Origin of the sequence: Psychrobacter sp. LFX-11D, assembly GCF_904846475.1 — a bacterium.
Taxonomy (GTDB): Bacteria; Pseudomonadota; Gammaproteobacteria; order Pseudomonadales; family Moraxellaceae; genus Psychrobacter; species Psychrobacter cryohalolentis.
The window spans coordinates 115,343-173,013 of sequence record NZ_CAJHAV010000005.1 but is presented as its reverse complement, the minus strand read 5'-3'; the positions used below and the strand labels follow the sequence as shown (position 1 = coordinate 173,013).

Genomic DNA, 57,671 nt, shown 5'->3' with positions numbered 1-57,671 from the left:
GCCGCCAAGATTGATAAAGCCCCACTCTGCATCAATACGCACGCCCGCTAGCCCTTCCGAGAATGGACGTACTTCGTCGAAAGAATACGTAATCATAGTGACATTATTGTCATCAACAAATCCCCATCTACCGTCTTGTTGACGCGGCTGCAGCGTGGTAAAGCGATTAATTGGTATGGAGGCTGAATTTTTCTGTGTGCTATTTGCGCGAGCACTAGGTTTAACTTCTGATTTACTGGCAGCGGGTCGGTCATTTACACGGCTGTTTTTGGCACTCTTACCGTCATTACTTTTACTATTATCTTTTTTGACACCGGCATTTTGAGTATTAGTGCTTTGAGTATTGGCGTTCTTAATATTGCCCTCTTTATCAAGCCAGCTTATCGCTTTGTTTTTACGTACACGAGCCATACCGCCTCGGTAATCATCAATATCACTAATCGCTGCTGAAAATGGAACAATAGTCCTATTTGCCGTATCGATGACGCCATAGTGACCGCCCTGCTTGACCACGATACGCCCTTCAGATACCGGACGCGCCCAACCTTGACCGTCATTTAGCACATCGTACATCACAGGAATTACTTCACGACCTTGCATATTCAGATAACCGACATGACTATTACGCATGACAGGCAATAGACCTGCTGATATTTTATCTGCATCCACTTTTTGATAGCGCGTTAAATCAACAAGGCTTTTACCTTGCTTATCGATAAGGGCGACCGGTGCGCCAAAGTCTTTCACTGCTAAGAAATAACCACTACTCGCCGTACAAGAGACGTTCTTATAATAACTCTTAGGGATTTTACAGCTGGCAGCTTGCGCGCTTGGTATGACAAATAACGCGGTTGTTAACATACCAATTGTCAGCGCACAGCGCTTTATTAGGGATGACGGATCTTCAGATGTCGTTAATAACAGTGATCGTTTTGATAAGGTACGTTGGAGCATAAGCAAACCTAAGCTAAAGTAATGATGGCGGTTAAGGCAATTTAAATGAGATATTTTAAGGGTATTAGTTTTTTAAGCTGATGATATTACAATATAAAAGTAGAAATAAGGGTAACAAATCGCAGTAAGAACGCCAATGATATTCCTGTAAGGATATTAATTGGCAGTAGCTTGTCTTTATACTTTAGATGAAACCTTAGAAAGTTCATATTCTCTAAAGTCATAAAATACCACTATAAAATAAAAATAAATAATATCAAACCATTTCAATTTTAGCTCAAAACATCGACAATACGGCTTGTGGTAAAGATGATGTCTTTAGTACGCAATAATTGAAATAAAAGTTGTCATGATATAAGGATAATATATGGCTATTGCCTCTTCACGCTCCGCTGCTACTGGCTTGCTTATTGGCTGTGTGATCTTTGGTTTGGGCAGTTTAATCGTCGCTCATGTTGACATCGGTGGCTGGGCAATGGCTTTTTGGCGCTTGGCTATTTCAGGCGTGGTGTTTGCGGTATTAGCAAAAATGACAGGGCAACGGCTACCGCGCTCAAAACGTGCTGTTTTTTATGGCTTATTATCGGGTGCATTTTTAGGTTTGGATTTGGCACTGTGGCACGAGAGTATCTATGCGGTGGGTCCCGGCATTTCAACCTTACTAAACAGCTTACAGATTTTCTTTTTGGCAGCCATTGGCTTTCTATATTTTAACGAGCGCCAATCTATATTACAGCTTGTCAGCTTGGTCTTGGCAATGTTGGGTGTGGCAATGATCGGTAGCCCAGAATTTGCCCAAAATAAGGCCGCTACTTGGGGATTTATTACTGGTATCGTGTCAGGGGCTATGCTCGCAGCCTCAATGACCTTTATACGTAAAACCCATGATACTGAGCCGACGCCAATATTCATGCTTATGCAGCTGATTAGTATTGGGGGCGGACTGGCAATGATTGTGCCAATGTTTGTCTTTGATATGGGTAATATACTGCCTAATAGCTGGTCTGATATTGGCTGGATATTGATTTATGGTACGGTCATGCAGTGCCTAGCATGGGGGCTTATCGCCTACTCTATTCCCAAGCTGTCTTTGGCATTAACTGGATTACTATTATTGACCGAGCCGGTTGCGGCATTGGTAATTGATTATACTTGGCTTGATAAGCCCATCAATACCCTACAATGGAGCGGTGCGTTACTCACGATGTTTGCCATTTATTTGGGTTCGCTAAAGCCTAAACCACGCGCCCTACGCCGTTATCGGTTTTTTGCACGGTTTTATAAGCGTGATTATAAGTAAAGCTCGTACAGAACAGTAACGATTATAAATAAGCGTCATAATAGATAAAAGCCACAATGATTATTGTGGCTTTTGCTTATCAATATAGTGAGTTATTTGAAGCTTAAGATAGTAAAAAAGTTAGTCTTTTTGGCGATTAAATAGAGCGTTAAGCACAATTGCTGTTAAGGTAGCCGTACCGATGCCACCCAAATCAAAGCCGCCTAGATGCAAGCTAAAGTTACCGGTTCCCATGATTACAGTGACTGCTGCGATGATAAGATTGCTGTTTTTACTAAAGTCGATATGGTTGTCTATCCAAATTTTCGCACCAGCGATGGCAATCAAACCAAAAACTACGATAGATGCACCGCCCAATAATGCGGGCGGAATGGTTTGAATAATCGCACCAAATTTCGGTGACAAGCCCAGCATGATAGCAACCAAACCTGCTACGACAAAAATAGTTGTACTATATACTTTGGTGACCGCCATCACGCCGATATTTTCTGCATAAGTCGTCACACCTGTACCACCAAAACCTGCCGAAAAAGTCGTCGCTAAGCCATCAGCAAAAAATGCACGCCCCATATAAGGCGTTACTCGCGCTTTAGTCATGCCTTCTACCGCTTTGAAATGTCCCAAATTTTCAGCAACTAAAATAAAGGCGACAGGGGCAATTAATATAATGGCGCTCATCTCAAAACGCGGCGCATGAATACTTGGCAGCCCAAACCATGAAGCCGTCGACACACTGCTAAAATCAATCGGCACGCCATAGCCCAATACATTGGTCATCACAAAATAAGCAATATAAGACAATATTAAGCCAACTAATAACAGCAAACGACGTAGCATGCCGCGGGTAAATACCGCTACCCCACTGATAAGCAATACCGTTAACGTGGCCATCCATGCATCAAATTGGTTGGCAGACACCCCTTGAATGGTTACGGGCGCTAAATTAAGACCAATAATCATTACAATCGCACCGGTAACAATCGGTGGCATTAAGCGCTCAATCCAACCTGTACCCGTCTTCATGACCAGCAGACCTATCAATGCATAAATAATACCGCAGGCCATAATGCCGCCCAATGCAACATTCAGATTGGCATTAAATCCTACGCCAGCATATGCCGTCACGGCAATCACGGGACCAATAAAAGCAAAACTCGATCCCAAATAACTTGGCATACGTCCACCGGTAATCACAAAAAACATCACCGTACAAATCCCAGACATCAAAATAGCTAAGTTAGGGTCAAAGCCCATTAATAATGGCGCAAGCACTGTCGCCCCAAACATCGCAAAGGTATGTTGTATACCCAGTAGCATGCTTTTTGAGGGCGGTAAATACTCATTAATGCCAACCGGATCACGATCCAAATCACCGCCATATGGACGCCATGTTGGAAACCAGCGACCATTATCAAAGTCTGGATTGTGCGGTAAGTTCATTGTCGCCGAGCCAGTTGCAACATCAATACCTGCTGCTTCTAGTGCATTTGGCGTTGATGGTTCTTTCTGACTATGCGGCGTTGATTGAGACGAGTTTTCTGGAGGGGTTATCATGCGCGATTGTCCTATAGGCTTAAGCTAATAATAACAGACTGGTAATAACTCACTAACGATACAGGCTAATAATAGCTCGAATAAATAAAGAGATAACAAATAACGGTATTTACTATAAGTGCTGTTATAGATAGTGGCTATTATATGAGATAGCTATCTATACAATAAAAAGTTAATGGAAAAATAATGAAATCTAGCTCTTACTAACTACGGATTCTTGTATGGATACAGAGCTATTTTTGATATTTTTAACACACTGTCTCTCTCGCTTAATCTTAATATCTCGCAAGAACATACTTTTTATTTCTATGTTTTTCTACACTATTTTTCTATCTCCAATCAGCTGTTTGGAAATATCATAATAATAGGTATTATTTTAGAGTATTACCACATTTTGCTAGCTGTATTGACTAAGATATGCTTTACTAAATTCAACGCTTTGGCTGCTCATACCGTGTATTCTATAGCGACAGCTAACTTACAGGATGTTACATAAGCGTTGATGCCGAGCATCATAACGGAATTTAATAATAAACAACAGCTATTATTCACCCGTCACTCGAACGAACACGTTTAAACATTTTCATAGACAATGCACTAAATTTATCGATGATCGATACTTATTATCTATTGTTGCCCATTATAGTTTTATATGGGCGCAGTAGTCTTTGCTATGCGGTTTTTCTGAATCCCTTTTATTTTTTGGTAACTTATTATGATTAGTGTCTTTGATTTATTCAAAATCGGCGTTGGCCCATCAAGCTCTCATACGGTTGGTCCTATGATAGCGGCTAACTTGTTTGTACAGTCACTCCTAAAGCAAACCAATCTGAGCGACATCCAGTCTTTAGAGATTGAGTTATATGGCTCGCTTGCGGCAACTGGTAAAGGACATGCTACAGATACTGCCATATTACTGGGCTTACTTGGTCATGCACCTAGCACCATCGATACGCGTTTGACCAGTGAATATCTGGCACCGATCTTTTCAGACAATCAACTCAATATCGCAGGCGAGCACGTTATTGCTTTTGATACAGAGCGTGATATTCACTGGTATGATGAGACGGTTCTACCTTATCATCCGAATGCTATGACTATTCGTGTGTCTTTGGCGAATGGCAGCCCTTATCAGCAGACTTATTATTCCGTAGGAGGTGGATTTGTTATCAATGAAGAAGATGCGACCAATCCTGATGAAGATAATGCAACGCCGACTATCGATGTGATTCCTTATCCTTTTAATAGCGCCGCAGAGCTATTAGAACAATGCCGTAAACATCACTTGAGCGTGAGCGAGCTGGTATTAGCAAACGAATGCCATTACCGTGAGCAGGCAGAAGTATTTGCGTATTTAGATTCTATTTGGGAGTCGATGCAAGATTGTGTGACCCGTGGCTGCCAAAACAGCGGTATTTTACCGGGTGGATTAGATGTAAGACGCCGCGCTCAAGCACTATATGTGCAACTATGTGCTGAAAAAGACCAGCCGATTGCGCAAAATGACAAACTGGTTGCGATGGATTGGATTGATTTATATGCTTTGGCAGTCAATGAAGAAAATGCCAATGGCGGCAATGTGGTCACTGCTCCTACCAACGGCGCCGCAGGTATCATTCCTGCAGTGATGCATTATTATCGCGATTTTTTATCAAACTATAGCCTTGATGGCGCGCGCAAGTTTTTGTTAAATGCCACAGCAATTGGCAGCTTAATCAAACAAAACGCTTCAATATCGGGTGCTGAAGTGGGCTGCCAAGGTGAAGTCGGTTCAGCTTGTGCGATGGCGGCATCTGCATTGGCAGAAATCTTAGGTGGCGACCCTGCTAAATGTCTCAATGCTGCTGAGATTGGTATCGAGCATAACTTGGGTCTGACCTGTGATCCTGTTGGTGGCTTAGTCCAAGTACCTTGCATCGAGCGCAATGCGATGGGCGCAGTCAAAGCAGTCAATGCTGCACGACTTGCCTGCCGTGGTAATGGTCAACATTTTGTCTCTTTAGACAAAGTCATTGAAACTATGAAAGTTACTGGCGCTGACATGTTAGATAAATACAAAGAAACTTCTCGCGGTGGATTGGCAGTATATGCTGACAACCGTATACCGACTGCCACTCATGGCGTCAGCGTGAAATACAGCCAATGCTAATGATTGGGCAGCTTATAATTCAATAGAAAATATAAATCCTATTATGAAAAAGACCTCTAATCATTAGAGGTCTTTTTTCAAGCTAACTGCTATTGAATTAACGATAGTGCTATTTATTCCAAAAGCTACTTGATGAGCAATTATTCCGCTTTTTTTGACACTACTTGGTTCAGTATCCAAACTGGCTTAACCGCATTCGTTACTTCATCCATCATCGCTTCTTGGCGAACGTCTAAAACATAACGATAATTTGGCTCATACGTAAAGCCTTGAATATTACCATTTAAAGGGGTGTAGTTTTTCTGATACGTTTGGCGATACTGCAAGCACTCTGACTCAATCATGGCACCATTAGAAGCTTGTAGCTCACAAACTGCTTTCAGCGGAGCTATCTCTATTTTAAAACTTGGAATGTTAATGACTTTAACCACTGCTGGTTCACCTTCAACGACCATGGTACGCGTATCGTCAGTTGCCATGGTTGAACAACCTGATAAAACAAACGTTGCCATCACTGCTGCTAATGCTAACTTTTTCATTATAAAATCCTCAATATATTCATAGTTTTATTTGTTTAGACTCGATTTATTCATTTTAGAATAACCGGTTTTTCAATATCACTTAATCACTTATTATTAACTCGACCAGTATAGGGCGCAAAGTAACTGCGCCTCTATAACTGCTTTGTAACTTAACGTCAGCTTTTGCAACGACTGTTAATCAACAGTAAATAAATATTTTTGATATTACCGATAAATACACCCTACTTTCAGTGATATCAGTTTAAAACACTAAATAAAAAACGCTCAGAATCATGATGATTCTGAGCGTTTTTTGTAAGTAAGTATTAAGATTGTTTAGCTACGATAGTCCGCATTTATTTTGACATAGTCGTAAGATAAATCGCAGGTGTAAACGGTATCATGGGCATCACCGCGTACAAGATCGATATGAATGGTAATCTCAGGGCGACTCATGACCGTATTGCCCGCCTCTTCCGTATAGTTTGGCGCGACACCACCATTTTGACAAATCATAACTTCGTCTAAGTAGACATCGACTTGTTCGGTATCAAGGTCTTCAATCCCAGCATAACCGACGGCTGCTAATATACGACCCCAGTTGGCATCACTGGCAAAAAATGCCGTTTTGACCAAGGGTGAATGCGCAACCGCATATGCCACATCGCAGCATTCTTGCGTGGTTTTGCCACCTGTAACTTTAACTGTCATAAATTTAGTAGCGCCTTCACCATCACGTACGATCAGTTGTGCCAAACGTATAAAGACTTCAGCTAACGCCTCAAACACTGCCTGATAATGTGGGTGCTCAGGGCTATCAATGATATCTGAGCTCGCAGCACCTGTCGCTATCAATACACAACAATCATTGGTCGAGGTATCACCATCAACCGTAATACGGTTAAAAGACTGCTCATTGATAGCATTTAACATCTCTTGTAATAAGTCAGCAGCAATATTGGCATCGGTTGCAACATAGCCAAGCATGGTTGCCATATTGGGACGTATCATGCCTGAGCCTTTTGACATCCCCGTAATATGATAACTACTACCATCAACATCGATTTTTTTACTCGCGAGCTTTGGAATCGTATCCGTTGTACGGATACCATTTGCAGCAGCAAGCCAATTATCAGGCGCTAGATTGGCTAATGCGTTGTCTAGTCCAGCGATAATCGCTTCACTATTTAATGGCTCACCAATAACACCCGTCGAAAATGGCAGTACTGCATCACTAGCCACGCCAGCTTTAGCAGCCAATGCCGCACAGATATCTGTGGCGCGGCGTTTGCCATCAGCACCGGTTCCAGCATTAGCATTACCAGTATTGGTCACCAAATAGCGCGGAGAAGCTGCAGCAAAGTGTTCACGTAATACGCGCACAGGCGCTGCACAAAATGCGTTTTTGGTCGTTACCACTGCAGTGGCCGCATCAGCTGCGATCTCAATAATTACCAAATCATCACGATCTTTATAACGTACGCCTGCTGCGGTAGCGCTTAATTTAATGCCTTCAATAGGATAAATCGTCTCAGGTACTGCAACATTGCCAACTGCCATCATTCACTCCTTAATTATTGATATTGGTATATTTTTATTGATTGTAAAGCTTTAATCGTAATGGTAAAAACATCATACTTTGTTTAAATCAAATGCTGTCCAAATAGGCGCATGGTCAGAGGGTTTTTCCATAGCGCGCAGCTCATAGCTGATACCCGCATCAACACAACATTCAACAAGATCAGGCGTACATAAAATATGATCAATACGCAATCCACGCTTAGGATCATCATCAAAACCGCGACTGCGATAATCAAACCAGCTGTATAATTCAGTGCTTTCTGGATAATGCAAACGGTAGGTATCAGTCAACTCACGTGACATAAGATTGCTATACCACTCACGCTCCTCAGGTAGGAAGGATGTTTTTCTATTTTTCAACCAACGCTTAGCATTTACTTCACCGATTCCAATATCGATGTCTTCTGGGGCAATATTCATATCCCCCATAATCACTAGCGAGCGCCCTTCTGCTTTTAGCGTATCAATATAGGCCATTAAATCAGCATAATAAGCACGTTTCATCGGAAATTTGGTCGGATGATCTTGACTCTCACCCTGTGGGAAATAGCCATTGAGCACATCAATCTCACGCCCATCAAACTCATAACGCGCATGAATAAAACGTTTTTGCGCCTCTTCATCTTCGTTAGGGAAACCCTTTTGCACAAAAATAGGCGCAACTTTCGATAATAATGCCACACCGTAATGCGCTTTCTGTCCAAAATACTCGACGTGATAGCCCAAGCCTTCTACATTTTCAAGGGGAAACTGCTCATCATGCACCTTGGTTTCTTGCAGACCCATGACATCAGGATCGATAATATCTCGCACCGCCTCCAGCTGATGTTGACGAGCTCGGATACCATTGATATTAAAACAAACAAAACGGGTCATAAATTATCCTATCCTATATAAATAACTGCTTTGATAAGTAAATGCAGTTTTAAAATGCACTTATAAATAAATCTAAAATAAAACAAATACGGTTATGATAACAGACATAGACAGCGCTAGCTGTTGCACCCTTTTATATCTTGAGTTAGAGTGTTTGTTTGGTCTAATTACTTGGCTGTTTGCCGTGTCATTTTATCAAAACATGCTATCAAGCCACTCTTATTGACTATCCTACTTTTTATTAAATCATGCTTATCAAGCAGCGGCATTTAAACAACTTATAACACCCTATTATTAAAAATCTATTGAGCATTATTATGACAAAAGCAACTGATAAGAACCCAACTGCCGTATCAAAACCTCACATAATTACGCCGTTATTTGCGACCAACTATAATGTCTACATCAATCATACTGATGCTGGCGGTATAGTCTATCATGCCAATCACTTAGTATTCTTTGAAAACTGCCGCCGCGATTGGTTTACTCAATTGGGATTAAATGGTTATTTCTTGGAGACCAATGACGGTCAGATTCAGCATTTCGTCGTCACTCAAGCGGACTTGCAATATAAGCGCGCTATTTTATTAGATGAGGTCATTAATGTACGCATTGATAACGTTGAGATAAAACCTGCAAGCATTGTATTCTATCAAAGCATTTATCGTCAGCACTCTCAAGAGAACACTGCTGACAATGTAAAAGCGGTTTTGCTAAGCAGCACTAAAATCGTTGTTGCCTGCGTACAAAATCAAATCACACCGGATGCTATAGAGAATGATGCGTCAAATAAAACCAGTACCAATACGACGCCAATGCGCCCTATTCGTGTGCCAAAAAAATTACGTGTTGCTATTGAGCAAGCAATTTCAGAATATAATAAGTAGCTTCTATAATAATTGATTTCTTAAATATCTTTAGAAAAATCTGTTTTTCCTACGACAATAATTAGTCATCTTCTCTTTTCGTATGATATATAGAATCGATTTGATTTAAAACCGATACAGCTCTACTGCTATAGATTTTTCGTAGCCCCTGTGAAGCATACTATGCCTACGCCGACAGAGACTGCAAAACATTCATTCCAGTCTCGCTGTATCATTTTTACATTGAGCTGGCTATAGACCTTGCTATATATTCATTTATAAGAATACTTCCTGTACTGAGCAGTACTCTTATCATCGTAGTGCCTTAGCCTAGATTCATGCTAACGTATTGCTTAAATGTATCATTATATATTTGATATATTATTTTTTTGTGGTAGATGGTTGGTAGAAAAAATTAATTCGACTAATTTTTTAAGATTACTCAAATAGTTTTTTAATCAAACACTTATTTTTTACCATTTACTGATGTCAAATAACCCAATAACACCAGCAGTCTGTCAATGGATAAGGATATTATCAAATTCAGCGATCGCTTTTATGTCAGCGCTGTTTTTTTATTGACACGGATCTGACTGCTTAGCTAGCAACATTTAACCTCTCTCATATTTCAAGGACGCTGACTATGACGCCAAATAAACCTTGGCTTGCAAATTACCCTATTGGTGTGCCAAAGACGATTGATCCAGACAAATATAGCAGTATCATGGAGCTATATGAAGAGTGCTTCGATCGCTTTCGCATGCATCCTATGACCATCTGTATGGGCGTTACTCATACCTACGACGATGTCGATAAAGCCTCTATCGCGGTTGCTGCATGGTTACAGACGAAAGGTCTGCCTCAAGGTAGCGTAGTCGCGCTTATGATGCCAAACGTGCCGCAATACTTGCCAACGATGATTGGTATTTTGCGGGCTGGCTATATTTGTACACCCGTAAATCCTCTGTATACTGGGCGCGAGCTACGCCATCAATTGAATGACTCTGGCGCTCAGGTTATTTTTGTCGTCGATAACTTTGCCCAAGCACTTGAGCAGGTCATTGAAGAAACCCATATCAAACACATTGTCCTATCAAAAATGGGCGATATGATGGGTCTAAAAGGTATATTGGTCAACACCATTATTCGTCAGGTCAAACGCTTGGTACCCAAGTATAATCTGAATGACCCAAAATACGATGTCACTAAGTTCCCTGATGTGCTCAAGAAAGGCAAAAACCTGCCGTTCCAAAAGCCAAAACTGTCTTTGAGTCAAACCGCCTTTTTGCAATATACAGGTGGTACAACAGGGCTTTCTAAAGGCGCTATTTTATCTCAGCGTAATATTGTCGCAGGCGCGATGCAGTCAGAAGCTTGGACTCGCCCTATTACCTCAGAGATTAATGAGGTATATATCAATATGGTGATGGCACTGCCGCTGTATCATATTTTTGCCTTTATGCTGAGCTCACTGGGTATGCGTGCAGGTTACACCTTTATATTGGTTCCTAACCCGCGTGATATACCAGGCTTTATTAAGACGTTATCAAAACAGCCCTTCCATATTTTCCCTGCGGTCAATACCTTGTTTAAAGGCTTACTCGACAATCCGAACTTTAAAAACCTAGATTTTAGCTCACTACGCATCTCACAAGCAGGCGGTATGGCAGCGACTGAGCAAACAGCAAGACGCTGGCTTGAGACGACAGGCTGCGCTATGATTGAAGGTTGGGGAATGACGGAAGGGGTTGCTGTTGGTACGGCCAACGTCATCACTGATCGCAAGTTTAATGGTACGATTGGCGTCCCTGTCCCTAGTGTTGATGTCATTATTATCGATGACGAAGGCAACCCTGTCGGTGCCAATCAAGCAGGCGAGATGTGTGTCAAAGGACCTAACGTCACCTCAGGTTATCTAAATAGAGACAGTAGTGATGACTTTACCAAAGATGGCTACTTTCGCACTGGCGATATCGTCAGCATGGACGAGAAAGGCTACTTTAGACTATTAGACCGTAAAAAAGACATGATTTTGGTGTCAGGATTTAATGTATTTCCAAATGAGATCGAGTCGGTCATGCTTGATTGTGACGGCATTATCGATTGTGCTGTCATCGGTATCCCTGATGAGAATCAAGGTGAAGCGGTCAAAATCTATGTTGTCCCTGCTGACAACAATGTCACCAAAAACTCTATTAAAGAGTTTGCTTTAGACAATATGACTGGTTATAAATGTCCACGTCATATCGAGTTTGTTACTGAGCTACCAAAAAGTAACGTCGGTAAAGTATTACGTCAAAAACTTCGCGAGAAGCATATGATAGACAATCCTCAACTATAATTAAAGCGGTCTTTTAATTGTCAAGAGCGCCTTGCATTAGATGCAAGGCGCTTTTTTATTAACCATACCATCGATCAATTTTAAACTTTATTAGCATTTTTAATATGCTATCTTGTCTCTGCAATCGCTTCACTATTCTTAGTTGCAACATATATTTTTCAATATATCAAGTATAACGACAAACTCTCAAGTTCTTTTATAGCAATAACTTACTCAATTACACTTATGTTAATGTATTGCCGAAATATGTTACGCTATTGTTTATAACATTGAGTCAGTAATATATTTAACTAAGGTCAATTAATCGACCTTAAACAGCAGTACATTTTTCAAAAATAATTACAAACCAGCCATTTAATCTATTCAGATGAGTTTTCTGTGTGGTTAAATGAATTTTTAGTTCAATCACCTTGTATAAAGGCCGCCGTATTTTAGCAGTTTGTGAATAAATGGGATAGCACTCGACAATCCACCGCTTAACTGGCGATGACTCGTATTGTTGACATGGATGTGACTACTTTTGTATAGAGCCTTAACTGATCGCAAATTTAAGGACGCTTAGTATGACAACAGATAAACCTTGGCTTGCTCAATATCCAGCAAACGTACCCAAGACTATTAATCCTGATCAGTATGAAAGTCTCATCGAGTTGTATGAAGAGTGTTTTGACCGCTTCCGTATGCATCCTATGACCATCTGTATGGGCGTTTCTCATACGTATGGAGACGTGGACAAAGCGTCTCTTGCTGTCGCTGCTTGGTTGCAAGCACAAGATATCCCTAAAGGTAGCGTAGTGGCAGTCATGATGCCAAACGTGCCGCAATACTTACCGACGATGATCGGTATATTGCGCGCCGGCTATGTTTGCACCCCTATTAACCCACTGTACACTGGTCGTGAGCTACGTCATCAACTCAATGATTCAGGCGCTCAGGTTATTTTTGTCGTCGATAACTTTGCTCAAGCACTTGAGCAGGTCATTGAAGAGACAAACATCAAACGTATTGTACTATCGAAAATGGGCGATATGATGGGACTAAAGGGTATTTTGGTCAACACCGTTATTCGTCAGGTCAAACGCTTGGTACCTAAGTACAACCTGAATGACCCTAAGTATAATGTTACCAAATTCCCTGATGTGCTTAAAAAAGGCAAAAACCTGCCTTTTCAAACACCAAAAACCTCACTGCAACAAAAAGCTATTTTACAATATACCGGCGGTACAACAGGCCTATCTAAAGGCGCTATTTTAACCCAGCGTAACGTTGTCGCTGCTGCCATGCAATCAGAAGCATGGTATCGCCCTGTTACCTCTGAAATTAATGAGGTGTACATTAATATGGTGATGGCATTGCCGCTATATCATATATTTGCCTTTATGCTGAGCTTGCTAGGTATGCGTTCGGGTTATACTTTTATATTAATACCTAATCCACGAGACATGCCTGGATTTGTCAAAACCTTATCAAAACAGCCCTTCCATATTTTTCCTGCCGTCAATACCTTGTTTAAAGGACTACTTGATCAACCAACCTTTAAAAACCTAGATTTTAGCGCATTACGTATCTCACAAGCAGGCGGTATGGCAGCGACTGAGCAGACGGCAGCACGCTGGTTAGAAGTCACTGGTTGCCCGATGGTTGAGGGTTGGGGTATGACTGAAGGGGTTGCAGCAGGTACTGCTAACGTCATTACTGATCGCAAGTTCAATGGCACTATTGGCATTCCTGTACCTAGTGTCGATGTTATTGTGGTCGATGATAATGGCGAGACCGTAGGTTTTAATCAGTCTGGTGAAATGTGCATTAAGGGACCAAATATCACCTCAGGCTATTTTAATAAAGACAACACCAATGACTTTACTAAAGAGGGTTATTTCCGTACTGGTGATATCATTAGTATGGACGAAAAAGGCTATATCACTTTACTTGATCGCAAAAAAGACATGATTTTGGTATCAGGATTTAACGTCTTTCCAAATGAGATTGAGTCAGTTATGCTAGATTGCAAAGGTATTATTGATTGCGCAGTGATTGGCATTTCTGATGAGCATCAAGGCGAAGCAGTCAAAATTTATATCGTCCCTGCTGATAACAATGTTACCAAGAGTGATATTAAAGAATTTGCCTTGGACAATTTGACTGGCTACAAATGCCCGCGTCATATTGAATTTGTGAGTGAGTTGCCAAAGAGTAATGTGGGTAAAATATTGCGTCAAAAACTGCGTGAAAAACACATGTCAGATAACCCTCAAACCTTGTAGTACTTGAGCTTTAGAATTAAGATAATAAAAAGCCCTCAACATTAATGTTGAGGGCTTTGTATTATCTTTTCTTAATATCATCAACGTGGTTTGTGCTAACTGACTTTATTGACCACCTGCAATGGCAAATGCTTCATTGCTTGACCGACAATAGACCATGGTAAGCTCGGCACGCAAGCTTCTTCCACGCCAGCCTCAATAGCTGCAACAATGGCTTTCGTGCCAGTATCTGAATCTACTTCAAACGGTAGTGGTTTGGCATTTTCATTGATTTCAGTACGGATATAGCCTGGATAAATAGTAGAGACTTTGATCGGCAGTTTGGTCAATAGCATATCAGCACGGATACCTTCTGCCAAATGTGCCAAGCCTGCCTTACTCGCACCATAGGCAGTCAAGTGCTTAGGTAATCCACGCATCGCTGACATACTAGATATCACGACCAAATGGCCCCTATTTTGTGCGCGAAAGATACTCATCGCCGCTTCACACTGCGCGAGCGCTGAGATAAAGTTAACTTCAACCGTACGGCGGTTGGTATCAAAGCGTCCTTTACCAATACGGCGACTCTCGCCAATGCCTGCATTTACCACGACACGATCAATATGACCAAAGTCAGCCGTGAAGGCATCAAACACTTCAAAAATCGCATTATAATCACTAACGTCTAACACTCGATACTCGATACGAATATCAGGATATTGTGCCATCAGCTCTATTTGTAGACTGTCCAAACGATCCGTACGACGCGCACAAATAGCAAGGTTGTATCCAAGCTTAGCAAACAATCTCGCCATGCCCTCGCCCAACCCTGAGCTGGCACCCGTGATTAAAACTGTTTTGCCACGACCAATCTGCTGCTTATTTAAACCTTTTAAATAACGTGCTGGTTGGACCGCGCCAAATAATTGATTTTTACTTTTGGCAACTTTTTTTGCCACTAGGCTCAGTAATTTATTTTGCATGGACATTCTCTTATGTATCAATGATAACCTCAAGATAACGTAAACACTTCCAACTGTCTATCTGGCTTTGGTGTTATCTGCGCTAATAGCCAGCCACTACAGACTTTCTATAACAAGGTTTTAGCAACCAATCCTGAATTATCGCCATGTCACAAAACGCTTACCATCAGCGAATAAATGACTATACTCATTTAATGATAGTAAACGTGAATTCTGCTCTTTTAAAGTAATAGATGTCACGCCCGTATTAACCAAGCTTTTATTGATTTGATACGCAGTTTGACTGCCTTGTTGCAAGAGTTGCGATGTAATAGCCGCAATCACACCGCCTGAAGTAAATACCAATACCGTACTATCACGATTTAAATTTAGCGTTGTCACCTGTATACGTATTTGCTCGAGCGCTTGCTTAGCTCGCTCATTAAACTGTGACCAGCTTTCTATATAATCTTGATCATAATCACCGCCATGCCAGCGCCGCATCGCGTTATCGAATAACTCAGCCAAACGTGTCATCGGTACATCCGCTTTAACAATCTCAGCTGCAATTGATGCTCGAGTGCTGAATGCTGAATCTGATTTAACAAAAACATCTTTATGATTAAATTCATCAAATTGTGGCAGTACATAGCTATCCGGCGCACTCATATCGATTGCAGGCTTGTTAGAGCTATCGGTATCAGCAAATGACTGATAACGCTGCCAAAAATGATGTGCAGAATCTTGTTGCCTGACCAAACTCCCCGTAAAAATAGCATCGATTCGGCGCTGGGTCGTTGCATAATGCTGGCCGAGCATTTGCGCTTGGATACCACCTAGCTCTGACAGCTGATCGTAATTTTCTTGTCCAAAGGATGCCTGGCCATGACGTGCCAGAAGAATGGTTGTCATAAAATACTGCCTTTTATCATAGTTTCAATATGCTGATTTCAAACATTTTACTTGCTAAAAAATTACTCAGCTGTTGATTGCGGCGACTTAGCAAAATAGCCTTTTGGTAAAATACCTTTAATAACTTTTTGTACAGGCGCTGGTAATTGCTCAATGGTGGCAGCATCGACGCCCATATCTTGCAAATGCGGCTGCACATGAGTGTTAAATAACGCCTCACCTTCATACTGTGCTATCAACTTCAGAGATTTTGCATGCAATACATGAACGATAAGCCAAAAATTCTTAAATGCCGGATTGGTTGTTTGTTTATGATAGTAGCGGTAATAAATTTGCTGGACAATACCTGCTAGACGGAATAAACCAAACACCTCATAAAACGTCCAATTATCTATCTCTAAACCTGATTGTTTAAGATAGTAATCCACCACTTCATCACGGGTCATCATGCCTTTTAAATGCGTGGGCTGACGGCGTGACTGCTGCATAATGATGTTGTCATCTTCTTCAATCCAGTAAGCCAAGGCGCTACCCAAATCCATCAAAGGATCACCCAAGGTCGCCATTTCCCAATCAAGTACACCGATAACCTTAGTCGGATCTGCGGCATCTAAAATGACGTTGTCAAAACGCCAATCATTGTGAATCAAGCAAGTCTTGCTATCAGCAGGCGTATGCTTACCAAGCCATTGACGTACCAATGCAAAACTTGGGACGTTAGGTGTTTTGGCTTTGACATAACGCTTATCCCAACCTGTTACTTGGCGCTCGCAATAACCTTCGCCACGCCCAAGATTGACCAAATCAGGATGCGCTTTATAATCTACTTGGTGCAGCTCAACTAAAGCATCGATAACATTGGTACATAATGCACGCGTTTGCTCTTCGTTTAAATCAATCCCTTTTGGCAAATTGGCACGAGGAATGATACCTTCCATACGCTCCATGACATAGAAATCGGCACCGATGACGGACTCATCCGTACATAGCGCGACCATTTTAGGTACGTAAGGATAAGCATCCTTTAAGGATTTTTGGACAGTGTATTCGCGCACCATATCATGTGCTGATTTGGCTTTAGTGCCTTTTGGCGGACGGCGTAAGATTAAATCTTGGCTTTTACTTTCAGCGTTACCTTCGCCTTCATATTGCAAACGGTAAGTCCAGTTTGATGCACCACCCGAGAATTGAGTAACCATTGGCTCGCCTGCTACATCGATTCCTTGAGCACGTAGCCATGAGCTGACCGCTTTGGCGTCAAGCTCTTCGCCCTCACGAACCTCGCCACCTTTATCTAATATTTTATTAGCTACTTCTTTATCCGTAGTATTGCTCTGATTAGCAGTTGCCATAAGATGTTCCTTATCGTGTGGTCAGTTATTTTTATTGATTATTTAGGGGTGAAGAATCCACTATCAAATGATTGATAGTGGATTTATAGTTATGGTCGCCATTGAGCTTGTTTTGTATTAGTTATAGATACAAATCTAAGTTACCTTAAGATTTAGCAGGTTTCGACGAACGGCTAAAACCTTGACGCTTTAATTCTAACTTAGCAATCATGGTTTTATGCACTTCATCAGGACCATCGGCTAAGCGCAGCGCTCGTGCTTGAGCAAAGAAACTCGGCAGCATCGTATCTTGGCAAACGCCCATACCACCATGGATTTGAATCGCCATATCAACCACTTCTTGTAGCACGGTTGGTGCAACGACTTTAATGGCAGAGATTTCTGTGAGTGCTGCTTTGGTACCTTGGCCGTCCATTTTCTGCGCGGCGTATAGAGTCAGCAAACGGGCTTGGTCAATCTTAATACGTGCTTCAGCAATACGCTCAAAGTTACCACCTAGTTGTAGTAATGGCTTACCAAAAGCCGTACGCTCCATACCGCGTTTTACAGCCAGCTCTAGCGACTTTTCAGCGGCCCCAATACAACGCATGCAATGATGAATGCGACCTGGCCCTAGGCGACCTTGCGCAATCTCAAAGCCCATACCTGGGCCACCGATAAAGTGGCTAACGGGTACACGTACATCATTAAAGCTGACTTCACCATGACCATGCGGCGCATCATAATCGCCAAATACTTTTAGCATGCGCTCGATATTGACGCCTGCAGTTTTTGCTGGAACCAATACCATCGAATGCTGATGATGACGGTCTTTAGTTTCATCAGGGGTGTATGCCATCACAATCAAAATATCAACTGCTGGGTCGCCAAGACCGGACGACCACCATTTACTACCATCGATAATAATCTCATCGCCATCGACAACCGCAGTCGCCTGCATGTTGGTCGCATCACTGGATGCCACCTCAGGCTCAGTCATACAAAATACCGAACGCGTTTTACCTTCCAAGATTGGCGTCAGCCACTTATCTTGCTGCTCTTGTGTACCATAACGCCACAACAGCTCCATATTGCCACTATCAGGGGCATTGCAGTTAAACACGTAAGGCGCTAATAAACTGCGGCCTGTCAACTCTGCAATCGGTGCATAATCGGTAACCGAAAGGCCAGCACCTAGGATGTCATCCGGCAAAAATAAATTCCACAGGCCAGCTTCACGTGCTTGCTTACGTAAGCTCTCATACTTTTCTGGCCACTGCCAATTTTTCCAATTACCATCAGGATTTTGCTGATGACAATCTGCCCAAAACTGCGCTTCAATGGGCTCAATATGGGTTTCGATAAATGCTTGTACTTGGGCATGCATGGCTTGACCATGTTCTGTCGCTGTAAACATCAAGGCATTGCTAGACATAATGATTTCCCTATCCTTATCAATTATTTCAATCACATTTTTATAAAAAATTTCATAGTGTACGTACGTAAACTCTGTATCGTATGCACCATTTATAACACAGCGATTATTTTTAAACAGCAAAAAGGCGCGACCCGTTAGGACACGCCTTTTACAAAATACAAACAATATATGGATTTAGGTTAGAACTCTACAGGTTAGCCATGCATTTGGCATTTACCTCTGAATCTTATTTAAGGATATTTAAACGGCTATTAAGGTCAAATCGTGCTAGTGCATCTGGCAGCTTATCAACCGCCATACTGATGGTCGCTTCTGCAGCTTGTGATAGCCCTAATTTTTCTGCTAGCGTTGGCTTTTGACGTGAATGCAGCGCATATACTTCGTTGTTTTCCATACGCTCTAACAGATAGCTGTCTGATGTCTGTAATTTATCTACCAAGTTCAAATGCAGCGCATCTTCACCATACCAATGCTCGCCTGTTGCGACTTTATCTACATCAAGCATACCGCGGTAACGATTGACAAAGTGCTTGAACAACTCATGTGTTTGCTCTAGCTCTTCTTGATATTTGGCACGATCTTCATCATTATTTTCACCAAATACAGTCACGGTACGTTTGTAATCACCAGCCGTAAACATCTCATAATCGACATCATGGTTTTTGAGCCATTTATGGAAATTGGGCAGTTGTGATACCACACCGATAGAGCCAATAATGGCAAATGGTGCCGCCACAATATTATCCGCTACGCAGGCCATCATATAGCCACCACTAGCTGCAACCTTATCAACGCAAACGGTGAGTTTCAAACCAGCATCTTTTAGACGAGCCAATTGTGCGGCGGCTAAACCATAACCGTGTACTACGCCCCCACCAGACTCTAAACGCACCACCACTTCATCGCCTTTATTCGCCGTGCTTATTAGCGTGCTAATCTCTTCACGCAGGTGTTTAACAGCAGTGGCTTTGATATCACCATCAAAGTCGAGTACAAAAACTTGTTGCTTACTATCGCTATTTTTTTTCTTATTTTTGGTTTTCGTTTTTAGGGCTTGTTTTGCTTTTTTAGCCAGTGTTTTTTTGAATTGTTTGAGGGCAGCTTTACCTTGAGTCGCCTCCATCAGGTCTTCACGGCGTTGCTCTTGGTTTTTATTCAGATGGATAACTCTTAGCTCAACAGGGTTTTTAGAGGGATTAAAAAGCATGAGTGCGATTCCTTAAATGATTAAGACGGTCTTAGTGTAATTTTATAAGTTAGGCTGATATGCGCACGCGCGCTTATCTTTTCAAGCAGAGGAACAATATTTAACCTAATGCAATTGTTACGGCACAAATACGGCTTATAGCCATCTTTACTGAGCTTTGATTGGGCTGATTCGGTTGTATAACAAAGGCAGATTAGGCATAATATACGTTTACACCAAATTTTCTGTAGCCAACGTGATGACTATTTGTCTTAATCGCGTTGTTTGCGCTTCTTTTAACTAAACTAGTTATTATCTAAAAGAAGCGCAACGATGGCTGCATTATTGTATTTCGAATTGGGCTGACAACTGGATAATTATATTATGACGCATAGCGAATACCGAGACGAATATTGCGGAGCCGTAACCGAAAGCTTAATTGAGCAAACCATTAGTGTCGTAGGCTGGGTGCATCGTCGTCGCGATCACGGTGGCGTGATTTTCTTAGACATGCGTGACCGCGCTGGTATCTTGCAGGTCGTTGTCGATCCTGATACCCCAGAAGCGTTCGCTATTGCTGATGCGGTACGTCCTGAATATGTAATAAAAATTACAGGTCGTGTCCGTCAACGCTACGCGGGCACTGAAAACGCAAATATGACCAGTGGTCATATCGAGCTATTGGCCAAAGAAATTGAAGTGCTGGCAAAATCTGAAACCCCGCCATTCCCATTGAATGATGAGAAAAGTACGGTATCAGAAGATCTACGTCTCAAATATCGCTATCTTGATATGCGCCGTCCACAAATGCAAGATCGTATGGTATTCCGTGCTAAAGCTACCTCAGCGATTCGTCGTTATTTAGATGACCATGGCTTTTTAGATGTAGAAACCCCTATCTTGACTCGTGCAACGCCAGAAGGTGCTCGTGATTATCTTGTGCCTTCACGTACGCGTCCGGGTAACTTCTTTGCCTTACCGCAGTCGCCACAGCTGTTTAAACAGTTATTGATGGTCGCAGGTTTTGACCGCTATTATCAAATCGCTAAGTGCTTCCGTGATGAAGATTTACGTGCTGATCGTCAGCCTGAATTTACCCAAGTCGATATTGAGACTTCTTTCTTAAATGAAGAAGAAATCATGAATATCAACGAAGGTCTGATTAAGCATGTCTTTAAGACGATGATGGACGTTGAATTTGAACAGTTCCCACGTATGACTTATGCTGAAGCCATGCGTGATTATGCCTCAGACAAGCCTGACTTGCGTATTCCGCTTAAATTGATTGACGTTGCAGACTTAATGAAAGACGTTGATTTTAAAGTGTTTGCCGGTCCTGCTAACGATCCTAAAGGTCGTGTTGCTGCCCTACGTATACCAGGCGGTGCTTCATTAAGCCGTAAGCAAATCGATGCGTATACCAAGTTCGTTGGTATCTATGGTGCACGTGGTTTGGCTTATATTAAAGTCAACGATGCCAGCAACATCAATAACGGTGTGGATAAAGAATCTGGTCTACAGTCTCCTATCATTAAGAATATGACTGATGATGTATTGGTAAGCCTCATTGAGCGTACTGGTGCAGAAAGCAATGATATTATCTTCTTTGGTGCGGATAAAGCCAGTGTAGTCAATGATGCCATCGGCGCCCTACGTCAAAAGATTGGTTTAGATTTAGAAATGACCACTTGTGAGTGGGCCCCACTTTGGGTAACTGACTTTCCGATGTTTGAAGAAACTGAAGATGGTCGCTGGACCTCAATGCATCATCCATTTACTAAGCCAAAAGGTTCGGTTGAAGAATTAAAAACCAATCCTGAATCTGCCCTTTCTATCGCTTATGATATGGTATTAAACGGTACTGAAGTGGGTGGTGGTAGTTTACGTATCAATACGCTTGAGATGCAAACAGCCGTATTTGAAGCATTGGGTATTGATGATCAGGAAGCAGAAGACAAATTTGGCTTCTTGCTTGACGCGTTAAAATTTGGCGCGCCGCCACATGGTGGCTTGGCATTTGGTTTGGATCGCTTAATCATGCTTATGGTAGGTGCAAGCTCTATCCGTGACGTGATTGCCTTCCCAAAAACCAAAACTGCTGAGTGTCCATTGACCCAAGCACCGGCTGAGGTAAATACCAAGCAGCTACGTGAGCTTGGTATTCGTGTCCGTGAAAAAGTACAAGCTGACACCAGTAAGTCTGCTGAATAAATAGTCTGATCATGCGAAGCTATTTTTTACAGTGCCTGTTATGTGATTCATCACTGTGTGAATGGTCATGAATCCGTATCATATTTTCAAAATCGTGCCACTGTCTGTCTTGCAGATGCTGGCACGTTTTGTTGCGTGGATAATCTTAAGGATGCCAAGCGCTAGTATCATGCGCACGGTTAAAATCAATATGGCACTGATTGCTCCTACGTTATCTCACCTGCAAAAACAAGCATTAACCAAAGAGATTATCTATCATCAATGTTTAACCAGCATTGAGTCAATCAAAAGCTGGGCGATGCCACCTGATTGGAGTATTGCTCAAATTCGTGACGTTCATAATAAAGACATTTTACTTGATGGACTTGCTAGTCCTAACGGCATGCTCGCGATCGTACCGCATTTGGGTACGTGGGAGATGATGAATGCTTGGCTCAATCAATTTGGCTCGCCAACCATCATGTATAAGCCCGTAAAAGGTGACATTACCAACAATTTTATATTTCAAGGTCGTGCCCGCCTCAATGCGACATTAGTACCGACGGATGGTAGCGGTGTAAAAGCAGTATTTAAAACACTCAAACAAGGTGGTTTTAGTATTGTCTTACCTGATCACGTTCCTGACCCATCAGGCGGTGTCATCGTGCCTTTTTTTGGCATTGAAACGTTAACCAGCACCCTCGCCTCCAAACTTGCTAGTAAAACCAAATGCGCACTGGTCGGATTGGCATGTATTCGCCGCGACGACGGGCATGGCTTTGATATTTATTGCTATAAACTCGATGACCCAGCCTTATATGATCGCAATACTGAAACGGCAGCTTATGCACTCAATCTAGCAATGCAACGTATGATTGAAGACAATTACAGTCATTATATGTGGGGTTATCGACGCTTTAAGCATATCCCTATGATAGACAACCCTTATAACACTGATGAAGCCAATTTAGCCGCATTTATTCGCGCACATCATCCTAGTGTAGATAATAAATAAAATCGATACAGTGAAATCCGTACGCTACTGATAGACTCTCAATTCTATTATTCTTTATCAATTTTTTAAAAGTTAGCCCCTTATTTATATAAATATGAGTGCACTATGGCAACTGACATGAATCAAAATTTCCCAACCAATCAAACGCCAACAGACAGTAAAAACTCTGATCAGCGTTATATCATTTGTATGAAATGGGGTGATAAATATGGTGCTGAATATGTTAACCGTCTTTATAACATGGTGCATCGTAACCTAACTTTAGATTTTCAGATGGTTTGCTTAACCGATGACAGTACTGGTATCGATCCTGCTGTTATCTGCCACCCTATCCCTGAGCTCAATCTACCTGCAGGACCTGAGCGTGGCTGGAAAAAGCTCACGACTTTTAAGCCCGAGCTTTACGATTTAAAAGGCGTTGCATTATTTTTAGATATCGATATCGTTATCGTTGATAATATCGACGGCTTTTTCACTTATGAAGCTGAGCATGAAGATAGTGTGGTTATCATTCGTGACTGGAAAAAACCGTGGCGGATGATTGGCAATAGCTCGGTATACCGCTTCAATATCGGTATGGATACTTATCCTGATTTGCTCGCAAATTTTGAACGTAATTTTGAAACTATTCGTACTCAAGTTCGTCATGAGCAAGCATATCTGTCCAATTATTTACGTGAGCATCATCATTTAGAGTACTGGGATAAAGACTGGTGTGTCAGTTTTAAGTATCAGTGTATTGCCCCTATTCCATTTAACTTGGTACGTGCGCCAATACTGCCTGAGGGCGCAAAAATTGTTATTTTCCATGGCGAGATTAATCCACCAGACGCGATAGCAGGGGGCGGCGGTAAATGGTATCGTCATGTGAAGCCGAGCCCTTGGCTCAAAGAATATTGGATATAATTTAATCATCAAACCAACATTACTTTAAAATATCTGGAGTTGAAATTGGGATTACCTCCTATGATTGAGTTTGAGGTTGGTAATCAGCCGTTCCCTATTTACGCATTTAACGCAAAAGAAAATCAACAAAACCTTGACCGACAAGCTGTCAATATCATTGCTTCAGGTCCCTCTATTGCTGAGGTAGATTTTATACCTTTACTAGATACAGCCACGATTTTTATTAATGGTAGTATTAGTCTCACCGCTCAGTATAGCTTTACCAAAGTCGTCGGTTATGTCATTAGTGATGCACGTTTTATCCTCCATCAGCCCGATATATTAAACAAATACTACACCGGTCAGCCCTTATATGCCACCTTGGCAGTATTAGAAGCATTGGTCAGTGCCCATCCTGAAATCATAAAAAAATATCATCATAAGATGCGTATTATCTATCTTGTTGACAGACCGTGGGGTGTTAAAGGAAATGATTCAGAATTTAGTCTTTTGCTGCTAGGTAAGGAGTTACGACACCAAGCGCTCAATAGGAAAACACCACTATCAGCATTTGCTAAGCATGCTAAATTTGTTATCGATAGCTATCATCAGCCATCACCTATCGGGTTGTCCTTAGACATCACTTACGGCTTTGTAGAAGCTGGAACAGTGGCTTATGTAGCAACGCAGCTGGCTTTCTCCTGCGGTACAAACGCACTGCATTTATATGGTGTTGATCTACTTAATAGTAACGAGCCGCGGTTTTATGAAGATAGAGAGCGTAGCGCGCCCACGACGCTAAATAATGTCATCAGCAATACTATTGTACCGTCATTTAATTTATTAGCCAAAACCTATCAACAATATGGCGTGCGCGTTACCAATCACTCTCCTATCTCTAAATCACTTTTCGACTTTAGTTAATATCATTTACTATTGATAGCGAAAAATCTAAATACTGCTGTGCAATGTGTTTTGGTAATAGCTGCTGATTTAACGGCGTTATAAATTGATTCGCATTATCTAATGCCTGACTTATTAGTGCTGCCAACCCTTCGATATCATCAATAGCAACTAGATTTTTCTGTGGTAACAGCTCTCTTGGACCAAAGGGGCAATCCGTACTGATAACAGGTATATTTAAGGCTTGCGCTTCGACGATAACATAACCAAAGCCCTCATACTTAGAGGTCATGACGAGCAGTGCGGCTCCCGCAATCAACGGATAAGGATTGGCATGAAAGCCTAAAAAATATACTTTATTCTCAATTTTTAACTCAATCGCTAATTGTTTTATTTCATCTTCAAGTCGACCTTTACCTACCAAAACCAATGGTAGTCTGCGCTCTGTTTTGGCATAGGCCTGCAGTAAATCACGATGACCTTTCATAGCGTCAAACGAAGCGACATGAATAATATAACCTTTATCAGTCAAGCCAAACTCTTCAATATGAAAATGTTCACTGGCCAATTGCTGAATTTGACTGACATCGCATGGGTTATAAATTGTTGTGGTTTTATTTAAGTTACCTATTAATGCCCATAAATCTTGGCATGCGCCTTCACTGACACAACTGCACGGATGAGCACCATAAACCACTTTTAAATGACTTATGGTTTGAGCAGGTATGATTGCTAGCTTCTTTTGAAACTGTTTGGACACTGCGGTGTGCAATACGTTCACTATATTTGGTAGCTTACTATATGCCATAATCCAATTAACCTTGTAAATATTGGCCAAGATTAATTTAGGTGTTCCGATATTTTTTAGCACATATTCATCAATGCGCGCTGCAACCTGTTTATAAGCGGTGGCTTGCTCAGTTTCTATATTAAGAAGCGGCTGATTATAAGGGACAATGTGGTAATGCACGCGAGAATCTAAGCACATATCTGTCGTATCTTCTAGGCAAAGCACATGGACATCATAATCCATATCTATATAGGCACGCGCCAATGTCGTGACCATACGTTCTGCACCGCGCCCTTCTAACGCTTTTAATATTAGTAAAATAGTTAATTTATTGCTAGTTATCATAGTAACCCGTCTCTCATACTTGTGATGCCTATCTTGGTATAATAAATAGCCGTAAAATAATTGTTTAATATTGCAGCGCTCTACCTTTGTATGCTAGTCTCCTCTATTTTTATATTATGAACAAGCATCTATTAAAACGTTTTTTTATTCATTCGCTAGTACATTTGTTATTGTCTAATTAAACTTTAGGCTACCATTTTTTAGGGTATTAGCCCTTATTTTGATGCAAATCTAAATCACTATCTACAGGAGCATATGGTGTGAATCATGTAAAAAATATTAGGTCATACCGCTTATCAGTAGTAATGATAGTTAAAAATGAAGCCAAAAACCTTGCTATTACCTTACCTTCTCTGCAAGGATTGGCTGATGAAATCATCGTATTAGACTCAGGCAGCACCGATAATAGCCGTCAGCTCGTAGAGCAATATGGCGGAACATGGTATGTGAATACAGATTGGCAAGGATTTGGCAAACAACGTCAATTGGCACAGTCATATGCGACCGGTGATTGGATTTTTGCATTAGATGCTGATGAAGAAGTTACTCCTCAGCTTAAAGAAAGTATACTAAAGATCATCACACAAAAACCTGATAATACAGTCTATGGTATTAAGCGTATTGATTGTATTTTTGGGCACGAAATTGACCCTAGCTATTGGGCAATAAAAGCACACTGGCGTTTATATCCCTGTCACTTTTATTATAATGAAAATCTTGTCCATGAATCTGTCGTCCTACATAATGCTATTACCAAGACATTAGATGGGTTTATGCGCCATCATACAGCCGAAACGCCACTATTTTGGCTACAAAAACGTTTAGATTATGCTAAGGCGTGGGCTGAGGATCGCCATAAAAAAGGTAGAAAAATTAGCTTTTATAAAGTTATTTTCAATCCAATTTGGGCATTTATTAAGCAGTACCTAATAGATGGACGCTTCTTAAAAGGCAAATACGGACTCATATATTCGCTGCTATTTATGCAGTATACCTTTAATAAATACGCTATTTTATATGACCTAACATACAATAAAACAGAGCAAGCATTTATAAAATCGTTGGAAATAGCTGAAAACTTACAGCCAGTAGACGTATCGAAAAAACAAAGCAGCTTATCTTTAGTAATGATTGTAAAAAATGAAAGCAAGCATTTAGAAGCATGTTTAAAAACGGTACAAGATATTGTAGATGAAATCATTATTTTGGATTCTGGTAGCACAGATGATACTAAAGCCATTGCCCTACAGTATGGTGCTAAATGGTACGTCAATGAGCAGTGGCAAGGCTTCGGAAGACAGCGACAGTTGGCACAATCTTATGCTACTTTTGATTATGTCTTAGTACTAGATGCAGACGAACGTCTAGAGAATAATTTAAGACACTCTATTGCTAGGTTGTTAAATGAGCCGCTACAGACTGATAGAGTATTTAGTGTGGCTCGAGTCAATCAGTTTTGCGGCGTCGAAGTACAGAAACGAATATGGTATACAGATAAACTGGCACGATTATATGCCAATAGCTTATTTAAATACTCTAATTTAGACGTTCATGAATCGTTAGATCAAAAAGGCGTTCCAAGTGAGGTATTGAAAGGTTATCTATTGCATATTACCAATGATAATTTACACCATTTTTTGATGAAAAATGTGCGCTACAGTCATGATTGGGCAAGAGAAAAACATCATAAAGGTAAAAAGGTAACGCTTTTAGGCATGGTATTACGTTCTTGGTTTTCTTTCTTTCGTGAATACATCATGCGTGCTGACATATTAGGCGGGGCTTATGGCTATATTTTGGCTTTCGCCTCATTAGGCTACACAATGGATAAATATATAATGCTTTGGCAGCTTAACCAAGGAAAAGATTGAATGCAGAACCATGTCATCAGCTTAACAACCGCGACTGATCGTCGTCAGCACATCATTCAAGAATTTACAAAGCAAAACATCCCTTTTAAATTCTATGATGCGATAACAGTCTCTCAATTGACGGAAGTGTCTAAAGCATTAGGTTTACGCTTGGCAGAAAGTGAGCGTTTATCACCTATAGAAAAAGCTTGTTTTTTGAGCCATGTTTGCTTATGGCAAAAAATAATAGACGACAATCTCGAATATATGTCAATATTTGAGGACGATATATACTTAGGAGAAAATGCTAATAATTTTCTCACTGATAATCAATGGATATTAGATAACTTAATTGACATGGATATTATCAAATTAGAAACAGCATTTGAAAAAATTCATCTTGATAAAGCATCGATTAGCTATAAGGATCGGTGTGTCTCTCGCTTAAGAAGCTCTCATACTGGAACAGCTGCTTATATAATCTCAAAAAAAGCAGCTATTACCCTGCTTCAGCATGTTAGATCATTAAGTGCAAACGACTACATAGCAATAGATCACCTGATATTTGGTAAATTATTAAACATTACATGTGTTTATCAATTATCCCCTGCCTTAAGCATACAATCGACTATTTTAGAGCCAGAGAACCCCACTTTGGAAAGTGATATAAGCAAAGCTCGTTCAGCACATAATAGCAATATGCTTAAAAACCCAAGGGACTTAAATCATTTTTTCAAAAAGATAAAACGTAGTATCGGCAAACGTATTTTTTACACTACCGTACCTTTTGAATAATAAAAAATTAGTCTTTCATTTTTAATCTTTCTTTAATATTTGCTTTGGCTCTTGGTTTAGTTGCATTAAGTACTTCGCCTGCAAGCACTTTTTCATAGCATTCCATATAGCCTTTTGCCATGGCAACATGACTAAAATACGTCTGCGCATGATGATGACAAGCACGTCTATCAAATCTATCAATATTTTTAGTCGCCTCAACAAGCTCGGCATAACTGTCAGATAAAACGCCAATATCCTCTTGCGAGATGATATCTGGTAGAGACCCAAAAGGTGTTGCCAGTACAGGACAACCCAGATATAGGCTTTCAATGACTGCCAATCCAAAAGGCTCATGCCATAACACGGGAAAGAGCAATCCTTTGGAGTGACGGAGTAACTGATTTTTTTGCTCACCACCGACCATTCCATGGAAGGTCAGTTTTGAGGACGTATAAAAATAAGGGTTCCGACGGATGTTAAAACGATCGCCGCCTAATACATGTAGCGGAATATCCGCTTGCTGCGCTATTTTCACAGTTCCTTGCAGGTTCTTAATTCGCCAAGAAGCTTTTGCTAAAAAATGGACATAGTTTTTAGGATTAAAGTCTGGCTCGCCATAATCATTCCAATACAAACCATTATGCACATAGCAATTGGCATTATAGTTTTCCGCATGCTTCTTTGATAAATAGATCGTATTGACAGGGTATTCTTTTTCAATCTCGCTGTTACTGTGTTCAGTACACACAAATGGAGTATCGATATCATTATCATAGCGAAAATGAAAGTGAATGATATCTGCCCACCCTTCTATTTGCTTTTCTAAAGGCAGTTGCTCATCAAAATAGACCGCATCTTTATGTGAGCTTTTGTGCTTGGTTAAAAACCTGACTTCATGCCCTAGTGATTTTTGTCCTTGATACAATCCCCATAACACTCGTTCAGTACCACCATAATCTTTGGGTGGAATACTTAACTGAGTCAAAAGTACATGTAATATTTTCATCATTTAACCTTTTAATCTTTTAAGACAAAATCATATGGGAGATTTTGAGTCACCTCAGGTGCTGTCTCATGTAAAGCATGACCATTTAAGACTTTTTCATAAAAACATAAGTAGTTCTTACTCATCACAAGGTGATTGAATGTGTCTCGTGCATAATCATGACAGCGCTGACGACTAAATTGTCCAATATTTCTTAGAGTATCTATCATCACACTTTTACTATCGGTACTAACACCGACATCTTGATTGATGAGCTCTGGTAGAGAACCACATCGACTACCAATAACAGGGCAGCCTAAATATAGGCTTTCAATCATAGCTAAGCCAAAAGCTTCATTTGTTAGTACAGGAAAAATCAACGCTTGCGAGTTGCGAATAACCTGATTCTTCTTGTCACCGCCAATCATGCCATAAAACTTAAGATCATTACCCGGATAAATATAAGGTTGATATTTTCCGTCTTTACGCCATTTTAAGCAGTAACGTTTACTACCAATAACATGCAATTTTTTATTTGCTTGTCTTGCAATATCCACACTGTCTTTTAAATTTTTGTCTTTATATTTTGCATTCGCTAAAAAATGTACATAGTTTTCTGGCTGCTTTATATTAGGTTGCTCATAATCCTCCCAGTATAAGCCATTATAAACATACGCTTCTCCCCCACTACGTTCGGCATGTAATTTCCCCAGAAATATAGTATTTTTAGGAAATATAGCAGGGGTAATCTGTTGGTTATGCGTTGTACAAACAAAAGGGGTTTTTAATGTCCCTTGAAATAAGAAATGGAAATGAATAACATCGGCCCAGCCTTCTACTTGATCTTCAATTCCCTGAGCAGGATTGTATAAAATTGAATCAGGATGTTGGTTCTGATGCTTGGTCATAAACTTAACGTCATGCCCCAACTCTTTTTGCCCTTTATATAATGCCCAAACAACACGTTCAGTGCCTCCATATTTTAAAGGCGGTATAGGCATCCTAGTAAGCAGAACATGAAGGATTTTCACAGCTACCTCGATATAATGTGCGTTCAAACCAGATTAGTAAAATACTTTAAAAAGCAGTTATTGTAGACTATTTATGAATATAGTTATTTAATACCTCTACTTAAAAAGAATCATTTAATCATAAAAAAGCTGGACAGTGACGTCCAGCTTTTTTAAAAAACAAAGTAACACAATCAGTCAATAAAGCTTAACCAATCCATATACTGCTCATTACGACCATGAACCACATCAAAGTACAAGGTTTGCAGCTTTTCAGTCAAGGGTCCGCGACCACCATTACCGATAGTACGATCATCGTATTCACGAATAGGCGTGACTTCAGCAGCGGTACCTGTCATAAATATTTCATCCGCTAAGTAAAACTCATCACGAGTGATACGGCGCTCAACAACTTTAATGCCCAAATCTTCAGCGAATTGGACAATAGTTCGACGCGTGATACCGTCAAGTGCCCCGCCTGCTAAATCAGGGGTATGTAGCACACCATCTTTAACTAAAAATAAGTTCTCGCCAGCGCCTTGGCAAACATAGCCTTGTGGATCCATCAAGATGGCTTCGTCATAGCCGTTACGGGTCACTTCTTGGTTTGCCATGATAGATACTGGGTAGTTGCTTGAGGCTTTTGCTTTACACATAGTCACGTTTGGCAAATGATGGGTATATGATGACGTTTTTACACGAATACCGTTTTTGATACCTTCTTCACCAAGGTACGCGCCCCAATGCCAAGCGGCTACCATGGCATTGACGCTATTATCACGTGATGATAGACCCAGTTTTTCGGCACCGAACCAAATCAGCGGGCGAATATAAGCTTCTGCTAGATTGTTCTGCTTGACCACATCTTTGTGTGCTTGCTCAAGTGTTGCTGCATCAAAAGGCACGTCCATTTGGAAAATCTTTGCCGAACCTAGCAGACGCTCAGTATGTTCTTTTAAGCGGAAAATCGCGGTACGGTTATCAGCGGTTTGATAGGCACGGACGCCTTCAAAGACTGCGATACCATAATGCATGCTGTGCGTAAGCACATGAACCTTGGCATCGGGTTGCTCAATCATCGTGCCATTCATCCAAAGCTTGCCTTCCTTTGTTGCCATATTCATCTAATAATCCTTATGCTAGCGCTAACGTCTAACTTTTTTGTTGAGTGTTAAGTAAATGTTTTAATTAAAATTTTATAATGACACTGAGTGTCTGTTTTAATGCACGAATATCATGTGCAAATTTAATGCGCAAATGATTATATCACCAGCACGCCAAGCAAATGAAATATTTTAGTTCATTACTGCAGTGCCCTTATTTATATGGCGTTAAATATCAGTACCAAGACTGTCTTAACACTGTCCTTTCATTCAGCACAGCCTTTTTAATACCGCTATTCTGTCGATTCCACACCCATCAAATGCTGCCACTGCGCCTGTACGAGTGCACGTGTTTCAGTCCAAAGCGACTCATCGACCAGTAATGACTGCTCGGATAGTGCCAATTGATGCGTTGCAGCCCTTATGCGCAAATAAGCATCCGTCAAATCTTGACAGATCTCACGCTCCCAAATACCTAGTGTCGCCATCTCCTCAAAGATACGGACGTTATCGCTCCATTTGGTCAAGGTTGGATGCTCATGCGAATAGGCCAGTACGGCAAATTGTGCCAAAAACTCGATATCAATGACACCGCCTGCATCTTGTTTAAGATGAAACTTACCCGCTTGCTGTTGCCATTGGCTCGTACCCAGATGCTTTTGCATTTTGATACGCATACTTGTCACTTCGATACGTACTTCCTCAATTGTGCGCGGTAATGCTAAGACCGTACGGCGAATATCACAAAAACGGGCTGTGACGCGTTTATCACCGCAGATTGCACGCGCCCGTACCAGCGCTTGATGCTCCCATGACCAAGCTTTCTCAAGCTGATAGGTTTCAAACGCATGACAAGACACCACCATCATGCCAGCATTGCCGGAGGGACGCAGGCGCATATCTACCTCATAAGCACGGCCATCACGGGTTTGGGTATTAAGATAGGTCATGAGCTTTTGCGCCAAGCGTGCCGCAAACTTCATGCCACTGACCGAATTTTCACCCGTGGTCATACCCTGCTCTTTTATTTTATGCAAAAACACCAAATCTAAATCTGATGAATAAGACAACTCAAGACCGCCAAGCTTACCGTATCCGATAATAGCAAAGCCGCAATCCGCTTCGGTGACCGGATCGCCATCTTGGCCAATAGGATAACCATAACGTTTCACAATTTCAGCGAAAGCACGCTCAAGCGCCGCTTCTAATACCACCTCGGCAATGTATGTTAAAGAATCCGACACCTTCATGATTGGACGTTCAGCCAACACATCACTGGCGGCAACCGCTAATACTTGATTCTTTTTAAACAATCGTAATACGCTAAGCAGCTTTTCTTCGTCATTAGGCTCTACTCTCAATAACTGCTGACGCAAGATATCACGCAGCTCAAGCTTGTCTGGTAAATGCCGATAGCGTTGCTGTAAAAATGTATCTAATAACACTGGATACTGTGCCAGCTCTTTGGCAATCCAAGGGCTAGCAGACAGCATCGGAATCAACTCAACCGTGGCGTTTGGGTTCTCTGCAATCATAACCAAGTAGATAGAACGACGGCAAATCGCTTCCAGCAAGGCAATCAAGCGCGGCAATGCAGTATTCGCCAATTGCTGCTGATCTTGATGAGCAAGTAGCGCATGCACAATGACTGGATACGCTCCGTCCAAGCGTTCACGAGCCTCATCGCTTAAATTGGCAACCATTTTTGACTGCCAAAAATTTTGCAATTGGCTATGATTCTCTTCCGTCAACACGTCATTTAAACGAGCCACTTGCTCATCCAAGTTAGCAGGTTCTAGCTCATCATTGTGATCCGGTACTTGTCTTTCAGTAACCATACGCTCAAACGGCACATTGACATGATATCGATGATAATTAAGCGTATTTAATAATGCAGCCCAGTCTTCAAACCCAAGTGTGAGCGCAAGATTGTGCTGCCAATGGGCATCATGAGGAAGACGCTGGGTTTGCTGGTCATTGATCGCTTGAATACCGTGCTCAAGCCGGCGTAAAAACCGATAAGCACTCTGCAGTTCTTGATAAGTGGTTTCTTCTAAATACTTAAGCTCATACAGCGCCTGCATTGCCTTTAAACAAGATTTGACCTGTAGCTGCGGATGCCGTCCGCCATAAATCAACTGGAAAGCTTGAACGATAAACTCGATATCTCGAATACCACCAGCACCGAGTTTGATATTATCCAAATCTTCACGCTGGGCGACTTGATTTTGGATCAGAGACTTCATCTCTCGTAATGCCGAAAAAGCACTATAATCGACGTAATATCGAAAGACAAACGGTTTAATAAGTGCTTGAATGTCATCATAGAACGGTCGCTCTATATGTCCAACCACGCGGGCTTTTAACCAAGCAAATCGTTCCCATGCCCGCCCATGCTGAGAAAAGTACTTCTGTAACGCCGATAGATGAATCGCTAAATCACTACCATCGCCCCATGGGCGCAGGCGCATATCTACCCGAAACACAAAACCATCTGCTGTATTGTTATCGAGCAGCTTAATAATACCTTGACCAAGGCGCGTCATAAAGCGCTTGTTATCGATACTGCGTGTGCCTTTGGCTTTATCCCCATCAGTTTCACCGCGCGCTTGATGGATAAAAATCAGGTCAATGTCACTTGATAAGTTCAGCTCATGAGCGCCAAGCTTGCCCATTGCCATAATCGCCATATCATCAACTTGCGCATTGCCTTTCTCATTAATAAAGGTAGGCTGACCATATTGAGTCACCAACTGCTGATAGGTATAGTTTTTCGCAAATAAAATACAACCATCAGCGAATTCGGACAACTCGTCGGTCAATTGCTCAAGCTCAATCACTGCCAACGCGTCTTGCCATACCCAACGCATCATCAGTAGCATACGCAAATTGCGTAAACCACTCATCACTTTGGTTTCATGACCAAGCTGATAATTTTCGTCCAATGTATAATCTTGTATCAGGTCATCAATCTGTTGGCGCGTTAAGGTCGTGTCTAAAGGATAACTGCGTAAAAACGTCTGGCAGGCGCCCGTGCGACTTTGCCAAATTTGATAAGCAAACTCACTGGCAGTTTGCAATACTTGTAGCTGTTCTGATGTGGGCTGATAGCCGTTACCATTTGGAGTGGTAGATAGCATAATGATGTTACCTCATTGCAGCATAGAGCCATAAGCCTACGTGAACTGGGCGAATAAGTTTATTGTTTTTTCTTACGGAACGGTCACAACTGCTATGGATCAGTGAAACACCATGCTTTTATAGTAACATAAATAAAGTAATGCGCTGCCAAGAGCAAGCATATAGCGAATTCAGTATTAAAGCGCTACAGTAGGACTGGGATGAATTTTACGCAGCCTCTGTCGGCGTAGGCACAGCACGCCAGAAAAATTTATACCAGTACTACGTTGGAACATAACGTATCTGTTTTATTTAGAATTGACTATACTTGCAAAAAATGAAAAAGCGCTGAATGATGATACAATATACAGCCATACAAGGTCTCAGTTCTTTTTCAATACTCATTTATTCAATGCTTATTAATACTATGTGATACCGCCATTATGACACTCTCAACACCTCTACTTTTAATTACCGCTGACCCAAGCCATCCACTTGCCTATCTGGCATTACGCTATGCGCGCGCTTATCTACAAGGCGCTTCTACAGATAATAAAGAAGGTAACAGCACCAATCATGAAAACTCTGTATTAAACATCTTTTTTTATGCAGATGCAGCACATACTGCCAATCGTTTAAGGTGGCAGTCAGCTGATCAATCAAATATTACCCAAGAGTGGCAGGCACTGGCAGCACAGTATAATCTTGTGCTGCCAGTATGCGTCAGTACGGCACTCAGTCGCGGTATTAGTGATACGGACAACAGCAGCCGTCATCAGTTAGAGACAGAAAATCTAGCGACAGGTTTTAAGCTAGTAGGTCTGAGTGAGCTTGCTATGATGATGCAAGGCGACTGTCGCTTACTACAATTCTAATAAAAATGATGGAAATAAAAATTCAGTTTGATACTAATAGATAGCGACAAACAAGATTAGGAATACCTCATGAAATTACTCATTCGGCTGCATACGCCCACTGAAATGGCAAGCTATGAAGGCTGTGCGCTGGCTTTGACTTTGGCAACCTTTGGGCACGAAGTGCAGCTGTATTTGGATGCGCCCGTCTTTGGATTTTTAATGCAGCCAAACTCACGCTTGCAAGGTATGATTCAAGCGCTTGAGCTTTATGACATGCCGCCAGCGTGGCTACCTGAAGATGTTTTTAGTGGCTGGATAGCTGGCATGCTACCGACGGACTTGGCAACGCAGTTAGTCTTGATTCCAGAAGAAGTAAATTTACAAATATTTGAGCAAATTCTCACTTTTTAATCTTAAAGCTATAAATAGCAAAGCTGATATAAAATTTTATTGTTTCAAACCTATAGCAAGCAATCGGACACGAGTATGGCAACTTTATATCAATTACATAGCAGTATGGATACGCTCAGACGCACTACGGAACAAATGGCGTTGTCATGGCAGGCGGACGATAGCATCCTTTTATTGGGTACGACCGTCGCGTATATAGATTGGTTCAATGCGTATTTGGGCGATATCGAGAATATGGAAATAGAAACCATTGCTGGTATTTACGCGCTTGCCGACGATGTGGCACAGTTGCATGAAAACACCGCAGCGAAGCTTAATCTAGCGGCAAAGCTCACTGGTATTTTAAGCGATGCCGAATGGGTAGCGATGACCCAAGACAGCCGCTTTGATAAAGTAGTGACGATTGCCTTATGAGTATGTCTACTAACTCGTCTACATCCTCTCTGAGCTCAATCGATTTAGCATTAGACGATGTGGCATTAGACCAAGATGGGCATTTATGTGACCACACTATCTGGACGCCCGTTATTGCACAGCAGCTAGCTAATACCTTGGATGTCGTCTTAGATACTGAGCGCTTGGCAGTGTTACAGCAAGTACGAGCTTTTTTTGTAAAATTCAATCACGCACCTGCTACGCGCCCGTTGATTAAATGGCTACAGCAAACCTTGCCTGATAATGACATCAGTAATCAAAAGCTGCAGCAGCTATTCAATACTGGTTTGGTCGCCCGCCATGTCAATCGCCTTGCTGGGCTGCCCAAACCCCCTAATTGCTTATAAATGCCCATAAAAAAGGCAGATAAATCATTTTCTTTATCTGCCTTTTTTAATTTTAATAATAAAAATTACTCTTTAGGGTCGTAGACGGTGAGTGTCTCATAGCCGATACTACGACCTTCATCACCGCCAAATCCTTGTTGTCGCCATACCTCATATAAACATATTGCCACGCTGTTCGACAGATTCAAACTGCGTGAATCTGCTAGCATCGGCAATCGTAGCCAGTTATCAGCGCCAATATCTTCACGTATATCATCTGCCAGTCCCGCTGTTTCTGAGCCAAAAACCATGGCCACATTATTTCCATAAAACTCACTGCCCGATTCTGCAGTCTCTTGTCCACCAAAATCATAATCATAAAAAGGCTTACTTAACTTGGTAGTCAACGCCGTAATGGTATGACAGTCAGCATCTTGCAGTGCTTGCTTTGCCATTGACCAATTGTCGTGCACTTGCAGATGGGCATACTCATGATAATCCAATCCTGCACGGCGCAATTTTTTATCATCCAGCTCAAACCCTAATGGTTTGACTAAATGCAGCTGCGCCCCACTATTGGCACACAGACGAATGATATTGCCCGTATTACTGGGCATTTTTGGCGCTACCAGCACGATATGAATGGTCATACTCTCTCCGTCATTAGCATTAGGGTTGTTTTTCTGACTTATATGGCAAAGGTAATTAAAAGTTACAGTTTACTGCCAATAATTACATTTTGATACTGGGCACGTATTTTAACTTTGATTATGATGGCTGTAACGGACAAAGGGATAATATAAAAACATTGTCATCGTCTGTTATCATCTTGCAGTGCAACTTAGGATCAACATCAGGTTTCACTGTTACTACACTACTTATCTGTATCTGTCTTTTTTGAGGAATATACCATGAAAAAATTAGTTATCGCATCTTTGGCTGCTATGTTTGTATTAACTGGTTGTAACACTTTTAAAGGTCTAGGCCAAGACGTATCAAGCGCTGGTAGTGCTGTAAGCGGTACTGCACAAGAAGTACAAAACAAAATCTAAGCTTTAAATATTTAGGTTGTTTAAAGGGCTTATCATCTATGTGATAAGCCCTTTTTTATGAAGCTTAAGTTCTGAACCCTTAACGAGCATACTTCGCTATAAAAATGCTCTTAATATTTGATTGAGATACCTTTTACCAAGTTCTGTCGGTTGCAACTGTTCCGGATGATCCATCAATAAACCTTGCTCGATTAATGTAGCAACTTGTATGGCAATGCTGTCATAACTTAGCCCCGTACGTGCTTCAAATAACGACCATGCTACGCCACCATGCAAACGTAAGGCATTAAGCATAAACTCACTAACCAACTCCTCTTCATCAATCGCTTGCCAGCCAACCATTTTTGGCACTGATATTGATGTCCCATCTTGGCCATGAGCTTCTTCATGTTCTATATAACTTTTTGGCATACGGGATTTACTAAAGCGATAGATACCTGCTTGGTTGGTTTCATTATCAATAGTCCAGAAATCAGTCGCCATCTTATTGCCGATATCTTGTCCGGTAATATCTTGTCCAATAGTGACTTTTCCATGAGCACCCGCCCCGATTGCCAAATAGTCACCAAACTGCCAGTAGTTGACGTTATGTTGACAAGGCTTATCCCCTGCCCCAGACCATGCGGATACCTCATAATTGCAATAACCCAAATTCTGTAATAATGTCTGACCAGATTCTTCTATATCTGCCAAGCGATCCTCATTGGGTAAAATTGGCTGACTGCGATAGAATACGGTATTTGGCTCAATGGTCAGCTGATACCATGAGATATGGGTCGCACCAGCATCGTGTGCCATTTGAATATCGTCTAACGCCTCGCTCATGGTTTGCTCTGGCAGTCCATGCATCAAATCCACGTTTACGCGCTCAAATCCAGCTTCTCGAGCCGCTTTAATTGCAGATAGCGCTTGAGTAGGATTATGAATACGTCCAAGCGTGGTTAATTGTTCAGCAGAAAAGCTCTGCACACCTATCGATAGACGATTAATACCCACCTCTAAATAGTCAGCAAATGGCGCATGCTCAAGGGTACCTGGATTTGCCTCCATGGTGATTTCGATGTCGCTAGAAAATTGATAATATTTCCGTAAACCATCAAACAAGCGCTGGTATTGAGCAATGGGCAACAACGACGGCGTACCACCGCCGATAAATATGGAGCTAATCTCACGTCCTTGGGTCAATATCTGCTGCATCGCAGCATCTTGCAATAATGCATCTACATATTCATCATACATGGACAGCTGACTATCAACTGGTAGCTCATGTGAATTAAAATCACAGTATGGGCATTTTTTGACACACCACGGGATATGGATGTATAACGCCAATGGAATGTCTGTCACTTCTACTGTATTCGAATGACCATCATGAAAAGGCTTTGCTTGCTGAAACAGTTGATTAGGTTTGATATTTGACATAAGCAGACTTATCTATAAATAGGTAACTGCCATCAGTAGCAGAAAATACCGCTAGGATAACGGCTAAGCACAGTAAAAAAAAGCCTAACTTCAAGAAAATTCTATCGATAACAAAACCAATGACAAAGGCTCATGTTAAAAATTCTTAGTTATAGGCAAAATAACTAAGAATCACCATTATTATATAAAATAATTATAAATAACCAACTATATAAAAAGGATAAAAACCATGGCATATTGGCTTATAAAATCTAATCCAAGCTGTTTTAGTATAAAAGACTTAGAAGGTGCAGGAACAGAGATGTGGGATGGCGTGCGTAACTACCGAGCCCGCAATTTTATGCGTGATGATATGCAAGTAGGTGACAAGGCGTTTTTTTACCACTCTAGTGCTAAACCCTCTGGCGTTGCTGGTATCGTGACTATTAGTCAAGCTGGCTATCCTGATATTACTCAATTTCATCCTGAACACCGGCATTACGACCCGAAAGCCACCGCAGAGAATCCGCGATGGTATATGGTGGATGTGACTTTCAATCAAGCTTTTAATGATATATTACCACTGTCAGAGCTAAAGTTTCTGCCCGCGCTCGAGGACTCATTATTACTGAGAAAAGGCTGTGAGCAATTGACCATCATACCGCTTGAGCCTAAACACTGGTATGCAATTATGGATATTGCAGGAAATCTTAATTTACTGTCAGAAGATACTGACTCTATTGAATGAATAATTCTGGCTTATAAGCACCAAAATTGATGTTTAATTCTTCTATTAGAGGCTTAATACACCTATAAATACGATATTTATCAAACCTTTCTAAAACATTTACATTATAGCCTAACTTCTTTACCATTCTATTAACTTATGACCTGTCACTTCATCACTTGAATCGGCGGGTTATTTTTATTTTAGCATCAGTGATTCTTTTTTCACTCCGCATGCCTAGTCTTATTAAAAATGCACTTGCTCATATTATTTATCGGAGTATTATCGTCGCACACCTCCTATTTTACTGTCTCGCTATTGATTTATTAATGGCTGTGTTTGTTCATTAGTAAAATTTGTTTATCAAAAATAATTATTGTAAAGAATAAAAGTTGCTCATTATGGTTTTCCCGTTGTCTTTTGTAGATTTTAAAAGTTACAGTTTACGCTTAGGTATACTCGCGCTGCCCATCTTAATCACCCAATTTTGTCAAGCAGCGCTTGGTGTTGTCGATGCCATTATGGCAGGTCAAGTTTCGGCACTTGATTTGGCTGCTGTCGCTGTCGGCTCAGGTATTTGGCTACCATTATTTTTATTAGCAACAGGTATTTTGATTGCGACTACGCCTCTGATCGGTGAAGCCATTGGTCAAAACCAACTCGATAAAGTACCACATATCACGCAGCAGTCATTATGGACGGCTGGTGTCATTGGTATCCTTGGTTTTATCATTGTCAACCTAGCACCCAATGTACTTGCCCTCATGGGTGTTCCTGAAAATATACAACCGATAGCAACTCAGTATTTGCATGGCGTATCATTTGGCTTCCCTGCAATTGCCGTTTATGCGGTGCTGCGTAGTTACTGTGAAGCGCTTGGTCGACCTGAGCCAGTGACAGTTATTAGTATCATAGGGCTGCTTGCAGATATCCCGCTTAACTATATTTTTATCCATGGCTTGTTTGGCATGCCTGAGATGGGTGGCGCTGGTTGCGGGGTAGCAACTGCTATCGTTTTGTGGATTAACGTCTTATTATTAGCCGCTTATACCAGCTTTACTAAGCGTCAGCAATTTGCCAGTACGCGCTTTTTTTATGCCTTTGCCAGCCCAAATCGGGCACAGATAAAAAAACTTCTCAAGCTTGGTATTCCGATTGGCGTCTCTATCTTTTTTGAAGCCAGTCTATTTAGCTTAGGCGCACTGGTGATTAGTCCATTGGGTGAGCTGGCAACCGCGTCGCACCAAGTCGCCCTATCAGTGACCTCGCAGTTGTTTATGATCCCCATTTCGGTCGCGATGGCACTGACCATTATGGTATCCAACCGCTTTGGTGAAAAAAACCTAATGGCACTGCGTCAAGTACAAGCAACCGGCCTTATATGGACGGTACTTATTGCATTTGCTTGTATGATTGGTGTTTGGCTATTTAGACCACAATTAGCAGCGGCATTCACTGACAATCCTGTAGTACGAGCTCAAGCCATGCATTTGCTCATCTTTGCGCTTGCTTATCAGCTATTTGATGGCTGGCAAGTCAATGTCGCGGGCATATTACGGGGCATGCAAGATACTACAATACCGATGTGGGTTACCCTATTTTGCTACTGGATAGTGGCACTGCCGCTTGGTATTTATCTAGTACGCTTTACTGATATTGGGGCGCAAGGTTTTTGGATGGCTTTAATTACGGGGTTATTTTTATCGTCTATTTTACTTACCATACGTTTGCGCTACCAACAAAAGAGATTACTGGCAATGTGGGGATAATAATAAGACTAGGTTTACACAAGTTTATCTAAATGTTATCTGTAATAATCATCACTGGCGCTCGCAAGTCACATAGACTATGATAAATTCTTACTCAAACGAGCGCTTACGTCATAATATGTAAAAAAACTCAGTTAACAACTGTACATCGATTGCTCATTGCCGTGAATATAGGTATCATTAGCAATTATCTACACAATATTTAGTTACACTATTTTTCTCGAATTTGTTACAAGGCAAAAATACAATTATGGATATTGAAAAAATACGCACCCTCATTGCACTCATGGAAGAAAGCGAACTGGTTAATTTGGAAATCAGCTCAGATGACGAGCATATCAGTTTGACTCGTCACTATGATGCGCCGGCGCCAACGATGATGGCCGCACCTACTGCTGGTGCTGCTACACCTCATACTACTGAATCTCAGCCTGCGATGAAAGCAGGTAGTGTTGAGACATCACCTATGGTTGGCGTTTATTACTCAGCCCCTAGCCCTAATGATCCACCATTTATAAAGGTTGGACAAAAAGTGCAAGCTGGTGATACGCTCGGCATCATTGAAGCGATGAAAATTATGAATCCTCTTGAGGCGACTCAAAGTGGTGTTATTGATGAGATCTTGGTCACTAATTCTGAAGTGGTACAGTTTGGTCAGCCTATCGTACGCTATAAAGCGTAACCAGATTTGCCAACCTTTACCTCGTTCTGATGGAGAGCGTGCTATTTATCAGGCAATATCAACTCCTGCTTAGGCTATTTTAGCTTAATCATATCTAAGCTTAAAGATTTTAAAGTTAGATAATCACTAGGCTTAATGAGTTTTGATATTGCTGAATATAGTGACTCCATTAAAAAACGCCGCTTCAATAAGGATGACCCCATGATAAAAAAACTGCTCATCGCCAATAGAGGTGAGATTGCTCTACGTATCGTTCGCGCTTGTAAAGCCCTTGGTATTCAAACCGTTGGTGTTTACTCTACGGCTGATGCCAATTTGATGCACTTACGCTTTGTTGATGAAGCCATTTGTATCGGCAAGCCTAATGCCAATCAAAGCTATCTAAATATCAATACTATCTTGACTGCTGCTGAGATTACTGGCGCTGATGCCATTCACCCCGGTTATGGTTTTTTGGCTGAAAATGCTGAATTTGCTGAACGTATTGAAGAAGCTGGATTAACCTTTGTAGGCCCTACTGCAGATCATATTCGTCTGATGGGAAACAAGGTTTCCGCGATCAATGCTATGAAAAAAGCGGGTGTGCCGACAGTACCTGGTTCAGTAGGTGCTGTGACGCTACACAATGCTGAAGAGCAAGCGCGCAATATCGGTTTTCCCTTGTTGATTAAAGCGGCAGCGGGTGGCGGTGGTCGTGGTATGCGTGTGGTTGAGCGCTTTGAAGAAATTATCGGTCAAGTGCAAGCGGCTAAGCAAGAAGCTGAGCTATGGTTTGGTGATGATACGGTTTATATGGAACGTTATCTCCAAAACCCGCGACATGTAGAGATACAAGTACTTGGCGATGGTAACGGTAATGCCATTCATTTATATGACAGAGATTGCTCATTGCAGCGTCGTCATCAAAAAGTTTTAGAAGAAGCCCCTGCCCCTGATATTCCTGATGATGTACGTCAGCCTATCTTAGATGCTTGCGTAAAAGCATGTAAGCTGGTCAAATACCGCGGTGCTGGTACTTTTGAGTTTCTATTTGAAAATAATGAATATTTCTTTATTGAGATGAACACTCGTGTACAAGTTGAGCATACTATTACTGAGATGATTACAGGCATTGATGTGGTCGTTGAACAGTTAAAAATCGCAGCTGGCTACGGTTTATCTTATCGCCAAAGTGAGATCGAAATTCAAGGTCATGCGATTGAATGTCGCATCAATGCTGAAGATCCAGTGACCTTTATGCCATCACCTGGTACGGTTACTCAGCTGTATTCACCTAGTGGGGCTGGTATCCGCTTTGACTCACATCTATATCCTGGCTATGAGATTCCAAGTTACTATGACTCTTTGATTGGTAAGCTTATTTGTCATGGTCAAACCCGTCAGCAAGCGATTTCTAAAACGCTACAGGCACTTGATGAGTTGGTTATCGAAGGTATCAAAACAAATATCCCGATGCATCGTGATGTAATCTTATCAGATGATAATTTTGTTCATGAAGCACAGAATATTCATTATCTTGAAAGAGAATTGTTAACTGCTAATAAAGAAAAAGCCAACTTGTGAACTGATTAAATATTGATATCACATATTGTTATCATAAAGATTTGTTCTCAATAAAAAAACCGCTATCTGCATGGATAGCGGTTTTTTAATGATGATTGTAATTAAAGCTAAAGCAAAGTCATCGAAAAACCATTATTATGGCAGAATTCTATTAAAGTTCATAAAGCACTCTTTGCCATCAGGATCAGCACACCACTGCATTTGATTGCCATCATGATTTAAAAATGCAATCAACGCCTCATTGCTCTGATCTATCTGGCTGCCGGAGCAATCTACTTCATTGTTATCGTAAACGGTTTTAATAGCAATGATAGGTAGCCCCTCTTCACGGTGCGTAATCAAATAACGTCCATAAGTCCACTCTTTGCCACTGACTGACCACATTTCATTATCAGCAGCAAAATTGTAAAGCTCACGGCACTGAGCAGATTTCTTTGCTGATGCAATGAGTTTTTTGCTGGTATCAGCTTGAATATTAATGAGGCGTTTTTCGTTTTGTGTCAATAGTCCTGCACCGGCGTCGACTTTAGGTTCGTTACTTTTAATCTGACTCTTATCTTTTAACGCTGCTTGCCGCGCCTCAGCTTCTTTGGTCATCGTGATACTACTGTTTAAATCAATCTCCCACTGTCCAGCAATCGCAGGACTAATATGTGTGGTAATGGTCGGCTTACTAACTGCTTCGCCATTTACTGGCAATGATGCCAAAATAGCAGCTAATGAAAATGAAGCAAATGAGAGAGGTTCCATAATTAACCTTGTTATTTATACTATTATAATAATGAATGCTATGTACATTAGCGTAAGTCTTAGTCACCGAAAACACAAGTAACATTATGATATTAGGCTTTAACCTCTCAGTGGTAAGCACTTCAATAAGATCTCTAATTACTGAGGTTCAAACATAAAAAATAACGCCATGGCTCTGATTTGCTTATCGCAATGAGCCATGACGTTATACTTATAGAAATGTAAACTTATATACCTAAATATTTAAATTCTTAAATACTTAGTTATTAAACAGCAGCGATACTAACTGCTTGAGCAAAGGCTGACAATGCACCCTTTAGCATGGCTGATACGGTGCTGCTACAAGTACCGATACCGGAATAAACTTCACCATCTACATTTAGCTGTATATAAGCAGCAGCATTGGCATTTGTCTTATTGTCTCTATTGTTATCATCATTGATACCATCACCGCTATTATGCTGCGGATTGATTGCATGCTCAGCGTAGTTAATGACATGGATTGATTTACCTGTGTGCTGCGCCAATCCATCGATAAACGAAGATAACGGCCCATTACCATCACCATCTATAGTGATGGTATCGCCATTCATCTGAACTTGACCGTTAAAGTAGACTTCGCCGCCTTTATTGTTGACCGTATAATCTAACAGCTCAAAACTGCCTTGCTGTAAATAAGTGTCTTCAAAGGTCTGTAAGATTTCATCATTCTGCAATTCACGAGCCGTGGTTTCAGCTTGTTTTTGTACCACACCACTAAAGTCAATTTGCATCCAACGTGGTAAATTAAAGCCATAGTTGCGCTGCAAGATATAAGCCACACCGCCTTTACCAGATTGGCTATTGATACGAACCACATCCTGATAGCTGCGACCAATATGTGCAGGATCAATTGGTAAATATGCCACATCCCAGACGTTTTCTGTCTTCTCCACATGCTTCTCATTATAGTCGAGGCACTTCTTGATTGCATCTTGGTGCGAGCCGCTAAAGGCAGTAAATACAAGCTCACCCACATAAGGATGACGTGGATGCAGAGGCAAGTTATTGCATTCGCTAACGACTTGTACAATCTCACTCATGTTACTAAAATCAAGCTCAGGATCGATACCTTGGCTAAACAGATTCATCGCCATGACCATGATATCCATATTGCCAGTACGCTCGCCATTACCAAGCAAGGTGCCTTCGATACGATCTGCGCCAGCAAGCATACCAAGCTCAGCCGCCGCCACCGCACAGCCTCGGTCATTATGCGTATGCAAGCTAATAGTTACATGCTCACGCTTGGCAAGATTACGACAAAAATACTCGACTTGATCAGCGAATACATTGGGCATTGACGCCTCAACCGTCGCAGGTAAGTTTAAGATTACCTCTTGACCATTCTCGGGCTGCCAAACATCACAAACGGCATCACAGACTTCAACTGCATATTCAGTCTCAGTTTGGCTAAAGCTCTCAGGTGAATACTGGAATACCCATTCTGTTTCTGGATATTTAGCAGCATATTCAACCAATAATTTAGCACCAGTGACAGCTATCTCTTTGATTTCAGCTTTATCTTTAGCATATACTTTTTCGCGCTGAATACGGCAAGTTGAGTTATAAACATGAACGATGGCACGCTTTGCGCCTTTTAAGGATTCAAAAGTACGAGCAATCAAATGCTCACGTGCCTGCACCAATACCTGCAAAGTCACGTCATCAGGCACATGATTTTCTTCAATCAATTTACGAGCAAAATCAAACTCGACTTGTGCCGCTGAGGGAAAACCTATTTCAATTTCTTTAAAACCCACATCTATCAAGGTTTCAAAAAAACGCATTTTTTGTTCAATAGTCATCGGATCAATCAATGCCTGATTGCCATCACGCAGATCCACACTTGCCCATATCGGTGATTTCTCTAGCGTTTTGCTCGGCCATGTGCGATCTGGCAACAGTGGCGCAAATGCAAAAGGGCGATATTTACGGAAATCGAAAGCGGCTTTTTTGGGTGTGCTCTTTGCAGCGGCAGGCGCTACAGGGCGTGTTGCTTGGTCAGACATAATCAATCCTTAGATGGCATTAGGTTGGTATTTTTAGTGAGGCAATCAATGCCAAAATCTTGCTTTATCATACGAGATAATACGAACTTATGCCATTATAATAACAAAGTTTATAAGGTGAATATCGGCTTTATAATAAGTATATTTACATTATATTAGTGAAATGCGATAAATCAATCGCTATAATTGGCATAATCCACTAATAAAAATACTTATTATGCAACATACTCATTCTAATCAGCTGTTAATTGCAGATATTGATGACACAGATAAACGCTTATTGCGCTTATTGCAGACCGATGCACGTATGAGCATTACTGAGCTTGCCGAGCGCGTTAATCTCTCGGCAACCCCTTGCGCGCGCCGTATTAAGCGCTTAGAAGATAGTGGCGTTATCACCGGTTATCATACTCAAACCGATGCCCAAAAACTTGGCTATCCCTTGGCAGTTTTCATTGCTATCAGTATGGACCGTCACACAGCTGACCGTTTTGAGCAGTTTGAGCGCAAGGTTAAAAGCTTCGATGAAGTCATCAGCTGTAGTATCGTCACTGGTCGCTCCGAGGACTACCTGATTAAAGTACGCGTACGCGATATGGCTCACTATGAGGAATTTTTATTGCATCGGTTAAATCGTATCGAAGGCGTGGCACAAGTTCATACCAGCTTTGAGCTGCGAGAAGTATTCAGCCGCAGTATGGTTTAATCCTACTAAAATGATTCGCTTAAATGATTATTTTTTGCAGTCGGTTCGTTTGACGCCAGAAAAAGAATACCAAAACCAGTCCTATCAGCAGTCCTATAGCCGCTACCAACAACCCTGCATTAAAGTTATCATTCTCTCCCGCCAGCGCTACCGTTACCAATGGTCCGATGAACTGCCCTATTGCATAGGCTAATGTCGCCAGTCCTATCAGCAGATTTGAGTAGATGGGATTTATGTTTTTAATAATCGTCAAGGTCATAGAGACCATACCCACAAAGGTTAACCCTAAAATCATGGCATTAGCATATAAACCAATAGCACCATCAAACCCTATTGGCAAATACATGCCAAACGCTTGCAATAACGTCAAGCCCATTAAGGTTTTGACTTCACCAATACGCTTGGCAAGAGCACCCCAAATCGGGTTTGAGAGCATGGCAAAGATACCTACCACCAACCAAATAGACAGTCCAGCAGAATTTTGAGTGGTCAAGCGCTGAGCTGCCATTACCGGCAAAAAAGTCGCCGATGTAATATAACCAAAGCCTGCCAGCACATAACTGGTCAACAATAATGCAATGGGCTTGCTATGACCTGCTAGCGCCTCGTATAAAGAACGCTTAAAATTAATATAGGTTTGATATAGCGAGGAATAATGATTACTCTGGGGTGTTTCTGAGCTTACTGATGTTGGATTTGATGATGTTGAACCAGATAAAGTAACCATAGCAGACGGACGTATGCCATACAGCAACCATAAAACAGGTAAGCTAATCATTCCAGCGATCAGCCAAATCACGTCGAAATGGTAGCCAAGCGTCAGTAACCACCACGTCAATATTGCGGAGGCACTGATACCGACGCCGATACCTGCATAGTGTACTGCCGATAGCACCGAACGGCGCTCAAGACTGAAGCTTTGAATGACCAAAGATGAGCTTAAAATCATCGCCACACCACTTGCGATACCTGATATCAGCCGAATGCCATACCATAGATTTAATGACATATTTGGCACGACCAACAGCATGGTAGTAATGACACTAACTATTGTCCATAATATTAGCATGTGCCATGTTAAACGCTGCGGCACAAACATCGCGATAAGCGCGCCAATAAAGTAGCCAATATAGTTGATTGAAGCGAGCCAACCCGCAATGGTCGTGGATAGCGACAATTGCAGCATAATATCAGGTAAAGTGGCTGTAAATAAAAAGCGTCCAAACCCCATCACCACTGCCATACAGTACATACCAATCAACGCAACAGCTGTTTCATTGGTGATAGTAATAACAGCACGGCTTTTGAGAGCAGTCATCATGACAAGGCCATTTTGTGGCAAAAAGCACACAATCCTTTGTGTTAAAGTAGTAAACAACAATTATGAACGAGTATTAGAACAGCATTAAATATAGTATTTAATCCTACGAAACATTGAGTGTTGGACGATTTTCTTGCTCATTTTTCTCTGCTTGTCCCAACATCTGCACGCGCTGATCACTAAACATATCCATATCAGGTGCAAGCGTACGCATAAAGCGGTCAAAATAGAGCATCTGCTTGGTCAATAAAGCAAAATCACGCGGAAAATGAATACCATGACGCTTACCGACCTCAACTATCTCCAGCATCATTGTATTCAGCTCATCCGCCTGCTCTTTCGTATTAAAAGGCACACCACTGGTAAAGGCTTTGTCCTCTGCCATAATGGTCTTCATCATACGCTGCAAATCATCACCCAATGCCACCACATCAACCTGACTACCACCATGTGTCATCTCCATATCTATCATATGGCGTGCCATCGCATAATAATCATTATCCTGCATGGCTTGCATCATTCCCATGCAAGCGCGCCAGCTTTCAGCCTTCAATTTACCGACAATACCAAAATCTAAAAATCCGATACGTCCATCAGTTAATAGCATTAAATTACCCGCATGCAAATCCGCATGGAAACTATTACACAGCATCAGACTTGCAAACCAAGTATTGAGCGTATCTGCCATCACTTGGGCAGGATCAGTACAATATTGACGCATCAAAGTTTCATCTACCATAGAGACACCGTATAAGCGGCTCATGGTCAACACACGCTTGGTAGTGTACGCCTCATAGACTTTTGGTGCCACCACACGTGTATTGCCTGATACTGCCAAAAACTGCTGAAAGTCGCGAATATTTTGTGCCTCAGCGATAAAGTCTGTCTCCGCAAGCATACGCAAACGAATCTCATCAATAATCGGCGCAATGCTGGCAAATCTCATTGAAGGCATCAACAATTCAACCAGCTTTGTCACGCCATGCAATACACCCAAATCCGTCTGCATAATGGTTTCGACGCCAGGTTTTTGCACCTTTAAGACAACTTCATCACCATTATGCAAACGCGCTGCGTGGACTTGGGCGATAGAAGCAGAAGCCAGTGGTTTTGAATCAATATAGGCAAACGTCTCTTCAAGTGTGAGTCCATTAACAGCTAGCTCTTCTGTTAATACTTGCTCGATATAAGCATAAGACAATGGCGTGGTTTGATCCAAACAGCTTTGAAAGGCTTGCACATATTCGCGCGGAAATAATGACGGCGTACTGGCAATAAACTGCCCAATTTTGATATAAGTCGTACCCAGTTGTTCAAAAGTTTCTTTTAACAGCATGGCATCAGGCTTTTCGCCCTTCGCCACTCTAAGCGCTGATAAACCAGCGACACTTGCTGTTTGACGAACACGATTAACGACATTAAAGGTATGTTTTAATAAATGCGGACGATGAATTTTCATAAAAGACAACTGTGGTCATAAGAAGGATATTTGAGAATCGGCGATTATAATTGGTAAAAAATCATTAATTGAAATTAGGAAAAGCTATTACAGACAGGACATTCTGACTCTTTTCGATATCCCATCAAGCGTTGCTGCATCCGACTACCATCCCATATCAGCAGTTTGTTTGTCAGTGGATTTTTGGTTAATCCTAGATATTGCAAAGCTGCATTGGCTTGTAGATTCCCCATGATAGCTGTGGTGCTGGCAAGCACTCCTGAATTGGCACACGTACGTTCATCCGCCTCGGCATCTAGTACTACCGAACCAAACACACAGTGATAGCAGCCAGTATTTAGATGTGGCTCAAACAGTGCCAGTTGCCCCTGCATTGCAATAGCAGATGCCGATAATAATGGAATCTGATAGCGCACACTAATACGATTGATGATGTCACGGGTAGCAAAATTATCTGTACAGTCTAACAATAGGTCTGGCGTACCGCACGCCATATCAAGTAACTCATAAGCATTGTCTTCACTCAAACGCGCTATCGTACCGCGAGCTGTGATTAAAGGATTGATACGCATCAACATTTGCGCAGCAGTTAGAGCTTTAGGTTTACCAATATCCTCCGGTAAAAACAATGTTTGACGCTGTAAATTACTGGCTTCAATGTCATCTTCATCAATTAGGTGAATATGCCCAAGTCCTGCACGCACTAAGGTTTCAGAAGCTGGGCAACCTAGCCCACCTGCGCCTATCATGACGACACGTGATGATTTTAATCGTAGCTGAGCATCAATATCCCAGCCATCAAGCAATATTTGACGCGCATAACGCAGCAGCTCATCATCTAACAATATCTCTGTTTCTACATTACTCATATGGATTACCAGTACTCAATATTGCCGCTTATTTTTATAAAACTGCCCAAGCGTCACTCTATCGTTCCCACCAAAATCTTTAATCGTTTGTATATTATCGAAATGATTGTCCGCAAATAACTGGCGTGCAGCATGCCCTTGATCAAAGCCATGCTCAATCGCTAGTAGCCCGCCTACTTTTAGGTACTGCGGCGCATGATGGACAATATGTTCGATATCAGCCAAACCATGATTAGGGGCGCTCAAAGCACTAATTGGCTCTGCTAATAAACCTGCTAAATGCTTATCCGCCTCATCAATATAGGGCGGATTTGAGACAATCACATCGAATAAATGTTCGTCCTGAGTAGAGAGTGCATCATACCAGCTACTATGGACAAACTCGATATCTACAGCATTACTGACCGCATTATGCTGAGCAATTTTTAGCGCCTCTAGCGAGAAATCAACGGCAACAACTTGCCAGCTTACTGGTTCCAATTTGCGAGCCAGCTTTAACTCGTGAGCAAGACTAATGGCAATGCAACCAGAACCCGTGCCCAGATCAAGCAGACGCTTATTGCTAGCAGCATTAGGTACAAACTCTTTATTGGCAGTATTTATCCAATGTAGTACTTGCTCAACCAAAACTTCCGTATCGGATCTGGGAATTAAGGTATGTTCATTAACGGCAAAATCAAGCGACCAAAATGCCTGTATACCCGTTAAATAAGCCAATGGTGTACCTTGCTGCATTTTGGTCACACCAACATTAAATCGCTCAACCTCAACATCACTTAGCTGATAGCTATCATCCGTTATTAAAAATAGCGCGGGTTTATCAATGATATATAGCAGCCAATCCGTTATCCAAAATGGCGGAACAGATAATTCTTCCGCCATTTGAATCGCTTGCTGCTTGATTTGCCATACTGTTACGTCTGCTGCTTTTTGCGCTGTCATAAATGACTCTTAATAATTATATCTGCTTTATTTTTATAACCTCTAACCTACTCTGACGCGCGCGGTGGCTCATTGGTATTGGTTAAATTAGGATTGGCTTTGGTTAACTCAACACCTTTATTACTGCCACTATTACTATCGTCACCGCCATCACCATAAATATCATCATTGTCACCAATGACGATATATTTATCAACATAATAAATCAGCGCTAAAATAGGAATACCAATTAGAAAAGTAAACATAAAGAAGAAGGGATAACTGGTGCTATCAACGATAGTGCCTGAATAACCACCCACCACTTTTGGTAATAATGTCATTAGTGATGAAAATATTGAATACTGGACGGCAGTAAATCGAATAGATGTTAATGCAGATAAGAAGGCAATAAATACAGCACTAGCAAGACCAGCTGCAAGGTTATCAAGGATTACTGCCAAATACATATACGGCAAGCTCCCAGGATGGTACGTCAACAGAATAAATAACAAGTTGGTCACGCAGGCAAGGACTGCTCCAACCATCATTGCACGCATGATACGCATCTTTTGTGCTAATAAACCACCTAAGAAACCACCAGCAATCGCCATGACAACACCAACCAATTTAACGGCGTTGGCAATATCAACTTTAGTGAATGCCATGTCTTGATAGAAGACGTTAGAGATAACCCCGGCAACGATATCGGAGATACGATAAAGACCAATCAGCGCCAATAACAATAACGCCTTTTTACCGTAACGGCGGAAAAAGTCAGCAATAGGCTCAATCCATGTGGTCTTAGCAAACTCTTGCTCCACAAGATTGGCTTTTACTAAGCCGTAACCGATAATCAAAGCCGCTGCCAAACTCGATACCATACGCACTACTTCGATTAAGAAGCCTGCGAACACACTTTCTGTCTCAGGTAAGACCAAGCCCGCATTAGCAAATACCAGTACAAAACCTATGACTGATATAGCGAATACTAATACTAGACGGGTATATTCTGACGTTTTACGTTCAACAACCACTTGTTGTCTAATCGGCTCATGAATCACCAAGGTGGTAATAACCCCAATGCCCATCACCGCTGCCATAATCCAGTAGGTATTGCGCCACGCCTCATAGCTATAGAAGCTCTCGGTAGAACCAAAGTAATCGGCTAAATATAATGCTCCAGCACCAGCGACAATCATCCCGATACGGTAACCGGTCACATACATGGCAGACAAGACCGCCTGTAGGCTTGGTGGTGCCAATTCGATGCGATAGGCATCAATAACGATGTCTTGTGTCGCTGATGAAAAGCCAAGTAGTACTGCACCTACTGCCATCAGGACTAGACTGCCCTCATTCGCTGGATTGACACTCGCCATAATACAGATAGCGGCAATAATCATAATCTGCGAGACCAAAATCCAGCTGCGCCTGCGACCTAAGAGCTTGGTTAATATTGGCAATGGCACCGCATCAATCAGTGGTGCCCAGATAAACTTAAAGGCATAACCAAGCGCTGCCCAGCTAAACATCGTTACTACGCTACGATCAATCCCTGCTTCACGCAGCCATAATGATAAGCTAGAGAAAATTAGTAAGATCGGAATGCCAGCGACAAAGCCCAAGAACAGCATGATAAGTGAACGCCGATCAAGATAAGCTTGCAAAGATTCGCTAAGTGACTTCTTGGCAATAGGAGAATTGGGCGGAATAGGTTGGACAGCAGACATAACGACTCACCAAAAATTTAGACAAAAAATACGACAGTGCGCTACTTTTTATCCAAAAATTTTATCTACTGGCAGTGTGACATCGAGACTATCAGGATAAAAAAGGACAAAAAATTGCCTAGCTCTGTACAAAGAAAATGACATTTGCTGCAAAATTGAATAATGGTACTTGAGAATGCTTAAATTGACTAGATGTTTTTCCACTAACTACTTGATTGAGCATATCGGATATACTCTATAGCTTTCCTTAGTAAGTACATGTATCTTAACCTTTCTTAAATATAAATTAAGATATAATTTTTTGGTTTACTCCTATTAGATTTCTATCTAGCCTACTATTCAAGCGATTTTCCTATATTCCATATATGTATAAATAGATACCTATTTATTATATACAAGAATAATAGCTTTGATTTACACTACACGCTTGTTATGTTGTTTGGGCGTTTTAACTTTTATAAAGACGACTGACTCTTTATATAATGGGATTAACTTATGGCAATCGACGTAGTGGTCAATCAGCGGCATCTGCAAATTCAACTCAAACAGTTGGAGACAGTGTGGCATACCGTAATCAATGGCTATAATTTAAGTCAGGCGGCGACGGTACTGCATACCAGCCAATCAAGTCTTTCAAAGCATATCGCAGCACTTGAGAATCAGCTCAAAACTGAAGTGTTCGTGCGCCAAGGCAAACGTTTGACGGGGCTTACGACAATGGGTACGGCGCTCATGCCGCATATTGAGTCTATCTTTACCGAAATCCGTACGATTGAAAACCTCAGCCTCGACTTTAACAATCCAAATGTGGGTACATTGACAATTGCCACGACTCATACTCAGGCACGTTATGTCTTACCAGAAGTCGTGAAAGAATTTAAAGAGCGTTTTCCTAAGGTTAATCTCATTCTACAACAGGCAGATCCTGAAACCATCGCACAGATGGTGATACGTGGGCAGGCCGATATTGGTATTGCAACCGAGTCCTTGCTACATAACAACTATCTGCGCTGCTATCGTTATTACGACTGGACGCATCGTGTCATTGTGCCAAGCGATCATGAATTGGCAGGACTAGAATCTATCGATTTACCAACTCTCGCCAGCTATCCAATCGTAACTTATCACGGTGGTTTTACGGGGCGCGGCGCCATTGACAAGACTTTTAGCGATGCCGGTCTTGAGCCAGATATCGTATTGGCAGCACTTGATGCTGATGTGATTAGCACCTATGTTGGACTTGGCTTAGGGATTGGTATTATTGCAGAAATGGCATTTGAGCCAAGTCATTATCAAAATCTAACCGCCATTCCAGTCGACCATTTTGGACGTTTTACCAGTTGGATGGCAGTACGTGATGACGCAGAGATTCGTCAGTATGGACGGGCGTTTATGGAGCTGTGTCAAAAACAGTTTAGTCAGTAATGACTGCTGTTTTCACTAATACGTGTAGCTATAGTCAATCCACTATAAATCAAACACAGTGCTACTGGGATAAGTTTTGCGCCGCCTCTGTCTGCGCAGGCACAGCAAGCAAGAGAAATTTATACCAGTAGCGCGTTATGATATTTGTACTTATTTTATTTAGGAGTGACTATAGTATTTGATTATTAAGTCAGTTATATAAATAGAAGATCAAAGTACTCGTAATTAAAAATACTCATAAAAGCATCATTATCTTTAGATAGTGATGCTTTTTATTGTGAACTATTCTTTTCTAGTCAATGTCTGACTAAACCAACTGTCCTTATCCTCTATATCTCATATGATTAAGATTTGTTATCAGCATGAATACTGACCTTTATATCTTATTTAACCGCCCCATTATATAGGAGGTAAAGCGTTCAGGACTTGCATAATGATACTTATATCACTAGTTGAATAATAACTACGCAAGCTGAGGCTCTTATAAATTTATAATAAATAATACTGCCATTAATCATATGGCATCTAAAAACAGGTGATTTATGAGTAACTCTATTCCCTTATCCTTCTTAGATTTAGCCCCCGTTCCTGAGGGTAAAAGCATCGCTGAAGGCATTGCCCAAACCGTCGAGACAGCGCAGCAAGCTGAAAAATCTGGCTTAAATCGCTATTGGATGGCAGAACATCATAATATGCCCGGTATTGCTAGTGCAGCGACGTCAGTGCTATTGTCGCATATTGGTGCTCAGACTAAGCGTATACGTATTGGCGCAGGTGGTGTGATGTTGCCCAATCATGCCCCGCTCGTCATTGCTGAGCAGTTTGGTACTCTGCAAGCATTATATGGCGATCGCGTAGATTTGGGTTTGGGTCGTGCGCCCGGTACAGACGGTGCAACTTTTCAGGCATTACGTCGCCAGATGCAAGATGCTGATCGCTTTCCGCAAGATGTGCAAGAGTTGATGTACTTTTTGGGGAATGGCACAGATGATAGTCCCGTACAAGCATTTCCGGGTGCAAAATCCAATATTCCCATTTGGATACTAGGTTCTTCCCTTTTTGGTGCGACCTTAGCAGCGCACTTAGGATTGCCATATGTGTTTGCTTCACACTTTGCGCCGCAAATGCTTGGGCAAGCCATCAATGCTTATCGCGAGCAATTTAGACCATCAGCTTACTTAGACAAGCCTTATGTCATGCTAGCGGCAAATTTATTGCTTGCGGACGATGATGCGACCGCCCATTATCACTTTACCTCAGCACAGCAGAGCTTTGTGCGCTTGCGCCGTGGTGAAACAGGTCAAATGCCAAAGCCTACTCATGATATGGATAGTATCTGGAGCGCTGCTGAGAAAATGATGGTGGATAGTGCGTTGTCGGTATCGTTCATCGGCTCTGTTGAAACGGTTAAGCCAAAGCTTACGGCGTTTCTTGCTACCTATCAGCCCGATGAGCTGATTGTGACAGCAAACATCTATGACCAAGCAGCACGTTTGCGTTCGCTTGAGCTTGTCTCTGAGCTTAATTTATTTGATTTAAAACCAACAGCAATACTTGCATAATATTAAAAAACCTTCCCTTCTTTATAGAAGGGAAGGTTTTTTAATCAGGGGTTGATAAATTCTTAATAACTGTCTTTTGATTTAACCACTGTTTTATAAGTATGTAGTCATTTATCAAACAGTGGTTAAATTAGCCCCATAGCGCGTAATATTGCCGCGCCAATCGCCATGCCAAACATACCAACTACTGTTGTAAATGCCAAAATATTGGCCGCTAAAATATCATTACCGCCCATCGCTTTTGCCATCACATAGCTTGCTGCTGCTGTTGGTGATGCAACCATCAAAAACAGTACGCCCATATGTACGCCCGTTAAGCCAAAAGCAAAACCAACCGCTATAGCAACCAACGGTGCAATAACAATGCGTCCAATACTTGCCTGCATAGAAAGTCCAGAAGGATGCAACATCGACTTCAAATTAATACTGGCACCGGCACAAATCAGGGCAAGCGGTAAAGCAAC

The 57,671-nt window shown here is 41.5% G+C and carries 48 protein-coding genes (2 of these 48 running past the window's edge); 23 read left to right on the top strand and 25 right to left on the bottom strand.

Annotation, left to right across the window (positions count from 1 at the left end):
* On the bottom strand, positions 1-954 hold the 5' portion of the coding sequence (locus tag JMX75_RS05725; protein WP_201531416.1) for a WG repeat-containing protein. It extends 204 nt beyond the left edge of the window; the window shows 954 of its 1,158 coding nt (coding positions 1-954); its start codon is at positions 952-954; the stop codon falls past the left edge of the window.
* Positions 955-1,321: 367 nt separating this feature from the next.
* Between JMX75_RS05725 and JMX75_RS05720 the strand changes: the two genes are divergently transcribed.
* Complete coding sequence (locus tag JMX75_RS05720) at positions 1,322-2,254, top strand: DMT family transporter (protein WP_011513531.1); 933 nt, start codon at positions 1,322-1,324, stop codon at positions 2,252-2,254.
* 120 nt (positions 2,255-2,374) lie between these two features.
* On the opposite strand, the gene JMX75_RS05715 is transcribed toward JMX75_RS05720, so the two are convergent.
* Positions 2,375-3,808: a solute carrier family 23 protein gene (locus JMX75_RS05715; protein WP_133104256.1), complete on the bottom strand. Its 1,434-nt coding sequence runs from the start codon at positions 3,806-3,808 to the stop codon at positions 2,375-2,377.
* Positions 3,809-4,523: 715 nt separating this feature from the next.
* Here JMX75_RS05715 and JMX75_RS05710 point away from each other — a divergent pair.
* Entirely contained in the window at positions 4,524-5,957 is a 1,434-nt protein-coding gene (locus tag JMX75_RS05710; protein ID WP_133104255.1) for an L-serine ammonia-lyase, read from the top strand.
* 140 nt (positions 5,958-6,097) lie between these two features.
* Here the strand turns inward: JMX75_RS05710 and JMX75_RS05705 are convergent, their stop codons facing one another.
* The 3 genes from JMX75_RS05705 to xthA all read right to left on the bottom strand — a co-directional run bounded on the left by JMX75_RS05705 (position 6,098) and on the right by xthA (position 8,935).
* Positions 6,098-6,496, bottom strand: a complete 399-nt coding sequence (locus JMX75_RS05705; protein WP_020443396.1) for a DUF4377 domain-containing protein — start codon at positions 6,494-6,496, stop codon at positions 6,098-6,100.
* Positions 6,497-6,814: 318 nt separating this feature from the next.
* On the bottom strand, positions 6,815-8,038 hold the full coding sequence (argJ, locus tag JMX75_RS05700) for a bifunctional glutamate N-acetyltransferase/amino-acid acetyltransferase ArgJ (protein ID WP_133104254.1): 1,224 nt from the start codon (positions 8,036-8,038) through the stop codon (positions 6,815-6,817).
* Between the two features lie 72 nt (positions 8,039-8,110).
* Complete coding sequence (gene xthA / locus JMX75_RS05695) at positions 8,111-8,935, bottom strand: exodeoxyribonuclease III (RefSeq protein ID WP_011513526.1); 825 nt, start codon at positions 8,933-8,935, stop codon at positions 8,111-8,113.
* Between the two features lie 317 nt (positions 8,936-9,252).
* On the opposite strand from xthA, the gene JMX75_RS05690 reads away from it, so the two are divergent.
* The 3 genes from JMX75_RS05690 to JMX75_RS05680 all read left to right on the top strand — a co-directional run bounded on the left by JMX75_RS05690 (position 9,253) and on the right by JMX75_RS05680 (position 14,406).
* Positions 9,253-9,822: a thioesterase family protein gene (locus tag JMX75_RS05690; protein WP_201531414.1), complete on the top strand. Its 570-nt coding sequence runs from the start codon at positions 9,253-9,255 to the stop codon at positions 9,820-9,822.
* A 622-nt stretch (positions 9,823-10,444) separates the two neighbouring features.
* Complete coding sequence (locus JMX75_RS05685; RefSeq protein ID WP_201531412.1) at positions 10,445-12,142, top strand: AMP-binding protein; 1,698 nt, start codon at positions 10,445-10,447, stop codon at positions 12,140-12,142.
* A 563-nt stretch (positions 12,143-12,705) separates the two neighbouring features.
* Positions 12,706-14,406 carry an AMP-binding protein gene (locus JMX75_RS05680; RefSeq protein ID WP_201531410.1) on the top strand — a complete coding sequence of 567 codons (1,701 nt, stop codon included), beginning with the start codon at positions 12,706-12,708 and terminating at the stop codon, positions 14,404-14,406.
* Positions 14,407-14,501: 95 nt separating this feature from the next.
* Here JMX75_RS05680 and JMX75_RS05675 read toward each other — a convergent pair whose 3' ends face one another.
* The 5 genes from JMX75_RS05675 to sohB all read right to left on the bottom strand — a co-directional run bounded on the left by JMX75_RS05675 (position 14,502) and on the right by sohB (position 20,238).
* Entirely contained in the window at positions 14,502-15,371 is an 870-nt protein-coding gene (locus JMX75_RS05675; protein ID WP_227672980.1) for an SDR family oxidoreductase, read from the bottom strand.
* Positions 15,372-15,509: 138 nt separating this feature from the next.
* Positions 15,510-16,262, bottom strand: a complete 753-nt coding sequence (locus JMX75_RS05670; RefSeq protein ID WP_201531408.1) for a histidine phosphatase family protein — start codon at positions 16,260-16,262, stop codon at positions 15,510-15,512.
* Between the two features lie 62 nt (positions 16,263-16,324).
* Positions 16,325-17,614, bottom strand: coding sequence for a phosphotransferase family protein (locus JMX75_RS05665; protein ID WP_201531406.1), 1,290 nt, complete (start codon positions 17,612-17,614; stop codon positions 16,325-16,327).
* 145 nt (positions 17,615-17,759) lie between these two features.
* The gene (locus JMX75_RS05660; RefSeq protein ID WP_227673146.1) at positions 17,760-19,010 is read right to left on the bottom strand and encodes an acyl-CoA dehydrogenase family protein; all 1,251 of its coding nucleotides are present in this window, start codon (positions 19,008-19,010) and stop codon (positions 17,760-17,762) included.
* A 247-nt stretch (positions 19,011-19,257) separates the two neighbouring features.
* Positions 19,258-20,238, bottom strand: a complete 981-nt coding sequence (sohB, locus tag JMX75_RS05655; RefSeq protein WP_201531402.1) for a protease SohB — start codon at positions 20,236-20,238, stop codon at positions 19,258-19,260.
* A 363-nt stretch (positions 20,239-20,601) separates the two neighbouring features.
* Here sohB and aspS point away from each other — a divergent pair, with 363 nt between their 5' ends.
* The 4 genes from aspS to JMX75_RS05635 all read left to right on the top strand — a co-directional run bounded on the left by aspS (position 20,602) and on the right by JMX75_RS05635 (position 25,231).
* Positions 20,602-22,428, top strand: a complete 1,827-nt coding sequence (gene aspS, locus JMX75_RS05650; RefSeq protein ID WP_133104246.1) for an aspartate--tRNA ligase — start codon at positions 20,602-20,604, stop codon at positions 22,426-22,428.
* A gap of 67 nt (positions 22,429-22,495) precedes the next feature.
* Positions 22,496-23,422 carry a lysophospholipid acyltransferase family protein gene (locus tag JMX75_RS05645; protein WP_201531400.1) on the top strand — a complete coding sequence of 309 codons (927 nt, stop codon included), beginning with the start codon at positions 22,496-22,498 and terminating at the stop codon, positions 23,420-23,422.
* Positions 23,423-23,527: 105 nt separating this feature from the next.
* Positions 23,528-24,328, top strand: coding sequence for a glycosyltransferase (locus JMX75_RS05640; protein WP_201531398.1), 801 nt, complete (start codon positions 23,528-23,530; stop codon positions 24,326-24,328).
* A gap of 60 nt (positions 24,329-24,388) precedes the next feature.
* A complete protein-coding gene (locus tag JMX75_RS05635) occupies positions 24,389-25,231 on the top strand; it encodes a hypothetical protein (protein WP_201531396.1) in 843 nt (280 codons plus the stop codon).
* Here the strand turns inward: JMX75_RS05635 and JMX75_RS05630 are convergent.
* On the bottom strand, positions 25,224-26,345 hold the full coding sequence (locus JMX75_RS05630) for a glycosyltransferase (protein WP_201531394.1): 1,122 nt from the start codon (positions 26,343-26,345) through the stop codon (positions 25,224-25,226). The two genes, JMX75_RS05635 and JMX75_RS05630, sit on opposite strands and share 8 nt — an antisense overlap.
* Before the next feature lie 305 nt (positions 26,346-26,650).
* Between JMX75_RS05630 and JMX75_RS05625 the strand changes: the two genes are divergently transcribed.
* The gene (locus JMX75_RS05625) at positions 26,651-28,216 is read left to right on the top strand and encodes a glycosyltransferase family 2 protein (RefSeq protein ID WP_201531393.1); all 1,566 of its coding nucleotides are present in this window, start codon (positions 26,651-26,653) and stop codon (positions 28,214-28,216) included.
* Positions 28,217-28,990, top strand: coding sequence for a glycosyltransferase family 25 protein (locus JMX75_RS05620; protein ID WP_181210566.1), 774 nt, complete (start codon positions 28,217-28,219; stop codon positions 28,988-28,990).
* A gap of 7 nt (positions 28,991-28,997) precedes the next feature.
* Here JMX75_RS05620 and JMX75_RS05615 read toward each other — a convergent pair whose 3' ends face one another.
* The 4 genes from JMX75_RS05615 to glnE all read right to left on the bottom strand — a co-directional run bounded on the left by JMX75_RS05615 (position 28,998) and on the right by glnE (position 35,210).
* Positions 28,998-29,978, bottom strand: coding sequence for a glycosyltransferase family 4 protein (locus JMX75_RS05615; protein ID WP_181210565.1), 981 nt, complete (start codon positions 29,976-29,978; stop codon positions 28,998-29,000).
* An 11-nt stretch (positions 29,979-29,989) separates the two neighbouring features.
* Entirely contained in the window at positions 29,990-30,988 is a 999-nt protein-coding gene (locus JMX75_RS05610) for a glycosyltransferase family 4 protein (protein WP_181210564.1), read from the bottom strand.
* A gap of 173 nt (positions 30,989-31,161) precedes the next feature.
* On the bottom strand, positions 31,162-32,091 hold the full coding sequence (locus JMX75_RS05605) for a branched-chain amino acid transaminase (protein WP_201531392.1): 930 nt from the start codon (positions 32,089-32,091) through the stop codon (positions 31,162-31,164).
* Between the two features lie 272 nt (positions 32,092-32,363).
* Positions 32,364-35,210, bottom strand: coding sequence for a bifunctional [glutamate--ammonia ligase]-adenylyl-L-tyrosine phosphorylase/[glutamate--ammonia-ligase] adenylyltransferase (glnE, locus tag JMX75_RS05600; RefSeq protein ID WP_201531391.1), 2,847 nt, complete (start codon positions 35,208-35,210; stop codon positions 32,364-32,366).
* Positions 35,211-35,633: 423 nt separating this feature from the next.
* Here glnE and tusD point away from each other — a divergent pair, with 423 nt between their 5' ends.
* The 4 genes from tusD (at position 35,634) to JMX75_RS05580 (ending at position 37,240) form a co-directional block, all read left to right on the top strand.
* The gene (gene tusD, locus JMX75_RS05595; protein WP_181210562.1) at positions 35,634-36,065 is read left to right on the top strand and encodes a sulfurtransferase complex subunit TusD; all 432 of its coding nucleotides are present in this window, start codon (positions 35,634-35,636) and stop codon (positions 36,063-36,065) included.
* Positions 36,066-36,134: 69 nt separating this feature from the next.
* Positions 36,135-36,458 carry a hypothetical protein gene (locus JMX75_RS05590; RefSeq protein WP_181210561.1) on the top strand — a complete coding sequence of 108 codons (324 nt, stop codon included), beginning with the start codon at positions 36,135-36,137 and terminating at the stop codon, positions 36,456-36,458.
* A 75-nt stretch (positions 36,459-36,533) separates the two neighbouring features.
* Complete coding sequence (locus tag JMX75_RS05585; protein ID WP_133104237.1) at positions 36,534-36,872, top strand: hypothetical protein; 339 nt, start codon at positions 36,534-36,536, stop codon at positions 36,870-36,872.
* Positions 36,873-36,874: 2 nt separating this feature from the next.
* Positions 36,875-37,240 carry a TusE/DsrC/DsvC family sulfur relay protein gene (locus JMX75_RS05580; protein ID WP_409033825.1) on the top strand — a complete coding sequence of 122 codons (366 nt, stop codon included), beginning with the start codon at positions 36,875-36,877 and terminating at the stop codon, positions 37,238-37,240.
* A 65-nt stretch (positions 37,241-37,305) separates the two neighbouring features.
* On the opposite strand, the gene JMX75_RS05575 is transcribed toward JMX75_RS05580, so the two are convergent.
* Positions 37,306-37,869 (bottom strand): tRNA (cytidine(34)-2'-O)-methyltransferase, encoded by a 564-nt coding sequence (locus JMX75_RS05575; protein ID WP_181210559.1) that lies wholly within the window; start codon positions 37,867-37,869, stop codon positions 37,306-37,308.
* 261 nt (positions 37,870-38,130) lie between these two features.
* On the opposite strand from JMX75_RS05575, the gene JMX75_RS05570 reads away from it, so the two are divergent.
* Positions 38,131-38,271 (top strand): entericidin A/B family lipoprotein, encoded by a 141-nt coding sequence (locus JMX75_RS05570; RefSeq protein WP_011280495.1) that lies wholly within the window; start codon positions 38,131-38,133, stop codon positions 38,269-38,271.
* A gap of 96 nt (positions 38,272-38,367) precedes the next feature.
* On the opposite strand, the gene hemW is transcribed toward JMX75_RS05570, so the two are convergent.
* Entirely contained in the window at positions 38,368-39,693 is a 1,326-nt protein-coding gene (hemW, locus tag JMX75_RS05565) for a radical SAM family heme chaperone HemW (RefSeq protein WP_201531390.1), read from the bottom strand.
* 229 nt (positions 39,694-39,922) lie between these two features.
* Between hemW and JMX75_RS05560 the strand changes: the two genes are divergently transcribed.
* The 4 genes from JMX75_RS05560 to accC all read left to right on the top strand — a co-directional run bounded on the left by JMX75_RS05560 (position 39,923) and on the right by accC (position 44,413).
* A complete protein-coding gene (locus JMX75_RS05560; protein ID WP_201531389.1) occupies positions 39,923-40,420 on the top strand; it encodes an EVE domain-containing protein in 498 nt (165 codons plus the stop codon).
* 380 nt (positions 40,421-40,800) lie between these two features.
* Positions 40,801-42,168 carry an MATE family efflux transporter gene (locus JMX75_RS05555; RefSeq protein WP_011513501.1) on the top strand — a complete coding sequence of 456 codons (1,368 nt, stop codon included), beginning with the start codon at positions 40,801-40,803 and terminating at the stop codon, positions 42,166-42,168.
* A gap of 250 nt (positions 42,169-42,418) precedes the next feature.
* A complete protein-coding gene (gene accB / locus JMX75_RS05550; RefSeq protein ID WP_011513500.1) occupies positions 42,419-42,850 on the top strand; it encodes an acetyl-CoA carboxylase biotin carboxyl carrier protein in 432 nt (143 codons plus the stop codon).
* A gap of 201 nt (positions 42,851-43,051) precedes the next feature.
* Positions 43,052-44,413, top strand: a complete 1,362-nt coding sequence (gene accC / locus JMX75_RS05545; protein WP_020443367.1) for an acetyl-CoA carboxylase biotin carboxylase subunit — start codon at positions 43,052-43,054, stop codon at positions 44,411-44,413.
* A 135-nt stretch (positions 44,414-44,548) separates the two neighbouring features.
* On the opposite strand, the gene JMX75_RS05540 is transcribed toward accC, so the two are convergent.
* Positions 44,549-45,163: a hypothetical protein gene (locus tag JMX75_RS05540; protein WP_201531388.1), complete on the bottom strand. Its 615-nt coding sequence runs from the start codon at positions 45,161-45,163 to the stop codon at positions 44,549-44,551.
* 266 nt (positions 45,164-45,429) lie between these two features.
* Positions 45,430-47,214: a 2-isopropylmalate synthase gene (leuA, locus tag JMX75_RS05535; RefSeq protein WP_201531386.1), complete on the bottom strand. Its 1,785-nt coding sequence runs from the start codon at positions 47,212-47,214 to the stop codon at positions 45,430-45,432.
* A gap of 217 nt (positions 47,215-47,431) precedes the next feature.
* Between leuA and JMX75_RS05530 the strand changes: the two genes are divergently transcribed.
* On the top strand, positions 47,432-47,920 hold the full coding sequence (locus tag JMX75_RS05530; protein WP_020443364.1) for an Lrp/AsnC family transcriptional regulator: 489 nt from the start codon (positions 47,432-47,434) through the stop codon (positions 47,918-47,920).
* Positions 47,921-47,939: 19 nt separating this feature from the next.
* On the opposite strand, the gene JMX75_RS05525 is transcribed toward JMX75_RS05530, so the two are convergent.
* The 5 genes from JMX75_RS05525 to JMX75_RS05505 all read right to left on the bottom strand — a co-directional run bounded on the left by JMX75_RS05525 (position 47,940) and on the right by JMX75_RS05505 (position 54,220).
* Entirely contained in the window at positions 47,940-49,241 is a 1,302-nt protein-coding gene (locus JMX75_RS05525; protein WP_201531385.1) for a YbfB/YjiJ family MFS transporter, read from the bottom strand.
* A 103-nt stretch (positions 49,242-49,344) separates the two neighbouring features.
* Positions 49,345-50,700: an ABC1 kinase family protein gene (locus JMX75_RS05520; RefSeq protein WP_201531383.1), complete on the bottom strand. Its 1,356-nt coding sequence runs from the start codon at positions 50,698-50,700 to the stop codon at positions 49,345-49,347.
* Between the two features lie 74 nt (positions 50,701-50,774).
* Positions 50,775-51,569 carry a HesA/MoeB/ThiF family protein gene (locus tag JMX75_RS05515; RefSeq protein WP_201531381.1) on the bottom strand — a complete coding sequence of 265 codons (795 nt, stop codon included), beginning with the start codon at positions 51,567-51,569 and terminating at the stop codon, positions 50,775-50,777.
* Between the two features lie 15 nt (positions 51,570-51,584).
* Entirely contained in the window at positions 51,585-52,511 is a 927-nt protein-coding gene (gene prmC, locus JMX75_RS05510) for a peptide chain release factor N(5)-glutamine methyltransferase (protein ID WP_201531379.1), read from the bottom strand.
* A 47-nt stretch (positions 52,512-52,558) separates the two neighbouring features.
* Complete coding sequence (locus JMX75_RS05505) at positions 52,559-54,220, bottom strand: AmpG family muropeptide MFS transporter (protein WP_201531377.1); 1,662 nt, start codon at positions 54,218-54,220, stop codon at positions 52,559-52,561.
* A 495-nt stretch (positions 54,221-54,715) separates the two neighbouring features.
* Here JMX75_RS05505 and JMX75_RS05500 point away from each other — a divergent pair, with 495 nt between their 5' ends.
* Both JMX75_RS05500 and JMX75_RS05495 read left to right on the top strand, forming a co-directional pair.
* Positions 54,716-55,645 (top strand): LysR substrate-binding domain-containing protein, encoded by a 930-nt coding sequence (locus JMX75_RS05500; RefSeq protein ID WP_011513490.1) that lies wholly within the window; start codon positions 54,716-54,718, stop codon positions 55,643-55,645.
* A gap of 542 nt (positions 55,646-56,187) precedes the next feature.
* Complete coding sequence (locus JMX75_RS05495) at positions 56,188-57,207, top strand: LLM class flavin-dependent oxidoreductase (RefSeq protein WP_201531375.1); 1,020 nt, start codon at positions 56,188-56,190, stop codon at positions 57,205-57,207.
* A 125-nt stretch (positions 57,208-57,332) separates the two neighbouring features.
* On the opposite strand, the gene JMX75_RS05490 is transcribed toward JMX75_RS05495, so the two are convergent.
* Positions 57,333-57,671, bottom strand: partial view of an AEC family transporter gene (locus JMX75_RS05490; protein WP_201531373.1) — the final stretch only. 621 nt of this gene lie beyond the right edge of the window; the window shows 339 of its 960 coding nt (coding positions 622-960); its start codon lies off the right edge, out of view — the gene reads right to left on this strand; it ends in the stop codon at positions 57,333-57,335.

Bases quoted from the DNA above. Each gene is read 5' to 3' on its own strand.
- JMX75_RS05720 (WP_011513531.1), top strand. From the start codon at position 1,322: ATGGCTATTGCCTCTTCACGCTCCGCTGCTACTGGCTTGCTTATTGGC.
- JMX75_RS05715 (WP_133104256.1), bottom strand. From the start codon at position 3,808: ATGATAACCCCTCCAGAAAACTCGTCTCAATCAACGCCGCATAGTCAG.
- JMX75_RS05710 (WP_133104255.1), top strand. From the start codon at position 4,524: ATGATTAGTGTCTTTGATTTATTCAAAATCGGCGTTGGCCCATCAAGC.
- JMX75_RS05705 (WP_020443396.1), bottom strand. From the start codon at position 6,496: ATGAAAAAGTTAGCATTAGCAGCAGTGATGGCAACGTTTGTTTTATCA.
- argJ (WP_133104254.1), bottom strand. From the start codon at position 8,038: ATGGCAGTTGGCAATGTTGCAGTACCTGAGACGATTTATCCTATTGAA.
- xthA (WP_011513526.1), bottom strand. From the start codon at position 8,935: ATGACCCGTTTTGTTTGTTTTAATATCAATGGTATCCGAGCTCGTCAA.
- JMX75_RS05690 (WP_201531414.1), top strand. From the start codon at position 9,253: ATGACAAAAGCAACTGATAAGAACCCAACTGCCGTATCAAAACCTCAC.
- JMX75_RS05685 (WP_201531412.1), top strand. From the start codon at position 10,445: ATGACGCCAAATAAACCTTGGCTTGCAAATTACCCTATTGGTGTGCCA.
- JMX75_RS05680 (WP_201531410.1), top strand. From the start codon at position 12,706: ATGACAACAGATAAACCTTGGCTTGCTCAATATCCAGCAAACGTACCC.
- JMX75_RS05675 (WP_227672980.1), bottom strand. From the start codon at position 15,371: ATGCAAAATAAATTACTGAGCCTAGTGGCAAAAAAAGTTGCCAAAAGT.
- JMX75_RS05670 (WP_201531408.1), bottom strand. From the start codon at position 16,262: ATGACAACCATTCTTCTGGCACGTCATGGCCAGGCATCCTTTGGACAA.
- JMX75_RS05665 (WP_201531406.1), bottom strand. From the start codon at position 17,614: ATGGCAACTGCTAATCAGAGCAATACTACGGATAAAGAAGTAGCTAAT.
- JMX75_RS05660 (WP_227673146.1), bottom strand. From the start codon at position 19,010: ATGTTTACAGCGACAGAACATGGTCAAGCCATGCATGCCCAAGTACAA.
- sohB (WP_201531402.1), bottom strand. From the start codon at position 20,238: ATGCTTTTTAATCCCTCTAAAAACCCTGTTGAGCTAAGAGTTATCCAT.
- aspS (WP_133104246.1), top strand. From the start codon at position 20,602: ATGACGCATAGCGAATACCGAGACGAATATTGCGGAGCCGTAACCGAA.
- JMX75_RS05645 (WP_201531400.1), top strand. From the start codon at position 22,496: ATGAATCCGTATCATATTTTCAAAATCGTGCCACTGTCTGTCTTGCAG.
- JMX75_RS05640 (WP_201531398.1), top strand. From the start codon at position 23,528: ATGGCAACTGACATGAATCAAAATTTCCCAACCAATCAAACGCCAACA.
- JMX75_RS05635 (WP_201531396.1), top strand. From the start codon at position 24,389: ATGATTGAGTTTGAGGTTGGTAATCAGCCGTTCCCTATTTACGCATTT.
- JMX75_RS05630 (WP_201531394.1), bottom strand. From the start codon at position 26,345: ATGATAACTAGCAATAAATTAACTATTTTACTAATATTAAAAGCGTTA.
- JMX75_RS05625 (WP_201531393.1), top strand. From the start codon at position 26,651: ATGATAGTTAAAAATGAAGCCAAAAACCTTGCTATTACCTTACCTTCT.
- JMX75_RS05620 (WP_181210566.1), top strand. From the start codon at position 28,217: ATGCAGAACCATGTCATCAGCTTAACAACCGCGACTGATCGTCGTCAG.
- JMX75_RS05615 (WP_181210565.1), bottom strand. From the start codon at position 29,978: ATGAAAATATTACATGTACTTTTGACTCAGTTAAGTATTCCACCCAAA.
- JMX75_RS05605 (WP_201531392.1), bottom strand. From the start codon at position 32,091: ATGAATATGGCAACAAAGGAAGGCAAGCTTTGGATGAATGGCACGATG.
- glnE (WP_201531391.1), bottom strand. From the start codon at position 35,210: ATGCTATCTACCACTCCAAATGGTAACGGCTATCAGCCCACATCAGAA.
- tusD (WP_181210562.1), top strand. From the start codon at position 35,634: ATGACACTCTCAACACCTCTACTTTTAATTACCGCTGACCCAAGCCAT.
- JMX75_RS05590 (WP_181210561.1), top strand. From the start codon at position 36,135: ATGAAATTACTCATTCGGCTGCATACGCCCACTGAAATGGCAAGCTAT.
- JMX75_RS05585 (WP_133104237.1), top strand. From the start codon at position 36,534: ATGGCAACTTTATATCAATTACATAGCAGTATGGATACGCTCAGACGC.
- JMX75_RS05580 (WP_409033825.1), top strand. From the start codon at position 36,875: ATGTCTACTAACTCGTCTACATCCTCTCTGAGCTCAATCGATTTAGCA.
- JMX75_RS05575 (WP_181210559.1), bottom strand. From the start codon at position 37,869: ATGACCATTCATATCGTGCTGGTAGCGCCAAAAATGCCCAGTAATACG.
- JMX75_RS05570 (WP_011280495.1), top strand. From the start codon at position 38,131: ATGAAAAAATTAGTTATCGCATCTTTGGCTGCTATGTTTGTATTAACT.
- hemW (WP_201531390.1), bottom strand. From the start codon at position 39,693: ATGTCAAATATCAAACCTAATCAACTGTTTCAGCAAGCAAAGCCTTTT.
- JMX75_RS05560 (WP_201531389.1), top strand. From the start codon at position 39,923: ATGGCATATTGGCTTATAAAATCTAATCCAAGCTGTTTTAGTATAAAA.
- JMX75_RS05555 (WP_011513501.1), top strand. From the start codon at position 40,801: ATGGTTTTCCCGTTGTCTTTTGTAGATTTTAAAAGTTACAGTTTACGC.
- accB (WP_011513500.1), top strand. From the start codon at position 42,419: ATGGATATTGAAAAAATACGCACCCTCATTGCACTCATGGAAGAAAGC.
- accC (WP_020443367.1), top strand. From the start codon at position 43,052: ATGATAAAAAAACTGCTCATCGCCAATAGAGGTGAGATTGCTCTACGT.
- JMX75_RS05540 (WP_201531388.1), bottom strand. From the start codon at position 45,163: ATGGAACCTCTCTCATTTGCTTCATTTTCATTAGCTGCTATTTTGGCA.
- leuA (WP_201531386.1), bottom strand. From the start codon at position 47,214: ATGTCTGACCAAGCAACACGCCCTGTAGCGCCTGCCGCTGCAAAGAGC.
- JMX75_RS05530 (WP_020443364.1), top strand. From the start codon at position 47,432: ATGCAACATACTCATTCTAATCAGCTGTTAATTGCAGATATTGATGAC.
- JMX75_RS05525 (WP_201531385.1), bottom strand. From the start codon at position 49,241: ATGATGACTGCTCTCAAAAGCCGTGCTGTTATTACTATCACCAATGAA.
- JMX75_RS05520 (WP_201531383.1), bottom strand. From the start codon at position 50,700: ATGAAAATTCATCGTCCGCATTTATTAAAACATACCTTTAATGTCGTT.
- JMX75_RS05515 (WP_201531381.1), bottom strand. From the start codon at position 51,569: ATGAGTAATGTAGAAACAGAGATATTGTTAGATGATGAGCTGCTGCGT.
- prmC (WP_201531379.1), bottom strand. From the start codon at position 52,511: ATGACAGCGCAAAAAGCAGCAGACGTAACAGTATGGCAAATCAAGCAG.
- JMX75_RS05505 (WP_201531377.1), bottom strand. From the start codon at position 54,220: ATGTCTGCTGTCCAACCTATTCCGCCCAATTCTCCTATTGCCAAGAAG.
- JMX75_RS05500 (WP_011513490.1), top strand. From the start codon at position 54,716: ATGGCAATCGACGTAGTGGTCAATCAGCGGCATCTGCAAATTCAACTC.
- JMX75_RS05495 (WP_201531375.1), top strand. From the start codon at position 56,188: ATGAGTAACTCTATTCCCTTATCCTTCTTAGATTTAGCCCCCGTTCCT.